The following is a 48,280-nucleotide window of genomic DNA, read 5'->3' as shown; positions in this document are numbered from 1 at the left end:
AAAACGTCGAAACCCCGGCTAGTTATCTTCCTAACCGAAATTCCCCATGTTAACTTTCCCGATTGTGCGCAACAACTGAAATAATCTTCTGTATGAACGCAGGAAGAATCCTATCATATCCCAGTATAGACAGAGATACAAATTCTATACAGAAAAATTAAACACGGCGGCGTTTTGGTGGACGGCATCCGTTATGCGGGACTGGAGTTACGTCTTTGATAGCTGTAACTTCTAGACCAGCAGCTTGAAGTGCACGGATTGCAGCTTCACGTCCTGCTCCAGGTCCTTTAACTGTAACTTCTAAAGTTTTTAAACCATGTTCCATAGAAGTTTTAGCTGCAGTTTCAGCTGCCATTTGAGCCGCGAACGGAGTAGACTTACGAGATCCTTTGAATCCTAAAGCACCCGCACTTGACCAAGAAATAGCATTACCCTGGCTGTCAGTAATAGTTACAATTGTATTGTTAAAAGTTGAACGAATATGAGCAATACCAGTCTCAATATTCTTTTTCACACGACGTTTACGAGTATTAGTTTTACGTGCCATGAAAAGTACCCTCCTTTACAGATTATTTTTTCTTGTTAGCTACAGTACGTTTTGGTCCTTTACGTGTACGAGCATTATTTTTAGTGTTTTGTCCACGAACAGGTAAACCGCGACGGTGGCGAAGACCACGATAGCTTCCGATTTCCATTAGACGCTTGATGTTTAGAGAGATTTCACGGCGAAGATCACCTTCAACCTTTAGGCGGTCGATGATATCACGGATTTTGTTTAATTCGTCTTCAGTAAGATCACGAACGCGAGTGTCCTCAGAAACACCTGCTTCAGATAGAATTTGTTGTGCTGTTGGTTTACCAATACCATAAATGTATGTTAATGAAATGACGATACGTTTGTCACGTGGAACGTCAACTCCAGCAATACGTGCCATTTGTGTGCACCTCCTTCAAAATTAGCCTTGTTTTTGTTTATGCTTAGGGTTTTCGCAAATAACCATTACTTTTCCTTTTCTGCGGATAACTTTACACTTTTCGCAGATCGGTTTTACAGATGGTCTGACTTTCATTGATTTAACCTCCTTATATAGATCGGAGAGAACCAGATTATTTGAATCGGTATGTGATTCTGCCGCGAGTTAAATCATACGGTGAAAGCTCAACTGTTACTTTATCACCTGGTAAAATACGAATAAAGTGCATACGGATTTTACCGGAAACATGAGCTAAAACAGTATGACCATTTTCTAATTCTACCTTAAACATAGCGTTTGGCAAAGTTTCGGTTACTTTACCCTCAATTTCAATTACATCGTCTTTCGCCATTATAAATCTTCTCCCTTCTTATCAGATGTCCTTTATATGTGAACACATTCATATTGGCCAAACCGGCCTGCCTTTCCTGAGCACGTTCCTACGCCCTGGTTAATATGTCAAAACCGTCCTCGGTAATTGCAATGGTATGCTCAAAATGAGCGCACATTTTTTTGTCCTCCGTTACTACCGTCCATCCATCTGACAGAGTTTTTACGTAACGGCTTCCCGCATTCACCATAGGCTCGATACATAATACCATACCCGGCTTTAAACGAGGCCCTTTATTGGGAGGGCCGTAATGAGGGATTTGCGGGTCCTCATGTAAGTCTTGACCGATTCCATGTCCAACATACTCGCGGACAATTGAGAATTTTTGATCTTCTACAAAAGTCTGAATAGCATGGGAGATGTTTGAAAGACGCATGCCTGGCACTGCTTCCTTCAATCCTCTATATAATGACTCTTCGGTAACATCCAAGAGCCGCTTTGTTTCTTCATCAATGGTTCCTACTGGATACGTCCAGGCTGAATCCCCATGATAGCCATTGTATTTAGCACCAATATCGATGCTGATCACATCGCCATCCTTAAGTACCCGATTACCTGGAATACCGTGAACAAGTTCCTCATTTACAGAAGCACATATACTTCCGCGAAAACCATTATACCCTTTAAACGAAGGAAATGCATCATGTTTGCATATGAATTTCTCAGCAATTTGATCCAGTTCTTTGGTAGTGATTCCCGGCTGGATGTATGGCTTAAGTTCTTGATGAGTTAAGGCAACGATCCTGCCTGCTTCTCGCATGATGTCCAATTCGCGAGGAGTTTTACAAATGATCATTATTGTAATCCCCCAAGCAGTTCTTGAATATCAGCAAACACTTTGTCAATATCCTGCTGCCCGTTAATATGTCGAAGGTAACCTTTTTCTTCATAGAAGTCCATTAGAGGCTGAGCCTGCTTCATGTTTACTTCCAATCTTGTTTGAACGGTTTCTTGATTATCATCAGCTCGCTGATAAAGTTCCCCGCCGCAGCGATCACATACGCCATCTTTTGCCGGAGGATTAAATACTAAATGGTACGTAGCACCGCACTCTTTGCAAATTCGGCGGCCAGTTAAACGTTCCATTAAAATATTTTTATCAACGTCGATATTGATAACAAAGTTAAGCTGGCGGTCAAGCTCTGCCAGGATGTTTTCTAGAGCATCTGCCTGCGCTACTGTACGCGGAAAACCATCTAGTAAAAAACCCTTTTTGCAGTCATCTTGACTTAATCTTTCACGGACAATCCCGATGGTCACTTCATCTGGAACTAGTTCTCCTTTGTCCATGTATGATTTAGCTTTTAAACCAAGTTCCGTCTGGCCCTTGATAGCCGCGCGAAACATATCTCCTGTAGAAATATGAGGGATATCGTATTTTTCTACGATCCTTTCGGCTTGAGTACCTTTACCGGCGCCCGGAAGCCCCATTAATACTAGGTTCAATTTAGGTTCCCCCCTCAAACTCTATAATAGGTTCGGGGAACCATAGTTCCCAAAACCTTATTTGATAAAGCCTTTATAATGGCGTTTTACCAGCTGAGCTTCAAGCTGCTTCATCGTCTCAAGGGCAACCCCGATAACGATCAGCAGGCTCGTGCCGCCAATTTGTGCCGTTTGCGGAAGATTTGCAATCGTGATAAAGATAACTGGCAAAATTGCAATCAAAGCAAGGAATATGGCACCAACAAATGTTAGGCGGCCTAATACCCTTGATAGATAATCCTGCGTGTTCTTCCCTGGCCGTATTCCAGGCACGTATCCACCCTGCTTTTTCAGATTATCTGCGACCTGCTCAGGATTGACCTGGATGAAGGCGTAGAAGTATGCAAAAGCAATGATCAGCACCACATATACGATAGCTCCAACTGGATGCGTATATGTGAAGTTGTTCTGAATCCAGCGGGTTACATCATTACTTCCGAAGAAGGATGCAATCGTTGGAGGTGTGATTAGAAACGATACCGCAAAGATAACCGGGATAACACCAGCTGAATTAACCTTTAATGGCAAGTGTGTTGACTGTCCGCCCATTGGGCTTCTTCCTGCCAGACGTTTAGCATACTGAATCGGAATTTTCCGAAGTGCCTGCTGAATAAAAATAACTCCAACGATAATGGCGATAACAGCAATAAAAATCAGAAGCACCGTAACAATTCGCAAGAATAGCTGGTCTCCTGCATTTTCGATTTGCTGTGCATAAATTTGATTGACTGTAGTAGGAATGCCGGCAGCTATTCCAGCAAAGATGATAATGGAAATCCCATTTCCAACTCCTTTGGCAGTAATCAGCTCTCCTAACCACAAAAGGAAAGCGGTGCCTGCCGTTAACACTGTAGCTATCAAAAGGTATGTTCCAATACCGGGATTTTTAATCAGCATTCCGTTGGACATATTATTGAACCCATAAGACATACCAACAGCCTGGATAAATCCTAGCACGATAGTACCATAGCGGGTAAACTGAGCTAATTTACGTCTTCCAACTTCCCCTTGTTTAGACCATTCAGTAAACTTAGGAACAACATCCATCTGCAAAAGCTGAATGATGATGGATGCTGTGATATAAGGCATAATCCCCATTGCAAAGATGGAAAATTTCTTTAGCGCACCGCCGCCAAATGTATTCAGAATCCCAAATACATTCAACTGATCCTGTGCTTTCAGTACATCTGCATTAATGTTTGGAACTGGAATGAATGTACCAAGTCTAAAGACAATCAACATTAAGAGTGTAAAAAGAATTTTTCTTCTTATGTCACCCACGCGCATAAAATTGGAGATTGTGCGAAACATTAAATCACCTCAGTTTGACCGCCAGCAGCTTCGATCGCTTCTTTAGCAGCAGAGGAGAATTTATGAGCTTTAACAGTAAGCTTTTTCTCTACTTTACCTTTTGCAAGAATTTTAACTCCTGCTTTTTCATTCTTGATCACGCCTGTTTCGATAAGAAGTTCTGGAGTAACTTCTGTACCGTCTTCAAAGCGATTTAAAGCGTCAAGGTTTACAATTGCAAACTCTTTACGGTTAATGTTAGTGAAGCCGCGTTTTGGAAGTCGGCGGAAAAGTGGTGTTTGACCACCTTCGAAGCCTGGGCGTACGCCGCCGCCTGAGCGGGCGTTTTGACCTTTGTGACCTTTACCGGCAGTTTTACCATTACCGGATCCAATACCACGACCTACACGGTTACGTTCTTTACGAGAACCTTCTGCAGGTTTTAACTCATGAAGTTTCATGTTGGCACCTCCTTGTTAAGTGAGAAATGTATTTTATTGTTCTTTTACAGTAACAAGATGAGCAACTTTATTAATCATACCGCGAATCGCAGGGTTATCATCATGAACAACTGTTTGATTTAACTTACGCAGACCAAGCGTATTAACTGTTACGCGTTGATCATCAGGACGACCAATTAAGCTGCGAGTGAGGGTAATTTCTAATTTGTTAGCCATTCGAATTCCCTCCTTATCCTAATAGTTCTTCTACTGATTTTCCACGTAATTTTGCTACGTCCTCAGCACGTTTTAATTGCTTCAATCCGTCGATTGTTGCACGCACCATGTTGATTGGTGTGTTAGAACCTAGGGATTTAGAAAGTATATCACTTACACCTGCAAGTTCGAGTACCGCACGAACAGGTCCGCCAGCGATAACACCCGTACCTTCAGAAGCTGGTTTCAATAGAATGTGGCCAGCACCGAAGTGTCCGTTGACTTGGTGTGGAACTGTTGTACCAACCATAGGTACTGTAATTAAGTTTTTCTTTGCATCTTCAATTGCTTTGCGGATAGCATCTGGAACTTCTTGAGCTTTACCAGTACCGAATCCAACATGTCCGTTCTTGTCTCCAACTACAACTAGAGCAGTGAAGCGGAAACGACGTCCACCTTTAACAACCTTAGCTACGCGGTTAACCGTAACAACGCGTTCTTCAAGTTCAAGCTTATTTGGATCAATGCGACGCATCTGATATGTCCCTCCTTTTTTGATTAAAATTGTAAGCCGTTTTCACGAGCAGCATCAGCCAATGCTTTTACACGGCCGTGGTAAAGGTATCCTCCGCGGTCAAATACAACAGAGCTGTAACCTTTTTCAACAGCACGTTTTGCAACTAATTCGCCAACTTTTTGAGCTGCCTCAAGGTTGCTAGTCGACTCTAGGCTTAATTCTTTATCTAAAGTAGAAGCACTTGCAAGAGTTACGCCTGAAAGGTCGTCGATTAATTGAGCATAAATGTGTTTGTTTGAACGATACACATTCAAGCGTGGACGAGCTTCAGTGCCAGATAGCTTAGCACGTACACGTGCATGTCTTCTCCTACGGGTTGCGTTCTTATCAAGCTTCGTAATCATTTAGGTCACTCCTTTCGTTTACCTATGCGGCATTACTTACCTGTTTTACCTTCTTTACGGCGAACGAATTCACCTTCATAACGAATACCTTTTCCTTTGTAAGGCTCTGGAGGACGAACATCGCGGATGTTAGCTGCCAAAGCACCTACGCGTTCCTTGCTGATACCTTTGATTGAGATCTTTGTATTAGCAGGAACTTCGATTTCGATACCTTCTTCAGGATCGATTTCAACCGGATGAGAGTAACCTACGTTCAGAACAAGCTTTTTACCTTGTTTCTGAGCACGGTAACCTACCCCGATAAGCTCAAGGTTCTTTTCGAAACCTTTAGATACGCCTTCAACCATGTTAGAAAGAAGTGCGCGAGTAGTACCGTGTAGGGTACGGTGGTTTTTATCTTCTGAAGGACGGGTAACAGTAAGTACGTTCTCTTCAGTTGAAATTGCCATTTCTGGGTTGAAGCTGCGAGTTAATTCACCTTTAGGGCCCTTAACAGTTACAGTGTTGTCTTCAGCAACAGTAACTGTTACGCCTGCAGGAATTTCAATTGGTTTTTTACCTACGCGTGACATTTAGTGCACCTCCATTCGTGTAAAGATTTATTACCAAACGTATGCTAGAACTTCTCCGCCAATCTGCTTAGCGCGAGCGTCTTTATCAGTTACAACACCTTGAGATGTAGAAACTAAAGCAATACCTAAACCGTTGAGTACACGTGGTACATCAGTTGATTTTGCGTATACACGCAGACCAGGCTTGCTGATGCGTTTTAATCCAGTGATTACACGCTCGTTGTTTGGACCGTATTTCAAGAAGATACGGATGATACCTTGTTTGTTGTCTTCAATAAATTCTACATCACGTACGAAGCCCTCACGCTTTAAGATTTCAGCGATTTCTCTTTTAATCTTTGAAGCTGGAACTTCTAATTTTTCGTGACGTACCATATTCGCATTACGGATGCGAGTAAGCAAATCTGCAATTGGATCTGTCATGACCATTGTTTATTTACCTCCTTCCCAATATCAGGTATTACCAGCTAGCTTTTTTAACGCCAGGAATTTGTCCTTTATAAGCAAGTTCACGGAAACAAATACGGCAAAGCTTAAATTTACGGTATACAGAGTGTGGACGCCCGCAGCGTTCGCAGCGAGTATACTCTTGCACCTTGAATTTAGCACCAGCTTTTTGCTTCAAGATCATTGATTTTTTAGCCACGTTTTCGCCTCCCTTATTTAGCGATTATCTTACTTTTGGAATGGCATTCCGAATTGAGTAAGTAGTTCACGAGCTTCTTCGTCAGTATTGGCAGTCGTAACGATTACGATGTCCATACCGCGGATTTTGCTCACTTTATCATAGTCAATTTCAGGGAAGATTAATTGTTCTTTAACACCTAGAGTGTAGTTACCGCGACCGTCGAATGCTTTTTTAGAAACACCGCGGAAGTCACGTACACGTGGTAAAGATACTGCAATTAATTTGTCTAGGAATTCATACATACGCTCGCCGCGAAGAGTTACTTTCGCACCGATAGGCATACCTTCACGAAGACGGAAGCCTGCAATAGATTTCTTAGCTTTAGTAACCAATGGCTTTTGACCAGTGATTATTGCAAGCTCTTCTACAGCAGTGTCTAATGCTTTTGCGTTTGATACTGCATCACCGACACCCATGTTAATTACGATCTTTTCAATCTTTGGAGTCTGCATCACAGAATTATAATTAAACTTGCTCATAAGAGCAGGAGTGATTTCTTTTTGGAATTTTTCCTTTAGGCGGTTCATGTAGTGTACCTCCCTTCTTCTTTAACTTATTTATCTAAAGTTTCGCCAGATTTTTTAGCAACACGTACTTTTTTGCCGTCTACCTCTTTAGTACCTACGCGAGTAGGAGTTCCTGTTTTAGGGTCAAGAAGCATGACGTTTGATACGTGAATAGCAGCCTCTTGGTTATTGATGCCGCCTTGCGGATTGGCTTGAGAAGGTTTTGAATGTTTTTTAACAATGTTCACACCTTCAACAAGCACTCGGTCTTTTTTAGGGTAAGCCTCTAGGATTACGCCTTGTTTACCTTTGTCCTTGCCAGAGATGACTACTACTTTATCACCTTTTTTTACATGCATGAGATTCGCACCTCCTTGAAAGGCATTTTACGATTTATCATTACAGAACTTCTGGAGCAAGTGAAACAATTTTCATGAAGTTGTTGTCACGCAATTCACGTGCAACTGGTCCAAAGATACGAGTGCCGCGTGGGCCTTTATCGTCACGGATAATTACACATGCATTTTCATCAAAACGGATATATGATCCGTCAGGACGGCGCATACCGCTCTTTGTACGTACAACAACAGCTTTAACAACGTCACCTTTTTTAACAACGCCACCAGGTGTTGCTTGTTTTACTGTACAAACGATAACATCACCGATATTAGCAGTTTTACGGCCTGAACCACCGAGAACTTTAATAGTAAGCACTTCACGTGCTCCGGAGTTATCAGCTACTTTTAGACGTGATTCTTGTTGAATCATGTACGAAACCTCCCTTCGGAATTAACGTCGATCCGAACATATATATATTAAATAACAACAGCTTTTTCTACAACTTCTACAAGACGGAAGCGTTTAGTAGCAGAAAGCGGGCGAGTTTCCATGATTCTTACGATATCGCCAGTTTTTGCTTCGTTTTGCTCATCATGAGCTTTAAACTTCTTGGAATATTTCACGCGCTTGCCGTATAGAGAATGTTTTTTATAGGTTTCTACAAGAACAGTGACCGTTTTGTCCATTTTATCTGATACTACACGACCAGTATAGACTTTACGTTGATTGCGTTCACTCATTCTACAAACCTCCTCTCATTATCAATTGTTAGCACTGATCTCTCTTTGACGCACAACAGTTTTCATGCGAGCGATCGATTTGCGCACTTCACGGATGCGTGCAGGGTTTTCTAATTGTCCAGTAGCTAACTGGAAGCGAAGGTTAAATAACTCTTCTTTAAGGGATTTAACTTTTTGTTCAATTTCGGCAGTGGTCAGGTCACGAATTTCATTAACTTTCATTTGATTCACCACCAATTTCTTCTCGTTTTACAAACTTACATTTTACTGGAAGTTTGTGGGATGCAAGACGCAGAGCTTCACGCGCTACTTCTTCAGAAACACCGGAAATTTCAAAAAGAACTTTACCAGGTTTCACAACAGCTACCCATCCTTCAGGAGCACCTTTACCGGAACCCATACGGACTTCAAGAGGTTTAGCAGTGTAAGGCTTGCTTGGGAAAATCTTAATCCAAACTTTACCTCCACGTTTCATGTAACGAGTCATCGCAATACGAGCAGCCTCAATTTGACGGTTAGTAATCCAAGAAGCTTCTTGAGATTGAAGACCGAATTCACCAAAATGAACTTCAGTTCCGCCTTTAGCACGGCCTCTCATTTTACCGCGGTGTTCACGACGATATTTAACGCGTTTAGGCAATAACATGTTATTTTCCTCCTTCCTCGGATTTCTTCTTAGTAGGAAGAACCTCTCCACGATAGATCCATACTTTCACACCAAGCTTACCGTAAGTAGTATCAGCTTCAGCAGTAGCATAGTCGATATCAGCACGTAATGTGTGAAGTGGAACAGTACCTTCGCTGTAATGTTCTGAACGAGCGATATCAGCGCCGCCTAGACGACCAGATACCATTGTTTTAATACCTTGAGCGCCAGCACGCATAGTACGTTGGATAGCCTGCTTTTGTGCGCGTCGGAAAGATACACGATTTTCAAGCTGGCGGGCAATGTTTTCTGCTACTAGTTTAGCATCAATGTCCGCTCTCTTGATTTCGATGATGTTGATGTGAACACGTTTCCCAGTTAACTGGTTTAACGCTTTGCGCAATGCTTCAACTTCAGTTCCACCTTTACCGATAACCATTCCTGGCTTAGCAGTGTGGACAGAAATGTTGATGCGGTTTGCAGCACGTTCAATTTCCACTTTTGATACAGAAGCATCTTTTAAACGGTTCATGATGTACTCACGAACTTTGATGTCTTCGTGTAAAAGCTCTGCGTAGTCTTTATCAGCGTACCATTTGGATTCCCAATCACGGATGATCCCGATACGCAAACCGACTGGATTTACTTTTTGACCCACAGTTTATCCCTCCTTCTTTTCTGATACAACGATAGTGATATGACTAGTACGCTTATTAATAGCACTTGCACGTCCCATAGCACGAGGACGGAAACGTTTCATTGTCGGTCCTTCATTTACATATGCTTGTGTAATAACCAGGTTATTTATATCCATTTCGTAGTTATGCTCCGCATTTGCAACAGCAGATTTAAGAACTTTTTCTACGACTGGAGAAGCCGCTTTTGGTGTGTGGCGTAAAATCGCAACAGCTTCACCGATTTGCTTTCCTCTGATTAAGTCAACGACTAAGCGGACTTTACGAGGTGCAATGCGTACTGTATTAGCAACAGCTTTAGCTTGCATGAGATGCCCTCCTCTCATTAACGTCTTGTTTTCTTGTCATCATTTCCATGGCCCTTGTAGCTGCGAGTTGGTGCAAATTCACCAAGCTTGTGGCCGACCATGTCTTCAGTAATATAGACCGGTACGTGTTTACGACCATCGTAAACCGCGATTGTGTGTCCGATGAATTGTGGGAAGATTGTAGAACGGCGAGACCAAGTTTTGATTACTTGCTTCTTCTCAGCGTCATTCATTTTTTCAACCTTGTTAATTAAATGATCATCAACAAAAGGTCCTTTTTTCAAACTGCGACCCATGTGTGTGCCTCCCTTCGCGATTGCACTACGGTCCTACCGAACCGTAGATTAATCCCGTTATTTTTTACTCCGACGTACAATAAACTTATCAGACTTGTTCTTTTTCTTACGAGTCTTAAGACCAAGAGCAGGTTTGCCCCATGGAGTCATTGGTGACTTACGTCCGATAGGTGCACGGCCTTCACCACCACCGTGTGGGTGATCAACAGGGTTCATTACAGAACCACGAACAGTTGGGCGTTTGCCTAACCAGCGGGAGCGTCCAGCTTTACCAATATTGATAAGTTCATGCTGCTCGTTACCAACCTGACCGATAGAAGCACGGCATGTAGCAAGAACCATACGGACTTCACCAGAGTTCAAACGAACTAGGACATAGCGTCCTTCTTTACCAAGAACCTGTGCAGAAGTACCAGCGGAACGGACTAATTGTCCACCTTTGCCTGGTTTCAATTCGATATTGTGGATAACAGTACCTACAGGGATGTTGATAAGTGGAAGTGCGTTACCTGCTTTAATATCAGCTTCAGGACCTGACATGATCTCCATACCTACTTCTAGGTTTTTAGGAGCTAGGATATAACGTTTTTCACCATCTACATAGTTTATTAATGCAATGTTTGCTGAACGGTTTGGATCATATTCAATAGTAGCAACGCGTCCTGGTATACCATCTTTGTTACGTTTGAAGTCGATGATACGGTATTGACGCTTATGGCCGCCACCTTGATGACGAACAGTTAACTTACCTTGGTTGTTGCGGCCGCCTTTTCTGTGTAAAGGTGCAAGCAATGATTTTTCTGGAGTGCTTGTAGTGATTTCAGCAAAATCAGAAGTAGTCATTCCGCGACGACCGTTGGAGGTAGGTTTATACTTTTTAATCGCCATAGTTATTCCCTCCTTTTTCTATAAATTAAGCTTCGAAAAATTCGATTTCTTTGCTGTCAGTAGTCAATGTTACGATTGCTTTACGGCGTTTGTTTGTGTAGCCGGCATAACGGCCCATACGCTTAAACTTGCCTTTGTAGTTCATGATGTTAACTTTAGCAACCTGTACGTCAAAGATTTCTTGAACAGCATCTTTAACTTGAGTTTTGTTGGCTCTAACATCCACTTCAAAAGTGTACTTTTTATCAGCCATGATGTCTGAAGAAGCTTCAGTAATTACGGGGCGCTTAATGATATCACGAGCATCCATTATGCAAGCACCTCCTCTACTTTTTCAACAGCAGCTTTAGTTAGGATCAATTTGTTGTGTCCCACTACATCAAGTACGTTCAGGCCGTCTGCCTCAACAACTGTGACACCAGGAATGTTACGAGCTGATAGAGCTACGTTTTCATTCAGGCTGTCAGTTACGATAAGTGTTTTCGTGTCAACTGAAAGTCCTTCAAGAACTGCTTTGAATTCTTTTGTCTTTGGTGCTTCAAAAGATAAGTTTTCAAGCACTAAGATATTCTCTTCTTGTAATTTTACAGAAAGAGCAGATTTAATAGCTAAACGACGCATTTTCTTAGGCATTTTGTAGCTGTATGATCTTGGAGTTGGTCCAAATACAGTACCGCCGCCGCGCCATTGTGGAGAACGAATTGAACCTTGACGTGCACGGCCAGTTCCTTTTTGTTTCCATGGCTTGCGTCCACCGCCTGCTACTTCAGAACGGCCTTTTACTTTGTGAGTTCCTTGACGTAAAGAAGCTCTTTGCATGACGATTGCTTCAAATAATACAGCGTTGTTTGGTACGATACCAAACACGGAATCATTAAGCTCGATGGTTCCACCTTGAGTTCCATCTTGTTTGAAAAGTGTTACTTGTGGCATTCCAATGCTCCTCCTTTCCTGAAAAGATTACTTAGATTTTACCGCACTTTTAATTTTCAAAAGAGCTTTTCTTGCTCCAGGTACATTACCTTTGATTAATAGAAGATTGCGGTCAGTATCTACTCTTACAATTTCAAGGTTTTGAACAGTGATTTGATCTCCACCCATACGTCCTGGCAATAATTTGCCTTTGAATACGCGGTTTGGAGCAACTGGTCCCATTGAACCAGGGCGTCTGTGATAACGGGAACCGTGTGCCATTGGTCCTCTAGATTGTCCGTGGCGTTTAATAGCACCTTGGAAACCTTTACCTTTAGATACACCAGTTACATCTACTATTTCGCCTTCTGCGAAAATATTAACATTGACTTCCTGACCAACCTCATACTCTCCGAGGTTAACTTCGCGGAATTCACGAATGAAGCGCTTAGGAGCAGTCTTCGCTTTTGCAGCATGTCCTTTAGCCGGCTTGTTAGAAAGCTTTTCACGCTTGTCTTCAAAACCTACCTGAACAGCTTCGTAGCCATCTGTCTCAACTGATTTTACTTGAAGCACTACGTTTGGAGCAGCTTCAACAACAGTTACAGGAATAAGCTCACCGTTTTCTGCGAATACTTGCGTCATACCGATTTTTCTACCTAAGATTCCTTTGGTCATTAGTCACACCTCCTGTGATTTTATCTTTTATAATTAAAGTTTGATTTCGATGTCAACGCCTGACGGCAAATCTAAACGCATCAATGAATCAACTGTTTGCGGAGTTGGATTGACGATGTCGATTAGACGTTTGTGTGTACGCATCTCGAATTGCTCACGAGAATCTTTGTACTTATGAACCGCACGAAGGATTGTATAAACAGATCTTTCAGTTGGTAATGGAATCGGACCAGATACAGCCGCACCAGAACGCTTAGCAGTTTCAACGATTTTCTCAGCAGATTGATCAAGGATTCTGTGATCATATGCTTTTAAACGGATACGAATTTTTTGTTTTGCCATTACTTTTCCCTCCTTTTCGCCTATTTTCAAAATAGACATTTCTCAGTGAAAATTTCCCACACACTCGCCATGGCAAAGCGGCCGGGTGTGTCAGCAACCTCTCACATCATCGCGGTCAAAGACCAACATTGTCTATTATACATAAAACCCAGTAATTAAGCAATACTTATTTAAACTTTTTACACGGGTTGCACACTTCTACTATTATACATACCTAAGCCTATAATTTCAAGATGCTGACAGATAATATTTTTTCGATTTTAAACCTGTTATTGAATTTTTTTTTACACAAAAGCCAAGATGTCCCTGGCAGAGTAAGTAAGGAGGCCGTTTGTATGGCATATTAGTAAAAGTAAATGGAATATCTATTATATATAGAAGAAAGATGTAAAAGCAGCGGAGTTGTTAAGCGGAAAAGATCACATTGAAATATCCTGAAATAGAAAAAAACAGAGGGCGTCCCCTCTGTTTTTCCGGAAGGCGTCCCTTCCTTTTTATTAACTTTATATCATTACAGTACTAATAATTAAGCTTGGATAGAAGCAACTACGCCAGCGCCTACAGTACGGCCACCCTCACGGATAGAGAACTTAGTACCTTCTTCAATAGCAACAGAAGCGATTAGTTCAACAGTCATTTCGATGTTGTCGCCAGGCATAACCATTTCTACACCTTCAGGAAGGTTGCAGATACCAGTTACATCAGTTGTACGGAAGTAGAACTGTGGGCGGTAGTTAGTGAAGAATGGAGTGTGACGTCCACCTTCTTCTTTAGAAAGAACATATACTTCAGCTTTGAACTTTGTGTGTGGATTGATTGTACCTGGCTTTGCTAGTACTTGTCCACGTTGGATATCTTCACGTGCAACTCCACGAAGAAGAGCTCCGATGTTGTCGCCAGCTTCTGCATAGTCAAGAAGCTTACGGAACATTTCAACACCAGTTACTGTAGTTGATTTTGGCTCTTCAGCTAAACCGATGATTTCTACTACATCACCGACTTTAACTTGTCCACGCTCAACACGTCCAGTAGCAACTGTTCCACGGCCAGTGATTGAGAAAACATCCTCAACAGGCATCATGAAAGGCTTGTCAGTGTCACGAGTTGGAGTTGGGATGTACTCATCAACAGCACTCATTAGTTCAACAATTTTCTCTTCCCAAGCAGCATCGCCTTCAAGAGCTTTAAGAGCAGAACCTTTAATTACTGGGATATCATCACCAGGGAATTCGTATTCAGAAAGAAGGTCACGAATTTCCATTTCAACTAGTTCTAGTAGTTCTTCGTCGTCAACCATGTCACATTTGTTCATGAATACAACTAGGTAAGGAACACCTACTTGACGAGAAAGAAGAATGTGCTCACGAGTTTGTGGCATTGGGCCGTCAGAAGCAGAAACAACTAGGATTCCGCCGTCCATTTGAGCAGCACCAGTGATCATGTTTTTAACATAGTCAGCGTGTCCTGGGCAGTCAACGTGTGCGTAGTGGCGAGAATCAGTTTCGTACTCAACGTGTGCAGTAGAGATTGTGATTCCACGTTCTCTTTCTTCTGGAGCACCGTCGATTTGGTCATATGCACGTGCTTCCGCTTGACCAGACTTAGCAAGTACAGTTGTAATAGCAGCTGTTAAAGTAGTTTTACCATGGTCAACGTGACCGATTGTACCGATGTTAACGTGTGGCTTAGAACGATCGAATTTAGCTTTTCCCATTAGGATTTGCCTCCCTAAAATTATATTTTATTTGATTAAGTATAGTGCTATGAAAGTAGGAATGTCCACTTTCATAGCTTACATAAGTAGTTATACTTTAATGAAAGATGAAAATCAATTATTCACCTTTATTTTTTTTGATAATTTCTTCAGAGATTGACTTTGGAACTTCTTCGTAATGATCGAAATGCATAGAGAATGTACCGCGACCTTGCGTGTTTGAACGCAGTGAAGTAGCATAACCAAACATTTCAGAAAGTGGAACGAACGCTTTAACAACTTGTGCGTTTCCGCGAGCTTCCATACCTTCCACTCGACCACGGCGGGAAGTTACATCACCCATGATATCTCCAAGATATTCATCAGGAATAACAACTTCAACTTTCATGACAGGTTCAAGAATGACTGGCTTACACTTAGAAGCAGCATTTCTAAGAGCTAGTGAAGCAGCAACTTTAAATGCCATTTCTGAGGAATCGACATCATGATATGATCCGTCATAAAGTTTAGCTTTTACATCGACAAGCGGGAATCCTGCAAGTACGCCTCTTTCAAGTGCATCTTCAAGACCAGCTTGTACAGCAGGGATGTATTCACGTGGAACAACACCACCGACGATTGCGTTTTCGAATTCAAAGCCTTTTCCTTCTTCGTTTGGTGAGAACTCAATCCAAACATGTCCGAATTGTCCGCGTCCACCAGATTGACGTGCAAACTTACCTTCAACCTGTGCAGATTGGCGGAAAGTTTCACGGTAAGCAACTTGAGGAGCACCCACGTTAGCTTCAACCTTGAACTCACGACGCATACGGTCAACAAGGATATCCAAGTGAAGTTCGCCCATACCTGCAATGATAATCTGACCTGTTTCCTGGTCAGTATGTGCACGGAATGTCGGATCTTCTTCTTGTAGTTTTTGAAGAGCCGTTGTCATTTTATCTTGGTCAGCTTTTGATTTAGGCTCGATGGATAGAGAGATAACCGGCTCAGGGAATTCCATTGATTCCAGGATAACAAGGTTTTTCTCATCACATAGAGTATCACCAGTAGTGGTGTCTTTCAGACCCACAGCTGCCGCGATATCCCCAGCATATACTTCTGAAATCTCTTGACGGGAGTTTGCGTGCATCTGCAGGATACGTCCTACACGCTCGCGTTTTCCTTTTGTAGAGTTTTGTACATAAGAACCAGAGCTCAATGTACCAGAGTATACACGGAAGAATGTTAATTTACCGACATAAGGGTCAGTCATAACCTTGAAAGCAAGAGCGGAGAATGGCTCGCTGTCGCTTGAAGGACGAGTAACCTCTTCTTCAGTATCCGGAAGTGTTCCTTTGATTGCAGGAACATCTAATGGAGATGGCAGGTAGTCAATTACTGCATCAAGCATTAACTGAACACCTTTGTTTTTGAATGCAGAACCACAGATTACCGGATAGAATTCAACATTAACAGTACCTTGACGGATTGCAGCTTTAAGCTCTTCTTTTGAAATCTCTTCTCCACCAAGATATTTTTCCATTAATTCTTCATCTAGTTCAGCTACAGCTTCAATTAATTTCTCACGGTATTCCAGAGCTAGATCCATATGTTCTGCAGGGATTTCACGGACCTCTATATCAGTGCCTAAATCATTGCTGTAAAATACAGCATTCATTTCAACTAGGTCAATGATAGCTTCAAACTCATCTTCTGCTCCGATTGGGAGCTGGATAGGATGAGCGTTCGCCTGAAGGCGGTCATGAATAGTCTTAACAGAATATAAGAAATCCGCACCGATTTTATCCATTTTATTAACGAATACTACACGCGGAACTCCGTAAGTGGTTGCCTGGCGCCAAACTGTTTCTGTCTGAGGCTCAACACCTGATTGAGCATCAAGAACAGCTACAGCTCCATCCAATACACGAAGGGAACGTTCAACTTCAACTGTGAAGTCTACGTGTCCTGGTGTATCGATGATGTTAACGCGGTGTCCTTTCCACTGGGCAGTTGTAGCAGCGGAAGTGATAGTGATTCCGCGCTCCTGTTCCTGCTCCATCCAGTCCATTTGTGAAGCACCTTCGTGTGTTTCACCGATTTTATGGATACGGCCAGTGTAATAAAGAACACGCTCGGTTGTAGTTGTTTTACCGGCATCAATGTGGGCCATGATGCCGATATTACGAGTGTTTTCTAAGGAGAACTCTCTTGCCATTTGGTCTTTCTCCTTCCTAATATGAAAATGTTAGTATGAATCTTACCAGCGGTAATGAGCGAATGCTTTGTTGGCTTCTGCCATCTTGTGTGTATCTTCACGCTTCTTAACTGAAGCTCCTGTGCTGTTCGCAGCATCCAGGATTTCATTAGCAAGACGCTCTTCCATCGTTTTTTCTCCACGAAGGCGAGAGTAGTTTACTAACCAGCGAAGACCAAGAGTTGTACGGCGTTCTGGGCGCACCTCAATTGGTACTTGATAGTTCGCACCACCTACACGGCGTGCTTTTACTTCTAGTACAGGCATGATGTTTTTAAGAGCAGCTTCGAATACTTCCATAGGCTCTTTGCCAGTACGTTCTTGAATGATATTAAATGCAGAGTAAAGTATTTTTTGAGACTTACCTCTTTGTCCGTCAACCATCATTTTATTAATCAGGCGGCTGACAAGCTTTGAGTTATAAAGCGGATCAGGCAATACGTCTCTTTTGGATACAGGTCCTTTACGTGGCATCTTATTTCCTCCTTTCGGCGAATCTATTTATTTAATCAATGATTATTTCTTTGGAGCTTTAGGTCGCTTAGTACCGTACTTAGAACGGCCTTGCATACGGTTGTTAACACCAGCAGTATCAAGCGCACCACGTACGATGTGATAACGTACCCCCGGTAAGTCCTTTACACGTCCTCCACGGATTAATACAACACTGTGTTCTTGCAGGTTGTGTCCGATACCAGGAATGTAAGCTGTTACCTCGATACCATTAGTCAAACGCACACGAGCGTACTTACGAAGCGCTGAGTTTGGCTTCTTCGGTGTCATTGTACCAACACGAGTACACACACCGCGTTTTTGTGGAGATGATACGTTAGTTTGCGCTTTTTTAAAGCTGTTATAGCCTTTATTTAACGCAGGGGATTTTGATTTTTCTTCTTTTGTTTCGCGTCCCTTACGTATTAATTGATTAATAGTAGGCATTATTGTTTTCCTCCCTTCACTTTTTCATTTCTAGACCCACACATCCAGGTGGTTCATAAATGAGCAAAAACAAAGTTTTTGTAGTTTTCTACAAAAACAGTTTTACTTTTTAATTGCAACAGCAACTGCTCCGACTTCAATCCCGCACGCTTTTCCGAGCTTCTGCATCGAATCCACATATGTGACTGGAACGTTATATTCCTTAGAAGCTTCAAGAACTTTAGCTTTCATCTTAGGATCAGCATCTGATGCCAGAAACACTTCAGATATCAACTTATTCTTAAGAGCTTTTACTGTTTGTTTTGTTCCTACAATGACTGTGTCAGCCTGTTGAACTTTTTCATAAGACATATAATATCCTCCAAAGTACAGGGTATTATAGGAGCACCTTTGCTATAGTAACATCTTTTTATAGATACTGTCAACTGTTCATGAGAAAATTTTCTCAATCACTTGCAGCCGGCACTTCCCTGCCCTCAAAAAGCTGCAAAACGGCCGGTGATCAAAGTCACCGGCCCTTTTGCTTATTCTACCGTAACGGTTTCCTCAGAGGAATCTTCAGCCAATTTCGGATCGGCTTTACGGTATCTCAGCATACCTGTTCCTGCAGGAACCAATTTACCGATGATAACATTTTCCTTAAGACCGAGTAGTTCGTCACGTTTTCCTTTGATTGCTGCATCTGTAAGGACTCTGGTTGTTTCCTGGAAGGATGCGGCTGACAGGAATGAATCTGTCTCAAGGGACGCTTTTGTAATACCCAGCAATACAGGACGGCCAGTTGCCGGAACCTTGCCTTCGAGTACGGCTTTTTCGTTAGCATCAGTGAACTGGTGGATATCAAGAAGCGTGCCAGGAAGCACTTCGGATTCACCCGCATCGAGAACACGGATTTTACGAAGCATCTGCCTTACCATAACTTCAATATGCTTATCACCAATTTCAACACCCTGCATACGATATACCTTCTGTACTTCGCGAAGCAGATATTCCTGAACGGATAATACATCTCGGATTTTCAGCAATTCTTTAGGATCGATAGAACCTTCTGTCAGCTCTTGTCCTCTTATCACTTTAGAATCCACCGCAACCTTTAAGCGGGCGGTATACGGAGCCGTGAAAGAGCGTGATTCCACTTCACCCTGAATAGTGATTTCCTGCTGTTTATCACGCACTTCATTAATCGCGGTAACAGTACCGTCGATTTCTGAAATAATGGCCTGACCTTTTGGATTTCTCGCCTCGAACAATTCCTGGATACGCGGAAGACCCTGAGTGATATCGTCTCCTGCAACCCCTCCGGTATGGAATGTACGCATGGTTAACTGAGTACCTGGTTCACCGATGGACTGCGCAGCAATGATACCAACTGCTTCTCCCACTTCAACTTCCTGTCCTGTTGCAAGGTTTCTTCCGTAACACTTTTTACATACACCATGGCGCGTATTACATGTGAAGGCAGAACGGATCCAAACTTTCTCCACTCCAACTTCCTCAATATACTTAGCCAGGTCTTCTGTAATAAGATCATTTTCCGCCACGATCACTTCATTCGTTTCCGGATGTTTAATCGCCTTTCTTGCATAACGGCCTATCAGACGCTCTTCCAGGCGTTCAATGGTTTCTGTACCATCTTTAAGTGCACTGATCAGAAGTCCGCGGTCAGTTCCACAGTCGTCATCTCTGACGATAACATCCTGGGCCACGTCTACAAGACGGCGTGTAAGATAACCGGAGTCAGCTGTTTTAAGGGCTGTATCGGCAAGACCTTTACGCGCACCGTGAGTGGAAATGAAGTATTCCAATACAGTCAATCCTTCACGGAAGGACGATTTGATCGGCAACTCGATGATTCGTCCAGCCGGGTTGGCCATGAGTCCGCGCATACCAGCAAGCTGAGTGAAGTTGGATGCATTACCACGGGCACCGGAATCACTCATCATGAAGATTGGATTGCGTTTGTTCAAGGACTGCATCAGTTTAGCCTGGATGGAATCCTTCGCACCACTCCAGATGGAGATCACTCGGTCATAACGCTCTTCTTCAGTAATCAGACCGCGTCTGAACTGCTTCATTACGTTATCCACCTTGGATTGTGCTTCATCAATGATCTGCTTTTTCTCTCCAAGAACCACGATATCTGCCACACCTACGGTGATACCGGCTCTTGTGGAGTGTCTGAATCCAAGATCCTTCATGCGGTCAAGCATTTTGGATGTTTCAGTGATTTTGAAACGTTTAAATACTTCCGCAATGATATTCCCAAGGAATTTCTTAACAAATGGATCTACGCCTTCCTGTGCTTTGATCCGCTCTCTGACATCCTGGCCCTTCTCCACGAAATACTTTTCAGGAGTTTTTTCTTCCAGGTTCAATGGAGTCGGTTCATTCAAATACGGGAATGTGTCAGGCAGGATTTCATTAAAGATCAGCTTGCCGACAGTTGTAAGAAGAAGCATATTATTCTGCTCTTCCGTGAACGTACGGTTTTTCAAAGAACCGGCATGAACAGCTACACGGGTATGGAGATGAACATATCCATTCTGGTAAGCAAGCACCGCTTCATTTGTATCTTTAAAGATCATACCTTCTCCAATTGCACCTTCACGTTCCATAGTAAGGTAATAGTTACCCAATACCATATCCTGTGACGGTGTAACTACCGGTTTTCCATCCTTAGGGTTAAGGATATTCTGGGCAGCAAGCATAAGGAGTCTTGCCTCCGCCTGAGCTTCTGAAGAAAGAGGTACGTGAACAGCCATTTGGTCACCGTCAAAGTCCGCATTATATGCTGTACATACAAGCGGGTGCAATCTGATGGCGCGCCCTTCAACAAGTGTCGGTTCAAATGCCTGGATACCCAGTCTATGCAGAGTCGGTGCACGGTTAAGAAGAACCGGGTGCTCCTTAATTACGGATTCAAGCACATCCCAGACTTCAGGCTGCAGGCGCTCGATTTTCCGTTTTGCTGATTTAATATTATGGGCAAGTCCTTTGCCTACAAGCTCCTTCATAACGAAAGGCTTGAACAGCTCGATTGCCATTTCCTTAGGAAGTCCGCACTGATACATCTTCAGGTTCGGTCCTACAACGATAACAGAGCGTCCGGAGTAATCAACACGCTTACCAAGAAGGTTTTGACGGAAACGCCCTTGCTTCCCTTTCAGCATGTGAGAAAGTGATTTCAGCGGACGGTTACCAGGCCCTGTTACAGGTCTTCCGCGTCTGCCGTTATCAATCAGCGCATCTACAGCTTCTTGAAGCATACGTTTCTCGTTTTGTACGATGATGCTTGGTGCACCAAGGTCAAGAAGACGCTTCAAGCGGTTGTTCCGGTTAATAACCCTGCGGTATAAGTCGTTCAAGTCAGATGTTGCAAAACGTCCTCCATCCAATTGGACCATCGGGCGGAGCTCCGGTGGAATAACAGGAAGAACATCAAGAATCATCCATGAAGGCTCATTGCCGGAATTACGGAAAGCCTCCAGCACCTCAAGGCGCTTAATTGCACGTGTACGACGCTGTCCTTGGGCTGTTTTCAATTCTTCTTTTAAGAAATCAACCTCTTTATCAAGATCGATATCCAATAGAAGCTTTTTAATCGCTTCTGCACCCATGGCTGCCTGGAACTTATTACCGAATTTTTCGCGGTATGCACGATATTCCTTTTCTGAAAGCAATTGCTTCTTATCAAGGGATGTATCGCCAGTTTCAGTTACAACATAGGAAGCAAAATAGATGACTTCTTCCAAAGCCCTTGGGGACATATCAAGAACAAGTCCCATACGGCTTGGAATGCCTTTGAAATACCAGATATGTGAAACCGGAGCGGCTAGTTCAATATGGCCCATGCGCTCGCGGCGTACTTTTGCGCGGGTTACTTCAACACCGCATCGATCACATACGACACCTTTATACCGCACTCTTTTATACTTTCCGCAGTGGCATTCCCAGTCCTTTGTTGGACCGAAAATGCGCTCGCAGAACAAACCGTCTTTTTCAGGCTTAAGAGTACGATAGTTGATGGTTTCCGGTTTTTTTACTTCTCCAAATGACCAAGAACGAATCTTGTCAGGTGAAGCTAAACCGATTTTCATATACTCAAAATTATTAACGTCTATCAAGGGGCCTACCTCCCTCTTAAATCTCCGGGTTTTACCCTAATTGCTTATATGCAGAACTGTTTTACTCTTTAGAGCCTACGATTTCTGATTCAGGTTCTTTCGGGTCAGAGTCAATGGTCAGCGAATCGGCTTGATTCAGTTCTTCTTCATCATCCAGATCCCGCATTTCTATCTCTTTATCATCACTTGACAGGATTTTAACATCCATACCCAAGCTCTGAAGCTCTTTAATTAGTACTTTGAATGATTCCGGAACGCCAGGTTCTGGTACATTCTCACCTTTAACAATTGCTTCATATGTTTTTACACGGCCGACAACATCATCGGACTTAACAGTAAGTATTTCTTGAAGAGTATATGCAGCACCGTAAGCTTCAAGCGCCCATACCTCCATCTCTCCAAAGCGCTGTCCGCCGAACTGCGCCTTACCGCCAAGCGGCTGCTGTGTAACGAGTGAGTATGGTCCAGTTGAACGGGCGTGCAGTTTGTCATCAACCATGTGTGCAAGCTTAATCATGTACATGATTCCGACAGAAACACGGTTGTCAAACGGTTCGCCAGAACGGCCGTCATACAACACGGTCTTAGCGTCATTTGCCATACCAGCTTCAGCGATCGTTCCCCAAACGTCTTCTTCACGCGCACCATCAAATACAGGTGATGCAACATGAATTCCAAGATATCTAGCGGCCATTCCAAGATGAAGTTCAAGCACCTGACCGATATTCATACGAGAAGGAACTCCCAGCGGGTTAAGCATGATATCGACTGGAGTGCCATCTGGAAGGAAAGGCATATCTTCTTCAGGAAGTATGCGGGATATTACCCCTTTATTTCCGTGGCGGCCGGCCATTTTGTCACCTTCAGAAATTTTACGTTTCTGAACGATATACACGCGGACAAGCTGATTTACACCTGGAGGCAGCTCATCGCCGTCTTCACGGTTGAAGACTTTGACATCCAGAACAATTCCGCCTCCACCGTGAGGTACCCTTAGTGATGTATCACGCACTTCACGGGCCTTTTCGCCGAAGATGGCATGAAGAAGCCGTTCTTCTGCAGTTAGTTCCGTTACACCTTTTGGCGTAACCTTACCAACCAGCAGGTCTCCGTCTTTTACTTCCGCACCCACCCGGATAATTCCACGCTCGTCAAGGTTTCTCAAAGCATCTTCCCCAACGTTAGGAATATCCCGGGTAATTTCTTCAGGTCCAAGTTTTGTATCACGAGACTCTGATTCATACTCTTCAATATGAATAGATGTATATACATCGTCTTTTACAAGACGTTCACTCATAATGATGGCATCCTCGTAGTTGTAACCATCCCATGTCATGAAGGCAACCATTACGTTGCGTCCAAGGGCAAGCTCACCCTTCTCCATAGATGGTCCATCAGCTAGGATTTCCCCTTTTACAACATGGTCGCCGACACTTACAATCGGACGCTGGTTGTAGCAGGTTCCCTGGTTGGAACGGATGAACTTCAGCATTCTGTACTTATCCAGATCACCTTTTACTTCCTGTCCGTCCACTTCTTTAATTCTTCTTACCCAGACTTCTCTGGATTCAACATGCTCGACAATTCCTTCATGCTTACAGATGACAGCTGCACCGGAGTCCTTTGCAGATACATATTCCATACCAGTACCAACAATCGGAGCTTCAGGCTGCATCAAAGGAACTGCCTGCCGCTGCATGTTCGCTCCCATAAGGGCACGGTTCGAGTCATCATTTTCAAGGAACGGAATACACGCAGTCGCAGCAGAAACGACCTGTTTAGGAGAAACGTCCATATAGTCAACACGGTCACGTTTTACTACTGTGTTTTCACCGCGGAAACGGGCAATGATATCTTCTTCTACAAAAGCACCATTCTCATCAAGGATTACATTCGCCTGAGCAACTACATAGTTATCCTCTTCATCGGCAGTCATATAGTCGATGCGGCTGGTAACTCTTCCTGTTTCAGGGTCAACCCTGCGGTATGGGGTTTCGATAAATCCAAAACGATTCACTTTTGCAAAGCTGGAAAGTGAGTTGATCAATCCGATATTCGGACCCTCCGGAGTTTCAATCGGACACATACGGCCATAGTGCGAATAGTGAACATCACGCACCTCAAAACCTGCGCGTTCACGTGTCAATCCGCCAGGTCCGAGTGCTGATAGTCGGCGTTTGTGTGTCAATTCAGCCAATGGATTCGTTTGATCCATGAACTGTGACAGCTGTGAGCTTCCGAAGAACTCTTTAATAGATGCGATAACAGGACGGATATTGATTAACTGCTGAGGTGTGATCGTGTTTGTATCCTGAATGGACATTCTCTCACGAACAACCCTTTCCATACGGGAAAGACCGATTCGGAACTGGTTCTGAAGCAATTCCCCAACAGAACGCAGACGGCGGTTTCCAAGATGGTCAATATCATCTGTGTCGCCCACAGAGTGCAGCAGGTTAAAGAAATAGCTTATAGAAGAGATAATATCGGCAGGAGTGATGTTTTTCACTTCTTCTTCCACATAAGCATTTCCGATGACATTAATAACTTTTTCACCCTCTGAATCACTAGGTGCATAGATTTTGATAACCTGCATCTGGATATCTTCTTCTACGACGCCATTGGATGGAGCAAAGGATTTGAACTCAACCCCGTTTTCCAAATAAGGAATGATACGGTCAAGGTTTCTGCGGTCAAGCAAGGAGCCAGCTTCAGCAATCATTTCACCGGTTTCGGGATCAGCAAGTGTCTGTGCAAGACGCTGATTGAACAGGCGGTTCTTGATATGAAGCTTTTTGTTAATTTTATAGCGTCCCACATTCGCTAGATCATATCTCTTCGGATCAAAGAATCGGGAAACTAATAAGCTCTTTGCATTTTCTACGGTTGGCGGCTCGCCTGGACGAAGACGCTCATAGATTTCAAGCAGGGCTTTTTCTGTGCTTTCGGTGTTATCCTTTTCAAGCGTATTCCGAATATATTCGTTATCGCCGATAAGGTCGATGATTTCTTGATCAGAGCCAAACCCGAGTGCACGCAGAAGAACAGTTACCGGCAATTTTCTTGTACGGTCTATTCTTACGTAAACTACATCTTTTGCATCTGTTTCATATTCCAGCCAGGCCCCACGGTTTGGAATGACAGTGGCCGTATAGCCCCTTTTGCCATTCTTGTCTACCTTTCCGCTGTAATAAACGCTCGGTGAACGCACAAGCTGTGATACGATTACACGTTCAGCCCCATTTATTACAAATGTGCCTGTTTCAGTCATTAGCGGGAAGTCGCCCATGAATACATCCTGGTCTTTAACTTCTCCTGTTTCCTTGTTTACTAGGCGCACTTTCACACGAAGTGGAGCAGAATAAGTAACATCACGCTCTTTAGATTCTTCCACTGGGTACTTGGGATCTCCCAGGCTGTAATCAATGAACTCAAGCGATAGGTTACCTGTAAAGTCCTCGATAGGGGAAATATCCTGGAACATTTCTCTTAAACCCTCATCAAGAAACCATTGATAAGAAGAGGTTTGAATTTCTATAAGATTCGGTAATTCCAAAACCTCGCTAATTCTTGCATAAGTTCTTCGCTGGCGGTGTCGTCCATACTGAACTAGTTGACCTGTCAACTCATTCACCCCTCAAATCAAACATAATAAGGATATATCCGGCCTGATTTATAATCAAGCCCGTCTATGTAGTAATTTACACACAGACAAAAAGAAAAAGGGTTTTCTATCTAAAAACCACATTTTCAAAAAAACAAACTATTATCAATATATTTTTTCCCATTCAGGCTCATTTTATACTATAATAATAAAGAGAGTCTGCATAATCCAGGAAATTATATATATGCATTAAATAATATTATCATAGCCATATTTGCGAGTCAAACCTTTTCATAAAAAACTGTTTGGGTTTTATTTCCTTAATGGTTTTTCTTCGACAAAAGGATGTAGTATCCTTTTTTTCTTTCAACAGCTTCCACATTTCCAAACAAATTCTCCATTTTTTCCATCGCAGAAGGAGCTCCCTGCTTTTTCTGGATGACAACCCATAGTTCTCCTCCGGGAGCCAGCTTTTCATAGCTCTGCTCTAATATTTCATGAACCACCTTTTTCCCAGCTCTGATGGGAGGGTTAGTCAGGATGGAAGCAAAATCCCGATTCTTTACTTGTCCAAGCTTGTCGCTCTCATAGATTAAAACATTTGCAACGTGATTGATTCTTGCATTTTCTTTTGAAAGTTCAATAGCCCTCTGGTTCACATCTATCATATGGACTTCTGCCTGCTCCAGCTCCGACGCAAGCGAAAGGCCGATCGGTCCGTAGCCGCAGCCCACATCCAGCAGGTTCCCGTCTACATCCTCATTTGGTTTAAACGTTTCAATAAGAAGCCTTGAGCCAAAATCCACTTCTTTTTTGGAGAAAACGCCGTTATCTGTCTTGAATTTAAATTCTTTATTCCTTAAGGTGTATGGCCAATATTGCGGATTGCTTTCTGTATTGGGGGATTGAGTGTAATAATGTTCACTCATCATATATTCCTCCTTTAATCAAGGAAGTTTCAGAGGTCTAAAACTTTCAGGTAATAAGATTATAGTCAAAAAAAGCCCGCTCTAAAAGCGGGCTTTTCTTTTATGCTATATTACTTAACTTCAACGCCAGCTCCAACTTCTTCAAGTTTAGCTTTGATTTCTTCAGCTTCTTCTTTAGAAGCTCCTTCTTTAACTGCTTTTGGAGTGTTGTCAACAAGTTCTTTCGCTTCTTTAAGACCAAGACCTGTGATTTCACGTACCACTTTGATAACTTTGATTTTTTGGTCGCCTGCGCTAGTAAGAACAACGTCAAATTCAGTTTGTTCTTCAGCAGCAGCTCCACCAGCAGCTCCGCCTGCAACAGCAACAGGAGCAGCAGCAGTTACGCCGAATTCTTCTTCGATAGCTTTTACAAGATCGTTAAGTTCTAAAACAGTCATGGATTTAACTGCTTCAATGATTTGTTCTTTAGTCATTTTATAGTTCCTCCTTGAGTAATTGTTTATTATTGTTATGCCAGGCTAATTTATAAAAATCAGCTTACGCGCCTTGTTCTTCTTTTTGATCTGCAACAGCTTTTGTCGCAAGAGCAAGGTTGCGGATAGGTGCTTGAAGTACGCTGAGTAGCATAGAAAGAAGTCCTTCGCGAGATGGAAGTTCAGCAAGAGCTTTAACTTCTTCAACTGTTGCGATATTTCCTTCAATCACACCTGCTTTGATTTCAAGTGCTTCGTGTTTTTTAGCGAAATCATTAAGGATTTTCGCAGGAGCCACAACATCTTCGTTACTGAACGCAATTGCGTTTGGACCAGTAAGAGCTTCATTCAAACCAGAAAGCTCAACTGCTTCAGCAGCACGGCGAGTCATTGAGTTTTTGAAAACTTTAAGCTCGATGCCAGCTTCACGAAGCTGCTTACGAAGTTCTGTTACTTCTGCAACTGTAAGGCCGCGATAATCAACAACGATTGTAGATTTGCTTTCTTTAAATTTACCAGCAATATCATCTACGATCAGTTTCTTTTGTTCAATTGCACTGCTCATCTAGACACCTCCTATAAGATTTTGTTCAAACACGATTCATACCATGAAAAAGCCTCCATATCTTGCAGACACGGAGGCAGTAAATTCGTATAGTCAGAGACTTTATATCGAAATTACCTCGGCAGGACATTAAGCTGGTAACAGCACCTGCTGTCTACGGTACAAATGTATTCTATTTTCAACAAGAAATATCATATAACATATTTCTTGTAATGTCAACAAATTATTTTGTTACAGCAGATGAAGCATCAACCTTAACGCCAGGGCCCATTGTAGAAGTAACAGAAACGTTCTTCATGTAAGTGCCTTTTGCAGCAGCAGGCTTAACTTTCATCATTGTGTCGAAGATTGTGTTAAAGTTTTCGATTAACTTCTCATCTTCGAAAGAAACTTTGCCGATTGGTACGTGGATGTTGCTTTGTCTGTCAACACGGTACTCAACTTTACCAGCTTTGATTTCTTTAACTGCACGGTCAACGTCAAACGTAACAGTACCAGTCTTAGGGTTTGGCATTAAGCCTTTAGGTCCTAATACACGTCCAAGCTTACCAACTTCACCCATCATGTCTGGTGTAGCAACGATCACGTCAAAATCAAACCAGCCCTGCTGGATTTTGTTGATGAAGTCTGCATCGCCGACAAAGTCAGCACCGGCAGCTTCTGCTTCTTTTGCCTTTTCGCCTTTAGCGAATACTAGAACACGCTGAGTTTTACCAGTTCCGTTCGGAAGAACAACTGCGCCACGGATTTGCTGATCAGCTTTCTTAGGGTCTACTCCTAAACGGAATGCCACTTCAACAGTTGCATCAAATTTAGCAGTGTTTGTTTTCTTAACTAGCTCAATAGCCTCTGCTACAGAATAAGCTTTAGTGCGATCTACAAGCTTGACAGCTTCTAGATACTTCTTGCCTTTTTTAGCCATTTTAATTGTCCTCCTATATTGTGGTTTTAGCGGAATAACCTCCCACGAACAAAGGTTGCGAGTATTTTAAACAACACCGCAACCCCCAAAAAACACCTAGCAATTTACATGGATTAGTCTTCGATGACGATACCCATGCTTCGAGCAGTACCTTCAACCATGCGCATAGCGGATTCAACGCTAGCGGCGTTCAGGTCTGGCATTTTAGTTTCAGCAATCTCACGTACTGTATCACGCTTGACTGTAGCAACTTTTTTACGATTAGGTTCACCCGAACCAGACTCAAGACCAGCTGCTTTTTTAAGAAGAACGGCAGCGGGCGGAGTTTTCGTAATAAATGTAAATGAACGGTCTTCAAATACCGTGATTTCAACTGGGATAATCAGACCAGCTTGATCTGCTGTACGAGCGTTGAACTCTTTACAGAAACCCATGATGTTAACACCGGCTTGACCTAGAGCAGGACCAACTGGTGGTGCTGGATTAGCTTTACCTGCAGGAATTTGCAGCTTTACTAGTTTAATTACTTTTTTAGCCACGAGACACACCTCCTTATCGTCCGTGATGTGGTATATGGGTCAAAAACCCTCCCACTCATCTGGATTCTTTATATTTAAAATAAAGAATTGTCGAATAGTTTATGTCTCTGTTCGGAGACATACTGACCCTTGAAATATTACCACTTTTTTAAACTTATTTCAAGTTTATTTTATGTTATATTTTTTCCACCTGTCCAAAATCCAGTTCTACCGGAGTATCGCGGCCGAACATATTTACCAATACCTTAAGCTTAGACTTATCCTTATCGATCTCTTCAATCGAACCGACAAATGTAGCGAAAGGACCTTCTTTCACCTGAACTTTTTCCCCAATTGTGAAATCAACATCGATTCGCTTCTCATCCATGCCCATATGCTTGAGTATGTTTACCACTTCGTCAGGAAGAAGCGGAGTCGGTTTCGAACCTGAACCTGCTGAACCAACAAAGCCTGTTACACCCGGTGTATTGCGTACCACATACCAGGAGTCATCCGTCATGATGATCTCAACCAGGACATATCCAGGGAAAACCTTTTTCTTGACGGTTTTCTTTTTTCCGTCTTTAATGCTTGTTTCTTCTTCTTCAGGAACAACCACGCGGAATATCTTATCCTGCATGGCCATTGTTTCTACACGCTTCTCCAGATTGGCCTTAACCTTATTCTCATAGCCAGAGTAAGTGTGAACTACATACCAATTCTTTTCCATTTGTTAGGACTTTAAAGTCCTTCCCTCCCTATAAGGAAATTATAGCTTTATACAGGCAGCGCCATCCTGCCGGCTTCACTGCAGCATGCTTTATCGAACCAAAAACATCCAGAGGAAAACATGTAGGATAAAATAAGGCATTTCAGCTGACGAGTTTAAAAAAAGCCAAATTAAAAAACCCGTTTCCGGGCTTTTCGTCAAAAAACTATTAATATAAACACCATTATACCATGATTCACAATTATTTATTCAAGTATTAGCCGAATTAACTTCGAAATCCCCAAATCCACAACAGCAAAAAACAGGGCCATAAAAATGATGGTTGATAAAACTGTGACCGTGTAAGAAGTAAGCTCTTTACGGTTTGGCCAGCTGACTTTTTTCATTTCACGGCCTACGCCGCGGAAAAACTCGGATATGCGCTGCATCATGTAACCTCCACCCCGGGTAAAATGACTGGTTTCTATGTCTGTAGAACTATTACTTTGTCTCTTTGTGAAGAGTATGCTTATTGCAGGTACTGCAAAATTTATTAATCTCTAACCGTTCAGATGAGGCCGCTTTATTACTCTCCGTAGAATAATTTCTGGACCCGCATTCTGTACAGGATAACACTACTTTTTTTCTCAATGAAAACACCCTTTAATTATACACTCTAATGATATACCTCAAAACTGTATCACGCCTGCCTTTTTATGTCAATACCCCCAAAAGCGGAAGCGGCTCGCTCAGCCCCGACAAGCATAAGGCGGGCAGGCCGGGAGAAGGTGCTCTTCCTTCTCTTGGACTGATCGCCTTATGACTCGAGGGGTTAGCCGCTGGAGCTGGATGCTGACTGCTTCCAGAGACAATACCTCTTTTTTTCTTCATATAGCGGAAGCGGCTTGCTCAACCCCGACAAGCATAAGGCGGGCAGGCCGGGAGAAGGTGCCCTTCCTTCTCTCGGACAGATTGACTTATGACTCGAGGGGTTAGCCGCTGGAGCTGGATGCCGACTGCTTCCAGAGACAATGCCTCTTTTTTCTTCTTATAGCGGAAGCGGCTCGCTCAGCCGGATGTATCTGGTTATTCGCTCCGCACTGTGAACAGCTTTATCTTAATTGCGGCGTTATTTACCTTATTTCGCCTTTTCAGGATTAATTGCATCATTTTCTAATTTTATTGCGTATTTTCTGCCTTTAATTGCGTCTGCCCTCATCTTGGCCTGCAAGTACCGTTCTTCCAGGCATAAAAAAAGCAGGCCATAGACAGGCCTGCTTATACACGAAGGGATTTATAATTCGACTTCTCTCAGCTCCAGATAGCGCTCGAGCTTTTTCTTCACGCGCTGCAAAGCATTGTCGATGGATTTGACATGGCGGTTCAGCCCCTCTGAGATTTCCTGGTAGGACTGTCCGTCAAGATATAGGGACAGGACACGTCTTTCAAGATCGCTGAGGAGCTCGTCCATCTTAAGTTCGATATCATCATATTCTTCCCGGCTGATAATCAGTTCTTCAGGATCAAACGCTTTGGCTCCGGCCAGTACATCCAGAAGGGTCCGATCGGAGTCCTCTTCATAAATAGGTTTATCCAGGGAAACATATGAATTCAGGGGAATGTGTTTCTGCCTCGTGGCCGTTTTAATTGCAGTGATAATCTGCCTTGTAATACAGAGCTCTGCGAATGCTTTGAAAGAGGATTGTTTATCTTCCTTAAAATCCCGGATGGCTTTGAAAAGGCCAATCAGCCCTTCCTGGACAAGATCTTCTTTATCCCCGCCAATCAAAAAATAGGTCCTTGCTTTGGCACGGACGAAGTTCCTGTATTTTACAATCAGGTACTCCAGGGCCTCGCTTTCTCCGTTATGAACAAGTTCCACCAATAGTTCATCATCAAGCAGTCCGTACTGTTCACTATGCATGGCTTCTTTTCCCGCAATCACATATATCCCTCCAGCCGAACACGTAGATAAGGATATTATACAGGAGGAAATTTTTGGACGTCAATAACTCAAAAACTCCCCCTGCGCCATTTTTCGAAAATTTCTGCCACTTCACTGCTGAGTGCAATTTTAGAGGAAGGTTTTTTTTCCTCTGCTACCTTTTTTTCAATCTCTTTGTCAATATGCTGGATTTCATTATACAGCTCCCTGGCGGATATCCGGAGTGCGCCCTGTCCGAAAATGGCCCATTGCTCAGTGGCATCAGAGGTCGCAACATGCACCTGGGTCTTGATGTTATTTAATTCTATGGCGAGCTTCTCGATCCGCTCATCCGCCGACTCGTTTTCCTTGGTAAAAATGACTTCCACTTTATAATTTTGATACTTTTTTTCTGTTCCATGCACATAATGCGCGTCAAATACGACGATAACCCGATACCCGCTGTAAGCCTGATATTCAGCCATCCGTTGGACTAGACTGTCTCTTGCAGCAGAAAGATCACGATTCCGGAGCACCCTAAGTTCCGGCCATGCCCCGATCATGTTGTAGCCATCAACCAGGAGAACGTCCATATCCTCATTCTCCCAGGGGATGCCGCTTGCGGTATACCTCGTACATCAATAATCCGGCTGCAACGGATGCATTAAGAGAAGTCACCTTCCCAGCCATTGGCAGATGGAACAGGAAGTCGCACTTTTCCTTGATAAGCCGGCCCATCCCCTTTCCTTCACTTCCAATGACCACCGCCAGCGGCATAGCACCGTCAATCCTGCGATAATCCTGGCTGCCTTTTGCATCTGTGCCAGCGACCCATACACCGCGGCTTTTCAATTCATCAATAGTCTGTGCCAGATTAGTCACACGCGCTACCGGTATATGTTCAATAGCCCCGGTGGACGCCTTCGCCACTGTGGATGTCAGCCCCACCGCCCTGCGCTTCGGAATGATGATGCCGTGTGCTCCTGAGCAGTCAGCCGTTCTCATAATAGATCCTAAATTATGTGGATCCTCAATTTCATCCAATATCAAAAAGAACGGATCCTCATTTCTCTCTTCCGCTTTCTTGAACAAATCCTCAAGGTCCGCGTAATCATACGCAGCAGCCTGTGCAATCACGCCCTGATGGTTTCCTTCGGACATTTGATCGATTTTCTTGCGAGGTACAAATTGAATCATGATATTTGCTTCTTTAGCCATGCCGATAATAGGCTGCATAGAGCCCTTTTGTGATCCCTCAGCAATCCAGATCTTATTAATTTCCCGATTGGCTCTTAAGGCTTCCTGCACCGGATTTCGGCCGATAATATATTCTTCGTTCATTTGCCTGTTCCTCCTTTCTCGGCTTCGATGTATAAAATAGCCTGTCCAATCAGCTCTTCCATTCTTGCTTTTTCCCCGCTTAAGAATAAGTGGCCGATAAGCGCTTCAAAAGCAGTGCTGTACCTATAGGTTTGGACATCCGTATTTTTCGGCACCGTGCCTGACTTGGCATTTCTACCCCTTTTGACAACAGCTGTTTCCTCCTCTGACAAAGCCCCATCCTCCATGAAATGATGGATGATTCTGCTTTGAGCTTTCGCCGAGACGAAATGGGTCGATTCCCTGTGCAGCTGATGAGGTCTGATTCCTCCTTTGAGGAGCAGATGATGCCGTACATAGCTTTCAAATACGGCATCCCCCATATATGCGAGTGCTAAGCTGTTCAGTAAGTTTGGATTTAAATCTTTATCATACTCTAGCATGCTTATCCCCGTTTCCACCTGGTTCCTTGCGCTGTATCTTCAAGGATAATGTTCATTTCCTTTAATTGGTCTCTGATTTGGTCTGACAAGGCAAAATTACGGTCTTTTCTTGCCTGGATCCGCTGCTCGATCAATGCCTCTATTTCTTCATCCAAGAGTTCCTGTTCACCAAGGACAAGGCCTAAAATGGCGAATAGCTCCTCGAATTCTTTAATGAACGCATCAATGACCACCGTATCTGTATTGCTTTCGAGAAGGTAGTAATTAGCCTGTTTTGACAATTCAAACAAGATCGAAATGGCATTTGCGGTATTAAAATCATCATCCATTTCTTTCTCAAACTGTCTCCGGATTGACTCGATCTTCTTCAGCCACTCGGAGCTTGTTTCGGTTAATCCTGTGCTGGATCCCTTGCGGTGCTTTAAATTCTGGTATGAAGTGTTGATCCGGTTCAAACCTGCCGAAAGTTTCTCAAGCAGCTCCTCACTGTAGTTGATTGGATGGCGGTAATGGACAGAAAGCATAAAGAAACGGATTAGGTTCGGATCATGCCTTTTAATAATATCGTGCACCGTAATAAAGTTTCCAAGTGATTTTGACATCTTTTCGTTATCAATATTAATATACCCATTATGCATCCAATACTTAGCGAATTCCTTGCCGCTTAGAGCTTCCGATTGGGCGATTTCATTTTCGTGATGAGGGAATGCAAGATCCTGCCCGCCTGCGTGGATATCAATGGAATCACCCAGATACTTCTTGGCCATGGCAGAGCATTCAATATGCCATCCAGGACGGCCTTTGCCCCATGGGCTGTCCCAGCTGATTTCTCCTTCTTTTGCGGCTTTCCATAAAGCAAAATCAAGAGCATCCTGTTTTTTCTCTCCTACTTCTATCCTTGCTCCAAGACGCAATTCATCAATCGATTGATGAGACAGCTTCCCATAGGTATCAAATTTCCGGGTTCTGTAATATACATCCCCCCCTGACTCATAGGCAAACCCTTTTTGGATCAAGGCTTTTATAAAGTCAATGATGATATCCATATTTTCCATAACCCGCGGATGGACATCTGCCCTCTTGCAGCCCAGTGCGGTAACATCTTCAAAATAAGCTTCTATGAAGCGGTCGGCTATAGCCGGAACACTCCCTCCGAGCTCATTGGCTGCCTTGATTAATTTGTCATCCACATCTGTAAAGTTGGATACAAACTGTACATCATAATCTCTATATTCTAGATAACGGCGGACCGTGTCGAATACAATTGCCGGTCTGGCATTGCCGATGTGGATATAGTTATATACCGTAGGTCCGCACACATACATCTTTACCGTTCCTTTTTCTAATGGGATAAATTCCTCTTTTTTCCTGGAAAGAGTATTATAAATTTGAATGCTCACGAGGGAGACTCCTTTCAATCCTTGATTTCTCTAGTTCTTCTTTTAGAAACTCCACTTCCCTTTCGAGCGTGCGGAGTCGATCATTGACAGGATCCGGAAGATCGCAGTGGTTTAAATCTTTTTTTACCCTGACGCCATTTTGGACAACCACTTTTCCCGGTATCCCCACTACCGTTGAATTCGGCGGAACATCCCGCAGGACAACCGAACCGCCGCCCACCTTAGAGTTTTCTCCGATGACAATGGACCCTAAAACCTTGGCTCCAGTCGAGATGAGCACATTATCGTGGATGGTAGGATGGCGCTTGCCCTTTTCCTTTCCCGTCCCCCCCAGGGTCACACCCTGGAAGATCGTTACGTTATCGCCTATTTCACAGGTTTCCCCTATAACAACGCCCATCCCATGGTCAATAAAGAACCGGCGGCCGATTTTCGCTCCTGGATGAATTTCAATCCCGGTAAAGAAGCGGCTGATTTGGGATATGGCCCTCGCTGCAAAAAACCACTTCCGTTTATAAAATTTATGAGCTGCTCGATGCCACCAAATGGCATGCAAGCCGGAATAGGTTAGAATCACTTCCAAATAGCTGCGTGCTGCAGGATCCTGATCAAAAACTACTTCAATGTCTTCTTTTAAAGTCTTAAACATGTTCCGCCACCTCCCTGATATTCGCATGGCTGTCTGCTTGATTTTAATTCGGATAGTATGGAAAACTGACTCTCTAAGATGCTCATAATACTATAAAAAAAACGCCTCTGTCTAAATAGACAGAGACGCTTGTTTTAGCGCGGTTCCACTCTGATTGAAAGGCAAAAACGCCTTTCCGGCTCAAACCTTTTAACGGCAGGTATACCGCCTCCGCATACTAAGCTTCCGCTTTTCTGCCGAGGACTCCAGGGGGCATTTCGAAATAGGAGAGGCTTAAACCACTTCCAGCCGATGATGGTTCTCTCTTGTAAGCTTCCTGTCTTCTACTTATCCCTGTCAACGCATTCACATATAAAGTTATTACTACTATATTACACTATTTGCAAAATGTTAATTTAAAATTTGCTTCAAACGCTGTATTATTTTATCTTTCCCTAATAACTCAATGGTCTTCGGAAGATCCGGTCCATGAACCTGGCCTGTGACAGCAGCACGAATCGGCATAAACAGCTTCTTGCCTTTATGGCCTGTGCTTTTTTGAACAGTCTTCATGGCAGCCTTGATTTCATCCGCTTTAAAAGTCTCAAGATTCTGGGCTTCCTCAAGGAATGCAGCAAGCACCTCCGGAACCTGTTCTTCAGCAAGCACTTCTGCTCCTTCTTCGTCAGGCTCTACCCTGTCATTGAAGAATAGATCAGAAAGCTCTACAATCTCTGCACCATAACTCATCTTTTCCAATAGCAGTCCTACCAATTCATGAACCCATTGTTTTTCTTCTTCCGTCAGGTTCTCCGGCAGGCGGCCCGCCTTGACCAAGTGAGGGAGACAAAGTTCCACAGCCTCATGGATATCAAGCTTTTTCATATATTGGTTGTTCAGCCATAACAGCTTCTGCTTATCGAAAAAGGCTGGTGATTTGGAAAGACGACTTTCATCAAACGTTTGAATAAATTCTTCCTTGGATAAAATTTCCTCTTCTCCTGCGGGGGACCACCCCAGAAGGGCAATAAAGTTAAAGAGTGCTTCCGGCAGATAGCCCAGCTCCTCATACTGTTCAATAAATTGAATGATCGTTTCATCCCGTTTGCTCAGCTTCTTACGGCTTTCATTGACAATTAGGGTCATATGGCCAAAAACTGGCGGCTTCCATCCGAACGCTTCATAAATCATCAGCTGTTTAGGCGTATTGGAGATATGATCATCTCCTCGAAGCACATGCGAAATCTTCATTAAATAATCATCAATGGTAACGGCAAAGTTATAGGTCGGGGTTCCATCCTTCTTTACAATGACCTGGTCGCTCATTCCTTCAGATTCAAAGGAAACCTCTCCCTTTACCATGTCATTGAAAGAGTATACTGTTCCTGCTGGTACGGCAAAGCGGATGCTTGGCTCGCGTCCTTCCGCTTCAAGGGATGCTCTTTCTTCAGGAGTAAGATGGCGGCATTTACCGGAATATACAGGAGTTTCATTACGCGCCATTTGGGCCTCGCGCTCTTCAGCCAGCTCTTCCTCTGTGCAATAACATTTATAAGCAAGGCCACGATCAAGAAGGTCTGTATAGTATTCCTTGTATATATCATTTCTCTCGGACTGGCGGTATGGGCCATACTGCCCTTCCTTATCTACACTCTCATCCCAGTCCATGCCAAGCCACTTCAAGTACTTCAGCTGGCTTTCCTCTCCGCCTTCAATATTTCTTTTCTTGTCTGTATCCTCAATACGGATAATAAATTTACCGCCCTTGTTTCTGGCAAATAAATAATTGAATAATGCTGTCCGGGCATTCCCAATATGCAGATTTCCTGTTGGACTTGGTGCATAGCGCACCCTGATATCGCTATTCATGTTTCTTCCTCCTGCTTGCTGATTTAAATGGTTTTTATGAGCAATACGGCAGCCTGTGAGGCGATTCCTTCGCCGCGGCCTGTAAATCCGAGCTTTTCTGTGGTTGTCGCTTTCACATTGATCTGCTCTTCCCCGCATTCTAAAAGCTCTGCAATCCTCGTCCTCATTGCTGGTATGTAAGATGCCATTTTAGGCTTTTGAGCAATGATGGTACAATCTAGATTTCCAAGAGAATATCCTTTATCCTTGACCATGTCAAAAACCTGTTTTAAAAGAAGGGCAGAGTCCATGTCCTTAAAGTCTTCTGACGTATCCGGAAAGTGTCTGCCTATATCTCCTTCGCCAATGGCCCCCAGACACGCATCGGCGATTGTATGGAGCAGAACATCTGCATCAGAATGCCCCAAGAGCCCTCTCTCATAAGGGATGGTGATACCACCGATTATTAAAGGACGTCCTTCCGCTAACTGGTGGACATCAAATCCTTGTCCCACTCGAAACATACACATACTCCTTTGATAAAAAATTTAGTAGACGGTTTATTTGTGTTTCAGTAAAATAGCCTCGGCAAAAAACAGATCTTCGGGGGTCGTGATTTTTATATTATCATAATCCCCTTTAATGACCGATACACTGCCGCCCATCTCTTCCACAAGGCTGGCCTCATCGGTCCCGAGAAAATGGCTGGCCTTTGCCCGGGCATGGGCCTCCTTTAATAAAGAAATGCGAAAAGCTTGTGGGGTTTGCACAGCCCACAAGCTGGAGCGTTCTACAGTTTCAACAACCGATCTGTCCTTTACCTTCTTGATCGTATCCTTAACGGGAACAGCAGCAATGGCGCCGCCTTCAGCAGCCGCCGTCTCCGCCAGCCTGCGAATAAGCGGCCTGTCAATGAAGGGCCGGGCTCCGTCATGCACCAGGACTAACCCATCCTCTGATGACAGATGCTGCACTCCGTTATATACACTTTCCTGGCGCTCGCTCCCGCCAGTTACGAATTTAATCTCTTTACGGAAGCCGTACTGCTTAATGATGCTCTTAAAATGATTGGAATCATTAGGATTAATCGGCAGTATAATTCTCTGGCAGGAAGGGTCCTGCTCAAACACTCTAAGAGTATAAACAATAAGCGGGATATTGGAGAGCTCAAGAAACAGTTTGTTCCTTCCAGCTCCCATTCTCGATCCCTTTCCTGCTGCAGGTATAATCACCTCATAAAACATAAAAAACATTCTCCTGTCGATTGTGCCTACAATGCCTTTTCAAGCATTTTTGGCTTGGCAAAAATCATTCTGCCTGCTGAAGTCTGAAGTACACTTGTAACCATAACATCGATTCTCTTGCCGATATAATTGCGTCCTTCTTCCACTACAATCATCGTGCCGTCATCCAGGTAGGCCACTCCCTGGTTCTGTTCTTTCCCGTCCTTAATGACTTGGATGTTCATCTCTTCTCCAGGAAGGACAACTGGCTTAACTGCATTGGCTAGATCATTTATATTCAAGACAGCAACCTTTTGAAGCTCGCAGACCTTGTTCAGGTTAAAATCATTCGTCACGACTGCTCCGCTGGTAAGCTTGGCCAATTTGACCAGCTTGCTGTCTACCTCCTGGATCTCTTCAAAATCGCCCTCATAGATTTCCACATTAACGGCCAGTTCCTTTTGGATCCTATTTAAGATATCCAATCCCCTGCGCCCGCGGTTTCGCTTTAGTGCATCAGATGAATCTGCTATATGCTGCAGTTCTTCCAGAACAAACTGCGGAATCACGATCGTCCCCTGAAGGAATCCCGTCTGGCAGATATCCGCAATCCTTCCGTCGATAATGACACTCGTATCCAAGATTTTCAGCTGTCCTGCTGGAGCAGATTCTTCATCGGAGTCCCCGCCTTTTTTCTTGCTGGCTTTAAATAAGCCCGACAGTTCATCACGTTTTTTAAAGCCGACCTGAAAGCCCAGATACCCAAATAGAAGGGTCAGCAGAATTGGCGCCACTGTATTGATGATGGGTACTTCTATGGCGTTTAAAGCAAAGCCTATTAAAAATGCGAGCAAAAGTCCTACCAACAGGCCAAGGCTTCCAAAAATAATATCCGTGATGGGTGCCTTGACCAGTGTCTCTTCAAACCATTTTATAAAGTTTACAACATGATCGATCGCCTTAAAAGTTAGTAAATAAAAAATAAGTGCACCTATGATTGCAGTAATATAAGCGTTGTTAATAAATGTCATGTGTGAAGCATTCAGAGCTGACATTAATTCTGGAATCAGGAATATCCCCAAAGTTCCACCCGTAATCAGAAAGCAAGCCTGCACTATGCGTTTTAACATCCCTTCACCTCCCTTACTCATTATAATCAAATATAAAAAAACAAAACCTGTATTTTGGATTTTTATGTGGCTATTTATTGAAATTCAGGGCCCCAAAAGCCGGCAGCCATTGTCCATAATTCTTAGGTTAGCACCCTATATTTCCTGTGTCAAATAATTAAAAGCTATAATTTTAACATAGATTCACTCTTTAGACAAACTAGATTTTTCTTTCTGTCAAATGCTGGTCTTTAATAGACTTCAAGCCTTCTTTAATTTTTTTGGCCCTTACCTCGCCAATGCCTTCTACTTCATCCAGATCTTCGACGGAAGCATCCAGGATATTGGCAAGGGAGTTAAATTGATTAACCAGATTTTCAATGATTAAAAGCGGAAGCCTCGGAATCTTATGCAGCATCCTGTATCCGCGTGGGTAAATGCTTTCCTCAATAGGAGTATAGCCGATATAGCCGAGGAGCTTCATGATCATGCCATCCTCCACAATTTCAAGCTTGGAAAAGTCCTGCAGCCGGTACAATACCTCTTTTGGATGGCCCTCCCTGTCAGAGATATAATCCTGGATGATCAAATATCCTTCATGCTCCAGATCAGTCAGCAGCTCGTTCATTTGGAGCCTGATCAGCCTTCCCTCTATGCCCAGCTCATTTAAATAAGCCAGGAGCTCGCTTTTTATGCGCAGCACCATGATGAAGCGGTGAAGCACCTGCAGAACGTCTCCGTAGGTAACTGCCTCCTCAAATTCCAAGAGGCCCAGATGATTGATGCTCTGCCTTAATACCGCTTTATATTTTTCTAAGGTCTGTATGGCCTGGTTGGATTTTGTTAGAATGACAGCCATATCCTTTAAGGCATAGCGGAAGCCGCCCTGATACAGGGTAATGACATTCCGCCTCTGGGAAATCGCAATCACCAGAGCCCTGGTTTCCTTAGCCACTCTTTCCGCAGTCCTATGCCTCATGCCTGTTTCACTCGAGGAGATACCAGAGTCGGGAGCAAGCTGTGCATTGGCTAAAAGAATGCGGTCCGCCTTTTCATTCAAGATAATGGCTCCATCCATTTTAGCAAGCTCATACAGGTAGCTGGAAGAAAAAGGACAGTCAATATGAAAGCCGCCATCCACAATGCTGCGCACTTTTTCGTTGTACCCCACTACAATCAACCCTCCGGTATTGGCCCTCAATACATTGTCTATCCCATCCCGGAGCGGGGTCCCAGGGGCAACCATCCTCAGGATCTCCGCCCTGGTCTTATCAAGGAGCTTTTTTTCAGTCATACTTATCCTCCTAACGCATATTGGAGCGCTTCGGCTACGGTCGACACTCCTACAAGCTCAATCCCCTTCGGAACACTCCATCCGCCAAGATTATTGGCAGGCAGGATGACTCTTTCAAAGCCAAGCTTTGCCGCCTCCTGGACACGCTGTTCAATTCTTGACACCCTTCTGACCTCACCTGTCAGCCCCACTTCTCCTATTAAACAGTCGGTCTGCCTGGTGGGCTTATCCCTGAAGCTTGAAGCAATGCTGACAGCGATGGCCAGATCAATTGCCGGCTCATCTAATTTGATTCCCCCTGCGATTTTCACATAGGCATCCTGGTTCTGCAGGAGCATTCCTACTCTCTTTTCCAAAACCGCCATTAAAAGCGATACACGGTTATGATCCGTCCCGGTTGACATCCTTCTTGGAGTTCCAAAGCTTGTGGGGGAGATCAGGGCTTGGATTTCCACCAGTACTGGACGGGTTCCTTCCATGGAAGCCACTACTGTGGATCCAGATGCACCTCCTGAACGTTCTTCCAAGAAAATTTCCGAAGGATTAGAAACCTCCTCGAGGCCGCTTTCTTTCATCTCAAAGATTCCCATCTCATTGGTTGAGCCGAAGCGGTTTTTAACCGCCCGGACAATGCGGTAGGTATGGTGCCGCTCTCCTTCAAAATACAGGACCGTGTCCACCATATGTTCCAGCAGCCGGGGTCCCGCGATGGATCCTTCCTTGGTCACATGACCGACGATAAAAATGGCGATTCCATTGCTTTTTGCAATCCTCATTAATTGCGCGGTGCATTCCCTTACCTGTGAAACACTTCCAGGCGCTGAGGTAATATCTCCCTGGTATACTGTCTGAATGGAGTCAATGATAACCAGATCGGGCGCAACCTCTTTAATGGTTTCACCGATATAATCCATGTCCGTTTCTGCGTATACAAAAAGATTTTCTGAAGTCACTCCAAGACGCTCGGCCCGCAGCTTCGTCTGTTTGACGGATTCTTCCCCCGAAATATAGAGGATCTTCCTGCCGGTATTCGCTAATTGAGACGAAACCTGAAGGAGCAGAGTTGACTTTCCTATCCCAGGATCCCCTCCAATCAGCACGAGTGATCCGTGGACAATCCCTCCTCCAAGAACTCTGTTTAATTCGGCTAAATCGGTTGAAATTCTCGGCTCCTGGATGGTTTCTATGGTGGTTATAGGGGCTGCCTTCTTCCTTTCGCCGGAAAAAACCGCAGATTCCGCCGCAGCAAATGCACCTCTTCTTCCCGGCTTAACAATTTCCACTTCTTCAACCATCTTATTCCAATCCCCGCAGCCTGGGCATTTCCCCATCCATTTGGCTGACTCATATCCGCAGGAACCGCAAATAAATTTTGTTTTTTTCTTTGCCATACATGTCCCTCTCACATCTGTATAGTAAACTCATGATCATTCCATAAGATTAAGCTTGGTTTCATTATCCCTTAATACTAAGGGATGTCGAAAGACTTTAAGTAAAGCGCGTTCGATGTATTTTTATCTCCGCTTATAAACATATTAACCGTTCTATAAGTTTAATCCTTCTTTATTTTTCTATCAAATTTGGACAATTGGCGCACAATCAGCGGAGCCAAAAAAAAGCAGGTACATGATCCGGTGGATTGTGTACCTGCTCATACTTATTTTCAAATAGATGCTTTTTCTACCGGGCGTGCGACAAGCTCACCATTTTCAACATCGATCAAGACATTCTGTCCTTTTTCGACATTGCCTTTTAATAACTCTTCAGAAAGATGATCTTCAATATGCTTTTGGATGGCCCGGCGGAGAGGTCTTGCTCCGTATTCAGGGTCATAGCCTTCCTGGGTAATTTTGTCCTTGGCAGCCTCGGAAAGTTCAAGATGAATATCCTGCTCCTTCAAGCGCTTCACCAAAGAATCGGACATCAGCGTCACAATTTCTTTTAAATGCTGCTTCTCCAGGGCATGGAACACAATGATTTCATCGATACGGTTCAGGAATTCAGGACGGAATGCCTTTTTCAGCTCTTCCATGACCTTCCCTTTCATATCCTTATAATCCTGTTTGTCATCCTGGATATTAAAGCCGACAAACTTATTCCGTTTTAAAGTGTCAGCTCCGACATTGGAGGTCATAATCAGGATTGTATTACGGAAATCCACCGTACGGCCCTTTGAATCCGTCAGCCTTCCATCCTCCAGCACCTGCAGCAGGATATTAAATACATCTGGGTGGGCCTTCTCAATTTCATCGAGCAGTACAACAGAGTAGGGCTTGCGGCGGACCTTTTCTGTAAGCTGGCCGCCCTCTTCATACCCTACATATCCTGGAGGTGATCCTACCAGGCGGGAAGTGGAATGCTTCTCCATATATTCAGACATATCGATTCTGATCATGGCATCTTCATCACCAAAGATGGATTCAGCAAGCGCCCTTGCAAGCTCCGTTTTCCCCACACCAGTTGGTCCAAGGAAAATGAAGGAACCAATCGGGCGTTTAGGATCCTTCAGTCCGGCACGGGCACGGCGGACAGCCTTTGCCACGGCCACGACCGCCTCGTCCTGTCCAATTACCCGTGAATGGAGAATTTCCTCCATATTAAGCAGCTTATCGGATTCAGTCTGTGCAAGCTTCGTAACAGGAATTCCGGTCCAGCTTGATACCACATTGGCAATATCATCCACCGTAACCTCTGAGTTTTCTTTCCCCTGCTTTTCCTTCCAGGTTTTCTTTGTTTCCTCCAGCTGTTCGCGGATTCTCTGCTCAGTGTCCCTTAAGGAAGCCGCCTTTTCAAACTCCTGGCTTTGCACAGCAGCATCCTTCTCTTTTCTGACTTCATCCAGCTTTACTTCGAGCTCTTTTAAATTTGGCGGTGTCGTATAGGAACGAAGCCTTACCTTTGAACCCGCCTCATCAATTAAATCTATCGCCTTATCCGGCAGGAAGCGGTCAGAGATATAACGATCTGACAATTTAACAGCTGCCTCGATCGCCTCATCTGTGATCGATACACGATGATGGGCCTCATAACGATCCCTTAGTCCGTGAAGGATCTGAATAGATTCATCCGCAGATGGTTCATCTACCTGGATTGGCTGAAATCTCCGCTCCAGGGCTGCATCCTTTTCAATATATTTTCTGTATTCATCAAGAGTGGTAGCCCCAATGCACTGAAGCTCGCCGCGGGCAAGTGACGGCTTAAGGATGTTAGAGGCATCAATCGCGCCCTCTGCTCCTCCTGCCCCAATAAGGGTATGAAGCTCATCAATGAAGAGAATGATATTGCCCGCTTGGCGGATTTCATCCATAACCTTCTTCAGGCGGTCTTCAAATTCCCCGCGGTACTTTGTTCCTGCCACGACTGTTCCCATATCGAGAGTCATGACCCGCTTGTCACGGAGAATCTCAGGAACCTCATTATTCACAATCTGCTGGGCAAGGCCTTCGGCAATGGCTGTTTTACCAACACCAGGCTCCCCAATAAGGACTGGATTGTTCTTGGTCCTTCTGCTCAGCACTTCAATTACACGTGTAATTTCTTTGCTTCTTCCAATCACAGGATCGAGAGTGCCTTCCCTTGCAATGGCTGTAAGGTCACGGGCAAGGCTGTCAAGAGTAGGCGTGCTTGCAGCACTGGAGGAACTGCTCTGATGGCCTCCGCTTTCATTGCTTCCAAGCAGCTGTAGAACCTGCTGTCTTGCTTTGTTCAAGCTCACTCCCAGATTATTCAATACTCTGGCAGCGACTCCTTCTCCCTCACGGATCAAGCCAAGAAGAACATGCTCTGTTCCCACATAGGAATGACCGAGCTTGCGCGCTTCATCCATAGAAAGCTCAATAACCTTTTTGGCCCTTGGGGTATAATGGATCGACTGGGCTGTATCCTGCCCCTTGCCAATAAGATTTTCCACTTCTTTTTGGATTTTTTCTGCACCTAATCCAAGGGCATACAGCGCTTTTGCAGCAATGCCCTCTCCTTCGCGAATCAAGCCAAGCAAAATATGTTCAGTACCAATATTATTATGGCCTAATCGAATCGCTTCTTCTTGTGCTAACGCTAAAACTTTTTGGGCCCTCTCAGTAAATCGACCAAACATCATTGGACATTTCCTCCTTGCTCATCCTTTTTTTCTAATATCAATCTTTCCCGAATTAAAGCGGCTCTTCGGATATCTCTTTCATCCGCCTTTAGGGGTCCTCCTGCATATTGCTGGAGAAATCCGGGTTGAGTGAGTATCATCAATTCATTCAAAATGGTTTTAGAAATATCTTTTATATATCCAAGATCTATTCCAAGCCGCAGGTCGGATAGGCACTTTGCTGCTTCCTTAGATTCGATAATCCTCGAGTTTGCAAGGATTCCATAAGATCTGAATACCCTATCTTCTAATTGTATGTCAGAGGTCTTGACTAATGCTTCCCTCGCCACTCTTTCACGTTCGATTATTTGCTCTACCACGCTGAGCAAATCCGCCACTATGTCTTCTTCTGGCTTCCCAAGAGTGATTTGATTGGAGATTTGGAACAGATTGCCGAGCGCTTCGCTTCCCTCCCCGTAAATGCCCCTTACCACCAAACCAAGCTGGTTAATGGCAGGAATGATCCGGTTAATCTGCCTTGTCAGCACAAGGCCTGGAAGATGCATCATGACGGAAGCCCGAAGCCCGGTTCCCACATTCGTCGGACAGCTCGTCAGGTACCCCCGCTCTTCATCAAACGCATAGGTTCCCTGTTCTTCAATCCAATCATCGATGCCGCCTGCTGTTTTCAATGCCTCAACCAGCTGCAATCCTGGATAAAGGCACTGTATTCTGATATGATCCTCTTCATTGATCATTACACTGATTTCTTCATTCGCTGATAACAGGACAGCACCATACGGAGAGCTTTCAGCAAGGTTCGGGCTGATTAGGTGTTTTTCAACCAGTACCCTCTTCTCGATCGGCTTAAGGCTGTCCATTCCCAGGAATTCAAAATGCCCATTTTCCTGATAGCTGTTTCTGCTGAGCCTTCTTTCCGCCCAGTGAATGATTTCCTGAGCTTCCTCTCTTGAAAATATGATAGGAAACTTATAATCCTTCAGATTGCGCGCCAGCCTGATCCTGGAACTAAGAACAATATCCGAGTCAGGCCCTTCCTCACTCATCCAGGAGCTGACAGCATTTTGCAAAAAGCGTTCAAGACTCATTCATCTCCGCCCTCCTCTTGAACTGCATGAATTTCCCTTTCAAGAGCCCGGATTTCATCTCGGACACGGGCTGCACTTTCAAACTCTTCCTGCTCAATCAGCTCTTTAAGCTCCTGCTTTAATTCCTCGATCCGCTTTTTCAAAGAGATATTGCCGCCAGCCTTTTTAGGGATCTTGCCTGTATGGACAACATTGCCGCTGTGAAGTCTCCTGAGAACAGGATTTAAATGATTTTTAAAAGTATCATAGCATTCTGAGCAGCCAAACCGGCCAATCTCTATAAAATCCTGATAGGTCATATGACATTTGCTGCACCGCAGCTCATCCGAACGCACCATGGGCTGATGAGCTGACTGCTGAAACGTATGGACCCCATTTAAAAGGCCGCCCAGGAGCTCATTGAAGGTAAAACCAGCCCCGCCATTAAACAAGGACATTTCGCCTTTATCCTGGGCACATTTCTCACATAGATGAACTTCCGATTTCTTCCCATTTACCACTTTTGTAAAATGAAGGGTAGCAGGCCGTTCGTTACATTCCTCGCAAATCATAAACATCCCCCTCTGAATCCCTGCTTATTTATACATTAAAGTCTTAAGCACTGCCCGAAGCATCCGTGCCCTCAACTCATCACGTTCCGGCAGCTCGATATATAAGACAGACCGATCCAGAACACTCAGTACGATCTCCGCTTCCCTCAGTGTCATGATTTCTTCCTCAACCAGCCTGGCAATAATATGTTCAGCGTTTGCCTGAGTCACCCGGTCTTTTACAATGGCCAGGATTTGATCGATCAGATCTGCGTAATCCTTTAATTGGACCTTCATTATCCGGATATACCCGCCTCCGCCTCTCTTGCTCTCTACAATATATCCGCGCTCTACCGTAAAGCGCGTATTGATTACATAATTGATCTGCGAAGGAACACATTGAAAACGATCTGCTATCTCACTTCGTTTAATTTCCACGATATCCTTCTCGCTTAAATGTAAAACTTCCTTCAAATAGTTCTCAATTATGTCCGAAATATTTTTCATACAACCCCCTCCATCTGACTTTGACTATATTTGACTTTAATTATACATAGTCTGCCCTTTTTTCTCAACTTTTATGTTTTTTCTATAAAGGTTTTATAAAAAACATTCTAGCCATAGTTTTATGTATTTATTAGTTGAAATGCCTAATTTTATCTAAAAGATTTATACCCCTTTCAGTATATGAAAAAACATTGAAATGTCACAGGCGGATAAGGTATGAATGAAAAAACGGAAAACCAGGGGAATGTGAGGTTGGATTGGTAAGTGGTAAGGATTAAAAACAGGGGGATTTCCCGTTCAGAGGTTAGGGGCTTTATACGGATTTATTTGTAAAAGAGAAGATCATTAGCAAAGATAATCAGGCTCGTAGTATCGAGTATCATCATTCACATGTTGTACCTCTGATACCAGTAGAACTCAGTCCCCTCCATAATCACTTAAAAAAGAATAAAAACACAAAAAAAGACCAGCTGAAAACAGCTGATCTCGGTATGCCTGGCAGCGACCTACTCTCACAGGGGGAGAGCCCCCAACTACCATCGGCGCAAAAGAGCTTAACTTCCGTGTTCGGGATGGGAACGGGTGTGGCTTCTTTGCCATAACTACCAGACAAAATGAAAGAACTTCGTTCCTTCAAAACTAGATAACAGAAGGCTTGCACGTTTCATAAACCAACTAGGTTAAGTCCTCGATCGATTAGTATCTGTCAGCTCCACGTGTCACCACGCTTCCACCTCAGACCTATCTACCTGATCATCTTTCAGGGATCTTACTAGCTTGACGCTATGGGAAATCTCATCTTGA

59 protein-coding genes, 2 rRNA genes and 2 other annotated features are annotated in these 48,280 nt (G+C 43.8%); all 61 genes read right to left on the bottom strand.

From position 1 onward, the window contains the following. Positions 1-157: 157 nt before the first annotated feature. Positions 158-547 (bottom strand): 30S ribosomal protein S11, encoded by a 390-nt coding sequence (gene rpsK / locus H539_RS0109550; protein ID WP_026693346.1) that lies wholly within the window; start codon positions 545-547, stop codon positions 158-160. A 22-nt stretch (positions 548-569) separates the two neighbouring features. Beyond that, a complete protein-coding gene (gene rpsM, locus H539_RS0109545; protein WP_026693345.1) occupies positions 570-935 on the bottom strand; it encodes a 30S ribosomal protein S13 in 366 nt (121 codons plus the stop codon). Positions 936-956: 21 nt separating this feature from the next. Then, complete coding sequence (gene rpmJ, locus H539_RS0109540) at positions 957-1,070, bottom strand: 50S ribosomal protein L36 (protein WP_003156543.1); 114 nt, start codon at positions 1,068-1,070, stop codon at positions 957-959. 37 nt (positions 1,071-1,107) lie between these two features. After that, positions 1,108-1,326 carry a translation initiation factor IF-1 gene (infA, locus tag H539_RS0109535; protein ID WP_026693344.1) on the bottom strand — a complete coding sequence of 73 codons (219 nt, stop codon included), beginning with the start codon at positions 1,324-1,326 and terminating at the stop codon, positions 1,108-1,110. A gap of 88 nt (positions 1,327-1,414) precedes the next feature. Further along, positions 1,415-2,161: a type I methionyl aminopeptidase gene (gene map / locus H539_RS0109530; protein WP_026693343.1), complete on the bottom strand. Its 747-nt coding sequence runs from the start codon at positions 2,159-2,161 to the stop codon at positions 1,415-1,417. After that, a complete protein-coding gene (locus tag H539_RS0109525; RefSeq protein WP_026693342.1) occupies positions 2,161-2,811 on the bottom strand; it encodes an adenylate kinase in 651 nt (216 codons plus the stop codon). Before H539_RS0109525 ends, map begins: the two co-directional genes overlap by 1 nt. Positions 2,812-2,868: 57 nt before the next feature. Further along, positions 2,869-4,161 carry a preprotein translocase subunit SecY gene (gene secY / locus H539_RS0109520; RefSeq protein WP_026693341.1) on the bottom strand — a complete coding sequence of 431 codons (1,293 nt, stop codon included), beginning with the start codon at positions 4,159-4,161 and terminating at the stop codon, positions 2,869-2,871. Next, positions 4,161-4,601, bottom strand: a complete 441-nt coding sequence (gene rplO / locus H539_RS0109515; RefSeq protein WP_026693340.1) for a 50S ribosomal protein L15 — start codon at positions 4,599-4,601, stop codon at positions 4,161-4,163. The genes secY and rplO overlap by 1 nt, the downstream gene beginning before the upstream one ends. Before the next feature lie 33 nt (positions 4,602-4,634). Next, on the bottom strand, positions 4,635-4,817 hold the full coding sequence (gene rpmD / locus H539_RS0109510) for a 50S ribosomal protein L30 (RefSeq protein WP_026693339.1): 183 nt from the start codon (positions 4,815-4,817) through the stop codon (positions 4,635-4,637). A gap of 13 nt (positions 4,818-4,830) precedes the next feature. Beyond that, positions 4,831-5,331, bottom strand: coding sequence for a 30S ribosomal protein S5 (gene rpsE, locus H539_RS0109505; protein ID WP_026693338.1), 501 nt, complete (start codon positions 5,329-5,331; stop codon positions 4,831-4,833). Between the two features lie 23 nt (positions 5,332-5,354). After that, positions 5,355-5,717 carry a 50S ribosomal protein L18 gene (gene rplR / locus H539_RS0109500; RefSeq protein WP_026693337.1) on the bottom strand — a complete coding sequence of 121 codons (363 nt, stop codon included), beginning with the start codon at positions 5,715-5,717 and terminating at the stop codon, positions 5,355-5,357. 32 nt (positions 5,718-5,749) lie between these two features. After that, positions 5,750-6,289, bottom strand: a complete 540-nt coding sequence (gene rplF / locus H539_RS0109495; RefSeq protein ID WP_026693336.1) for a 50S ribosomal protein L6 — start codon at positions 6,287-6,289, stop codon at positions 5,750-5,752. Positions 6,290-6,319: 30 nt separating this feature from the next. Then, positions 6,320-6,718, bottom strand: coding sequence for a 30S ribosomal protein S8 (gene rpsH / locus H539_RS0109490; RefSeq protein WP_026693335.1), 399 nt, complete (start codon positions 6,716-6,718; stop codon positions 6,320-6,322). Between the two features lie 31 nt (positions 6,719-6,749). Continuing rightward, positions 6,750-6,935 (bottom strand): type Z 30S ribosomal protein S14, encoded by a 186-nt coding sequence (locus tag H539_RS0109485; RefSeq protein WP_026693334.1) that lies wholly within the window; start codon positions 6,933-6,935, stop codon positions 6,750-6,752. A gap of 29 nt (positions 6,936-6,964) precedes the next feature. Further along, positions 6,965-7,504, bottom strand: a complete 540-nt coding sequence (rplE, locus tag H539_RS0109480) for a 50S ribosomal protein L5 (protein WP_026693333.1) — start codon at positions 7,502-7,504, stop codon at positions 6,965-6,967. Positions 7,505-7,530: 26 nt separating this feature from the next. Continuing rightward, on the bottom strand, positions 7,531-7,842 hold the full coding sequence (gene rplX, locus H539_RS0109475; protein WP_026693332.1) for a 50S ribosomal protein L24: 312 nt from the start codon (positions 7,840-7,842) through the stop codon (positions 7,531-7,533). Between the two features lie 40 nt (positions 7,843-7,882). Beyond that, a complete protein-coding gene (rplN, locus tag H539_RS0109470; RefSeq protein ID WP_026693331.1) occupies positions 7,883-8,251 on the bottom strand; it encodes a 50S ribosomal protein L14 in 369 nt (122 codons plus the stop codon). 47 nt (positions 8,252-8,298) lie between these two features. Then, a complete protein-coding gene (rpsQ, locus tag H539_RS0109465) occupies positions 8,299-8,562 on the bottom strand; it encodes a 30S ribosomal protein S17 (RefSeq protein ID WP_026693330.1) in 264 nt (87 codons plus the stop codon). A gap of 21 nt (positions 8,563-8,583) precedes the next feature. Then, positions 8,584-8,784 (bottom strand): 50S ribosomal protein L29, encoded by a 201-nt coding sequence (rpmC, locus tag H539_RS0109460; protein WP_026693329.1) that lies wholly within the window; start codon positions 8,782-8,784, stop codon positions 8,584-8,586. After that, positions 8,774-9,208, bottom strand: a complete 435-nt coding sequence (rplP, locus tag H539_RS0109455) for a 50S ribosomal protein L16 (RefSeq protein WP_026693328.1) — start codon at positions 9,206-9,208, stop codon at positions 8,774-8,776. The genes rpmC and rplP overlap by 11 nt, the downstream gene beginning before the upstream one ends. Position 9,209: 1 nt before the next feature. Beyond that, entirely contained in the window at positions 9,210-9,866 is a 657-nt protein-coding gene (gene rpsC, locus H539_RS0109450) for a 30S ribosomal protein S3 (RefSeq protein ID WP_026693327.1), read from the bottom strand. A gap of 3 nt (positions 9,867-9,869) precedes the next feature. Then, positions 9,870-10,211: a 50S ribosomal protein L22 gene (rplV, locus tag H539_RS0109445; RefSeq protein ID WP_026693326.1), complete on the bottom strand. Its 342-nt coding sequence runs from the start codon at positions 10,209-10,211 to the stop codon at positions 9,870-9,872. Between the two features lie 17 nt (positions 10,212-10,228). Continuing rightward, positions 10,229-10,507, bottom strand: a complete 279-nt coding sequence (gene rpsS / locus H539_RS0109440) for a 30S ribosomal protein S19 (protein WP_026693325.1) — start codon at positions 10,505-10,507, stop codon at positions 10,229-10,231. Positions 10,508-10,564: 57 nt separating this feature from the next. Next, positions 10,565-11,395 (bottom strand): 50S ribosomal protein L2, encoded by an 831-nt coding sequence (gene rplB, locus H539_RS0109435; RefSeq protein WP_026693324.1) that lies wholly within the window; start codon positions 11,393-11,395, stop codon positions 10,565-10,567. 25 nt (positions 11,396-11,420) lie between these two features. Further along, on the bottom strand, positions 11,421-11,705 hold the full coding sequence (gene rplW, locus H539_RS0109430) for a 50S ribosomal protein L23 (protein ID WP_026693323.1): 285 nt from the start codon (positions 11,703-11,705) through the stop codon (positions 11,421-11,423). Then, entirely contained in the window at positions 11,705-12,328 is a 624-nt protein-coding gene (rplD, locus tag H539_RS0109425; protein WP_026693322.1) for a 50S ribosomal protein L4, read from the bottom strand. The genes rplW and rplD overlap by 1 nt, the downstream gene beginning before the upstream one ends. A gap of 27 nt (positions 12,329-12,355) precedes the next feature. Continuing rightward, positions 12,356-12,985 carry a 50S ribosomal protein L3 gene (gene rplC / locus H539_RS0109420; protein ID WP_026693321.1) on the bottom strand — a complete coding sequence of 210 codons (630 nt, stop codon included), beginning with the start codon at positions 12,983-12,985 and terminating at the stop codon, positions 12,356-12,358. 33 nt (positions 12,986-13,018) lie between these two features. Then, positions 13,019-13,327 carry a 30S ribosomal protein S10 gene (gene rpsJ, locus H539_RS0109415; protein WP_019244375.1) on the bottom strand — a complete coding sequence of 103 codons (309 nt, stop codon included), beginning with the start codon at positions 13,325-13,327 and terminating at the stop codon, positions 13,019-13,021. A gap of 526 nt (positions 13,328-13,853) precedes the next feature. Then, the gene (gene tuf, locus H539_RS0109410) at positions 13,854-15,041 is read right to left on the bottom strand and encodes an elongation factor Tu (protein WP_026693320.1); all 1,188 of its coding nucleotides are present in this window, start codon (positions 15,039-15,041) and stop codon (positions 13,854-13,856) included. Between the two features lie 118 nt (positions 15,042-15,159). Next, the gene (gene fusA / locus H539_RS0109405) at positions 15,160-17,238 is read right to left on the bottom strand and encodes an elongation factor G (protein ID WP_026693319.1); all 2,079 of its coding nucleotides are present in this window, start codon (positions 17,236-17,238) and stop codon (positions 15,160-15,162) included. 42 nt (positions 17,239-17,280) lie between these two features. Continuing rightward, positions 17,281-17,751 carry a 30S ribosomal protein S7 gene (rpsG, locus tag H539_RS0109400; protein ID WP_026693318.1) on the bottom strand — a complete coding sequence of 157 codons (471 nt, stop codon included), beginning with the start codon at positions 17,749-17,751 and terminating at the stop codon, positions 17,281-17,283. A 42-nt stretch (positions 17,752-17,793) separates the two neighbouring features. Beyond that, the gene (gene rpsL / locus H539_RS0109395; protein ID WP_026693317.1) at positions 17,794-18,216 is read right to left on the bottom strand and encodes a 30S ribosomal protein S12; all 423 of its coding nucleotides are present in this window, start codon (positions 18,214-18,216) and stop codon (positions 17,794-17,796) included. 102 nt (positions 18,217-18,318) lie between these two features. After that, positions 18,319-18,567, bottom strand: a complete 249-nt coding sequence (locus tag H539_RS0109390; RefSeq protein WP_026693316.1) for a 50S ribosomal protein L7ae-like protein — start codon at positions 18,565-18,567, stop codon at positions 18,319-18,321. A 173-nt stretch (positions 18,568-18,740) separates the two neighbouring features. Further along, positions 18,741-22,340, bottom strand: coding sequence for a DNA-directed RNA polymerase subunit beta' (rpoC, locus tag H539_RS0109385; RefSeq protein WP_026693315.1), 3,600 nt, complete (start codon positions 22,338-22,340; stop codon positions 18,741-18,743). Between the two features lie 61 nt (positions 22,341-22,401). Next, on the bottom strand, positions 22,402-25,965 hold the full coding sequence (gene rpoB, locus H539_RS0109380; RefSeq protein WP_035322261.1) for a DNA-directed RNA polymerase subunit beta: 3,564 nt from the start codon (positions 25,963-25,965) through the stop codon (positions 22,402-22,404). 299 nt (positions 25,966-26,264) lie between these two features. Further along, on the bottom strand, positions 26,265-26,873 hold the full coding sequence (locus tag H539_RS0109375; protein WP_026693313.1) for a class I SAM-dependent methyltransferase: 609 nt from the start codon (positions 26,871-26,873) through the stop codon (positions 26,265-26,267). Positions 26,874-26,983: 110 nt separating this feature from the next. Beyond that, the gene (rplL, locus tag H539_RS0109370) at positions 26,984-27,349 is read right to left on the bottom strand and encodes a 50S ribosomal protein L7/L12 (RefSeq protein ID WP_026693312.1); all 366 of its coding nucleotides are present in this window, start codon (positions 27,347-27,349) and stop codon (positions 26,984-26,986) included. Between the two features lie 64 nt (positions 27,350-27,413). After that, positions 27,414-27,914, bottom strand: coding sequence for a 50S ribosomal protein L10 (rplJ, locus tag H539_RS0109365; RefSeq protein ID WP_026693311.1), 501 nt, complete (start codon positions 27,912-27,914; stop codon positions 27,414-27,416). Between the two features lie 36 nt (positions 27,915-27,950). Further along, positions 27,951-28,092 (bottom strand) — a sequence feature (ribosomal protein L10 leader region). A 45-nt stretch (positions 28,093-28,137) separates the two neighbouring features. Continuing rightward, the gene (gene rplA / locus H539_RS0109360) at positions 28,138-28,836 is read right to left on the bottom strand and encodes a 50S ribosomal protein L1 (RefSeq protein WP_026693310.1); all 699 of its coding nucleotides are present in this window, start codon (positions 28,834-28,836) and stop codon (positions 28,138-28,140) included. A 113-nt stretch (positions 28,837-28,949) separates the two neighbouring features. Next, complete coding sequence (gene rplK / locus H539_RS0109355; RefSeq protein ID WP_026693309.1) at positions 28,950-29,375, bottom strand: 50S ribosomal protein L11; 426 nt, start codon at positions 29,373-29,375, stop codon at positions 28,950-28,952. Positions 29,376-29,550: 175 nt separating this feature from the next. Continuing rightward, positions 29,551-30,084, bottom strand: coding sequence for a transcription termination/antitermination protein NusG (gene nusG, locus H539_RS0109350; protein WP_026693308.1), 534 nt, complete (start codon positions 30,082-30,084; stop codon positions 29,551-29,553). A 245-nt stretch (positions 30,085-30,329) separates the two neighbouring features. After that, positions 30,330-30,512 (bottom strand): preprotein translocase subunit SecE, encoded by a 183-nt coding sequence (gene secE, locus H539_RS0109345; RefSeq protein ID WP_026693307.1) that lies wholly within the window; start codon positions 30,510-30,512, stop codon positions 30,330-30,332. Positions 30,513-30,564: 52 nt separating this feature from the next. Then, on the bottom strand, positions 30,565-30,714 hold the full coding sequence (gene rpmG, locus H539_RS30710) for a 50S ribosomal protein L33 (RefSeq protein WP_081415832.1): 150 nt from the start codon (positions 30,712-30,714) through the stop codon (positions 30,565-30,567). Between the two features lie 643 nt (positions 30,715-31,357). Further along, the gene (sigH, locus tag H539_RS0109335; RefSeq protein ID WP_051348523.1) at positions 31,358-31,987 is read right to left on the bottom strand and encodes an RNA polymerase sporulation sigma factor SigH; all 630 of its coding nucleotides are present in this window, start codon (positions 31,985-31,987) and stop codon (positions 31,358-31,360) included. An 89-nt stretch (positions 31,988-32,076) separates the two neighbouring features. Beyond that, a complete protein-coding gene (locus H539_RS0109330) occupies positions 32,077-32,580 on the bottom strand; it encodes an NYN domain-containing protein (RefSeq protein ID WP_026693305.1) in 504 nt (167 codons plus the stop codon). Positions 32,581-32,584: 4 nt separating this feature from the next. After that, positions 32,585-33,328, bottom strand: a complete 744-nt coding sequence (rlmB, locus tag H539_RS0109325) for a 23S rRNA (guanosine(2251)-2'-O)-methyltransferase RlmB (protein ID WP_026693304.1) — start codon at positions 33,326-33,328, stop codon at positions 32,585-32,587. Then, entirely contained in the window at positions 33,325-33,750 is a 426-nt protein-coding gene (locus tag H539_RS0109320) for a Mini-ribonuclease 3 (RefSeq protein WP_026693303.1), read from the bottom strand. The genes rlmB and H539_RS0109320 overlap by 4 nt, the downstream gene beginning before the upstream one ends. A gap of 2 nt (positions 33,751-33,752) precedes the next feature. Further along, positions 33,753-35,150 carry a cysteine--tRNA ligase gene (cysS, locus tag H539_RS0109315; RefSeq protein ID WP_026693302.1) on the bottom strand — a complete coding sequence of 466 codons (1,398 nt, stop codon included), beginning with the start codon at positions 35,148-35,150 and terminating at the stop codon, positions 33,753-33,755. Next, positions 35,131-35,799 carry a serine O-acetyltransferase gene (gene cysE, locus H539_RS0109310; protein WP_026693301.1) on the bottom strand — a complete coding sequence of 223 codons (669 nt, stop codon included), beginning with the start codon at positions 35,797-35,799 and terminating at the stop codon, positions 35,131-35,133. Before cysE ends, cysS begins: the two co-directional genes overlap by 20 nt. 118 nt (positions 35,800-35,917) lie before the next feature. Beyond that, positions 35,918-36,148: a binding site (T-box leader), on the bottom strand. Positions 36,149-36,189: 41 nt separating this feature from the next. After that, entirely contained in the window at positions 36,190-37,647 is a 1,458-nt protein-coding gene (gene gltX / locus H539_RS0109305) for a glutamate--tRNA ligase (protein WP_026693300.1), read from the bottom strand. 23 nt (positions 37,648-37,670) lie between these two features. Continuing rightward, positions 37,671-38,150 (bottom strand): 2-C-methyl-D-erythritol 2,4-cyclodiphosphate synthase, encoded by a 480-nt coding sequence (gene ispF / locus H539_RS0109300; RefSeq protein WP_026693299.1) that lies wholly within the window; start codon positions 38,148-38,150, stop codon positions 37,671-37,673. A gap of 36 nt (positions 38,151-38,186) precedes the next feature. Beyond that, on the bottom strand, positions 38,187-38,870 hold the full coding sequence (gene ispD, locus H539_RS0109295; protein WP_026693298.1) for a 2-C-methyl-D-erythritol 4-phosphate cytidylyltransferase: 684 nt from the start codon (positions 38,868-38,870) through the stop codon (positions 38,187-38,189). A gap of 26 nt (positions 38,871-38,896) precedes the next feature. Next, positions 38,897-39,979, bottom strand: coding sequence for a PIN/TRAM domain-containing protein (locus H539_RS0109290; protein WP_026693297.1), 1,083 nt, complete (start codon positions 39,977-39,979; stop codon positions 38,897-38,899). Positions 39,980-40,178: 199 nt separating this feature from the next. Further along, the gene (gene disA / locus H539_RS0109285) at positions 40,179-41,252 is read right to left on the bottom strand and encodes a DNA integrity scanning diadenylate cyclase DisA (protein WP_026693296.1); all 1,074 of its coding nucleotides are present in this window, start codon (positions 41,250-41,252) and stop codon (positions 40,179-40,181) included. Between the two features lie 2 nt (positions 41,253-41,254). Further along, the gene (radA, locus tag H539_RS0109280; protein WP_026693295.1) at positions 41,255-42,643 is read right to left on the bottom strand and encodes a DNA repair protein RadA; all 1,389 of its coding nucleotides are present in this window, start codon (positions 42,641-42,643) and stop codon (positions 41,255-41,257) included. Positions 42,644-42,915: 272 nt separating this feature from the next. Then, positions 42,916-45,351 carry an ATP-dependent protease ATP-binding subunit ClpC gene (gene clpC / locus H539_RS0109275; protein WP_026693294.1) on the bottom strand — a complete coding sequence of 812 codons (2,436 nt, stop codon included), beginning with the start codon at positions 45,349-45,351 and terminating at the stop codon, positions 42,916-42,918. After that, entirely contained in the window at positions 45,348-46,439 is a 1,092-nt protein-coding gene (gene mcsB, locus H539_RS0109270) for a protein-arginine kinase McsB (protein WP_026693293.1), read from the bottom strand. The genes clpC and mcsB overlap by 4 nt, the downstream gene beginning before the upstream one ends. After that, positions 46,436-46,990: a protein-arginine kinase activator protein McsA gene (gene mcsA / locus H539_RS0109265; protein ID WP_026693292.1), complete on the bottom strand. Its 555-nt coding sequence runs from the start codon at positions 46,988-46,990 to the stop codon at positions 46,436-46,438. The genes mcsB and mcsA overlap by 4 nt, the downstream gene beginning before the upstream one ends. Positions 46,991-47,014: 24 nt before the next feature. Continuing rightward, positions 47,015-47,476: a CtsR family transcriptional regulator gene (locus H539_RS0109260; RefSeq protein ID WP_026693291.1), complete on the bottom strand. Its 462-nt coding sequence runs from the start codon at positions 47,474-47,476 to the stop codon at positions 47,015-47,017. A gap of 493 nt (positions 47,477-47,969) precedes the next feature. Further along, positions 47,970-48,086, bottom strand: a 5S ribosomal RNA gene (rrf, locus tag H539_RS0109255). Between the two features lie 66 nt (positions 48,087-48,152). Further along, positions 48,153-48,280 (bottom strand): 23S ribosomal RNA (locus H539_RS0109250); the annotation flags it as partial.

Source organism: Peribacillus kribbensis DSM 17871, from assembly GCF_000430765.1.
Lineage (GTDB): Bacteria > Bacillota > Bacilli > Bacillales > DSM-1321 > Paraperibacillus > Paraperibacillus kribbensis.
Note: the sequence above shows the minus strand (reverse complement) of the source record. Positions and strands in the feature narration are given on the sequence as shown.

Bases quoted from the DNA above. Each gene is read 5' to 3' on its own strand.
- rpsE (WP_026693338.1), bottom strand. From the start codon at position 5,331: ATGCGTCGCATTGATCCAAATAAGCTTGAACTTGAAGAACGCGTTGTT.
- cysE (WP_026693301.1), bottom strand. From the start codon at position 35,799: ATGTTTAAGACTTTAAAAGAAGACATTGAAGTAGTTTTTGATCAGGAT.
- rplR (WP_026693337.1), bottom strand. From the start codon at position 5,717: ATGATTACGAAGCTTGATAAGAACGCAACCCGTAGGAGAAGACATGCA.
- H539_RS0109320 (WP_026693303.1), bottom strand. From the start codon at position 33,750: ATGCTAGAGTATGATAAAGATTTAAATCCAAACTTACTGAACAGCTTA.
- rpmJ (WP_003156543.1), bottom strand. From the start codon at position 1,070: ATGAAAGTCAGACCATCTGTAAAACCGATCTGCGAAAAGTGTAAAGTT.
- rpsH (WP_026693335.1), bottom strand. From the start codon at position 6,718: ATGGTCATGACAGATCCAATTGCAGATTTGCTTACTCGCATCCGTAAT.
- rplO (WP_026693340.1), bottom strand. From the start codon at position 4,601: ATGAAACTTCATGAGTTAAAACCTGCAGAAGGTTCTCGTAAAGAACGT.
- rpsJ (WP_019244375.1), bottom strand. From the start codon at position 13,327: ATGGCAAAACAAAAAATTCGTATCCGTTTAAAAGCATATGATCACAGA.
- rplJ (WP_026693311.1), bottom strand. From the start codon at position 27,914: ATGAGCAGTGCAATTGAACAAAAGAAACTGATCGTAGATGATATTGCT.
- rplX (WP_026693332.1), bottom strand. From the start codon at position 7,842: ATGCATGTAAAAAAAGGTGATAAAGTAGTAGTCATCTCTGGCAAGGAC.
- sigH (WP_051348523.1), bottom strand. From the start codon at position 31,987: ATGCATAGTGAACAGTACGGACTGCTTGATGATGAACTATTGGTGGAA.
- rplF (WP_026693336.1), bottom strand. From the start codon at position 6,289: ATGTCACGCGTAGGTAAAAAACCAATTGAAATTCCTGCAGGCGTAACA.
- radA (WP_026693295.1), bottom strand. From the start codon at position 42,643: ATGGCAAAGAAAAAAACAAAATTTATTTGCGGTTCCTGCGGATATGAG.
- rpmD (WP_026693339.1), bottom strand. From the start codon at position 4,817: ATGGCTAACAAATTAGAAATTACCCTCACTCGCAGCTTAATTGGTCGT.
- rpsM (WP_026693345.1), bottom strand. From the start codon at position 935: ATGGCACGTATTGCTGGAGTTGACGTTCCACGTGACAAACGTATCGTC.
- rpsK (WP_026693346.1), bottom strand. From the start codon at position 547: ATGGCACGTAAAACTAATACTCGTAAACGTCGTGTGAAAAAGAATATT.
- rpmC (WP_026693329.1), bottom strand. From the start codon at position 8,784: ATGAAAGTTAATGAAATTCGTGACCTGACCACTGCCGAAATTGAACAA.
- secY (WP_026693341.1), bottom strand. From the start codon at position 4,161: ATGTTTCGCACAATCTCCAATTTTATGCGCGTGGGTGACATAAGAAGA.
- tuf (WP_026693320.1), bottom strand. From the start codon at position 15,041: ATGGGAAAAGCTAAATTCGATCGTTCTAAGCCACACGTTAACATCGGT.
- H539_RS0109330 (WP_026693305.1), bottom strand. From the start codon at position 32,580: ATGGACGTTCTCCTGGTTGATGGCTACAACATGATCGGGGCATGGCCG.
- gltX (WP_026693300.1), bottom strand. From the start codon at position 37,647: ATGAATAGCGATATCAGGGTGCGCTATGCACCAAGTCCAACAGGAAAT.
- rpsG (WP_026693318.1), bottom strand. From the start codon at position 17,751: ATGCCACGTAAAGGACCTGTATCCAAAAGAGACGTATTGCCTGATCCG.
- rplL (WP_026693312.1), bottom strand. From the start codon at position 27,349: ATGACTAAAGAACAAATCATTGAAGCAGTTAAATCCATGACTGTTTTA.
- map (WP_026693343.1), bottom strand. From the start codon at position 2,161: ATGATCATTTGTAAAACTCCTCGCGAATTGGACATCATGCGAGAAGCA.
- H539_RS0109375 (WP_026693313.1), bottom strand. From the start codon at position 26,873: ATGAGTGAACATTATTACACTCAATCCCCCAATACAGAAAGCAATCCG.
- rpsS (WP_026693325.1), bottom strand. From the start codon at position 10,507: ATGGGTCGCAGTTTGAAAAAAGGACCTTTTGTTGATGATCATTTAATT.
- infA (WP_026693344.1), bottom strand. From the start codon at position 1,326: ATGGCGAAAGACGATGTAATTGAAATTGAGGGTAAAGTAACCGAAACT.
- rpsQ (WP_026693330.1), bottom strand. From the start codon at position 8,562: ATGAGTGAACGCAATCAACGTAAAGTCTATACTGGTCGTGTAGTATCA.
- rplE (WP_026693333.1), bottom strand. From the start codon at position 7,504: ATGAACCGCCTAAAGGAAAAATTCCAAAAAGAAATCACTCCTGCTCTT.
- rplN (WP_026693331.1), bottom strand. From the start codon at position 8,251: ATGATTCAACAAGAATCACGTCTAAAAGTAGCTGATAACTCCGGAGCA.
- H539_RS0109290 (WP_026693297.1), bottom strand. From the start codon at position 39,979: ATGTTAAAACGCATAGTGCAGGCTTGCTTTCTGATTACGGGTGGAACT.
- H539_RS0109390 (WP_026693316.1), bottom strand. From the start codon at position 18,567: ATGTCTTATGAAAAAGTTCAACAGGCTGACACAGTCATTGTAGGAACA.
- disA (WP_026693296.1), bottom strand. From the start codon at position 41,252: ATGACTGAAAAAAAGCTCCTTGATAAGACCAGGGCGGAGATCCTGAGG.
- fusA (WP_026693319.1), bottom strand. From the start codon at position 17,238: ATGGCAAGAGAGTTCTCCTTAGAAAACACTCGTAATATCGGCATCATG.
- clpC (WP_026693294.1), bottom strand. From the start codon at position 45,351: ATGATGTTTGGTCGATTTACTGAGAGGGCCCAAAAAGTTTTAGCGTTA.
- rplP (WP_026693328.1), bottom strand. From the start codon at position 9,208: ATGTTATTGCCTAAACGCGTTAAATATCGTCGTGAACACCGCGGTAAA.
- mcsB (WP_026693293.1), bottom strand. From the start codon at position 46,439: ATGAGTCTTGAACGCTTTTTGCAAAATGCTGTCAGCTCCTGGATGAGT.
- rplB (WP_026693324.1), bottom strand. From the start codon at position 11,395: ATGGCGATTAAAAAGTATAAACCTACCTCCAACGGTCGTCGCGGAATG.
- H539_RS0109260 (WP_026693291.1), bottom strand. From the start codon at position 47,476: ATGAAAAATATTTCGGACATAATTGAGAACTATTTGAAGGAAGTTTTA.
- rplC (WP_026693321.1), bottom strand. From the start codon at position 12,985: ATGACCAAAGGAATCTTAGGTAGAAAAATCGGTATGACGCAAGTATTC.
- ispF (WP_026693299.1), bottom strand. From the start codon at position 38,150: ATGTTTCGAGTGGGACAAGGATTTGATGTCCACCAGTTAGCGGAAGGA.
- rplD (WP_026693322.1), bottom strand. From the start codon at position 12,328: ATGCCACAAGTAACACTTTTCAAACAAGATGGAACTCAAGGTGGAACC.
- mcsA (WP_026693292.1), bottom strand. From the start codon at position 46,990: ATGATTTGCGAGGAATGTAACGAACGGCCTGCTACCCTTCATTTTACA.
- rlmB (WP_026693304.1), bottom strand. From the start codon at position 33,328: ATGAACGAAGAATATATTATCGGCCGAAATCCGGTGCAGGAAGCCTTA.
- ispD (WP_026693298.1), bottom strand. From the start codon at position 38,870: ATGTTTTATGAGGTGATTATACCTGCAGCAGGAAAGGGATCGAGAATG.
- secE (WP_026693307.1), bottom strand. From the start codon at position 30,512: ATGCAGCGCATATCCGAGTTTTTCCGCGGCGTAGGCCGTGAAATGAAA.
- rplV (WP_026693326.1), bottom strand. From the start codon at position 10,211: ATGCAAGCTAAAGCTGTTGCTAATACAGTACGCATTGCACCTCGTAAA.
- nusG (WP_026693308.1), bottom strand. From the start codon at position 30,084: ATGGAAAAGAATTGGTATGTAGTTCACACTTACTCTGGCTATGAGAAT.
- rplA (WP_026693310.1), bottom strand. From the start codon at position 28,836: ATGGCTAAAAAAGGCAAGAAGTATCTAGAAGCTGTCAAGCTTGTAGAT.
- rplW (WP_026693323.1), bottom strand. From the start codon at position 11,705: ATGGATGCTCGTGATATCATTAAGCGCCCCGTAATTACTGAAGCTTCT.
- rpsL (WP_026693317.1), bottom strand. From the start codon at position 18,216: ATGCCTACTATTAATCAATTAATACGTAAGGGACGCGAAACAAAAGAA.